Below are 56,054 nucleotides of genomic sequence, written 5' to 3'. Positions count from 1 at the left end.
GCGCGGCTCAGCAGGTCGTCCAGGGCAGGCAGGAAGCGCTGGGCCGTCTCATCGGCGAGCGCCTGGAAACTCAGAGCGAGCGCGTGGATCCCCTGCCGCCTGGCCAGCACGTCCGTGGCGGCCTTGAGCGCGTCGACGAGGTCCTGCCAGGAATCGTCGGTGCGCGCCAGGGTCACCGGCTCGATCTCGGTGGCCAGGAGATGATCGAAGACGGCCTGGATGAGTTGGTCGCGATTGCGGAAGCGGCGGTAGAGCGTCATGACGCTCACCCCCGCCCGCTCGGCGATCTGCTCCAGCGTCGCCTCCGGCCCGATCTCTTCGAAGGCGTCGACTGCGGCGGTGACGATCCGCTGATGGTTGCGGGCGGCGTCGGCTCTCACCAGGTCACCTGGAGCGAGCGCAGGCCGAATACGGCGCTGGGGGCCCGGAAGTCGGCCTGTTCGTCCGGGCCGGCGAGCGCGAGGCCGGGGAAGCGCCCCAGCAGGGCCGGGAATGCGATGCGCATCTCCATCCGCGCCAGCGGCGCCCCCAGGCAGTGGTGCACCCCGTGGCCGAAGGCGACATGGCGGACGGCTCCCCGCGTGATGTCGAGCGTGTCCGGAGCGTCGAGGAGAGCGCGGTCGCGGTTGGCGGCCAGGGGCGAGGGTGCCACGAGCGAGCCGACGGGAATGGTGTGCCCGGCGATCTCCATGTCCGTCGTGGTCGTGCGCACTAGCGAGGGCACGATGGACAGCCAGCGCAGCAGCTCCTCGACGGCGGGCCCGATCCGTGCCGGGTCCTCGCGGAGCATCGCCAGCTGGTCCGGATGGCGCAGCAGGGCCAGGGTGCCCAGGCCGAGCATGTTGGCGGTGGTCTCGTGTCCGGCCAGCAGCAGCAGGCTCGCGATGCCGATCAGCTCGTCGGCTGTCAGGTCGTGGCCGTGCTCGCGCACCAGCATGCCCAGCATGTCCTCGCCCGGGTCCGCCTGCGCCCGGGCGACCAGGCCGGCCATGTACTCCCGGTCCTCCCACCGCGCCGCGTTCCGGTCCTCGACCGGCGCCGACAGATCCAGCAGGCGCGCGGCACGGTCCTGGAACTCCTTCCGGTCCGCATACGGCACGCCCAGAAGCTCGCAGATCACCATCGAGGGCACCGGGAGCGCGAAGTGCGCCACCAGATCGGCCGGCTTGCCCGCCTGCTCCAGATCATCCAGCGCCGACTCGACGATCGCGGTAATCCGCGGCTCCAGCCGGCGCATCCGGCGCATCGTGAACTCCGGCGTCAGTATCCGCCGCAACCGCGTGTGCTCCGGCGGGTCGAACGCGATCACGTTCCCGGCCCGCAGCTTTGCCCGTTCCTCCTCGCTCATGCCATCCGCGTCGGGAAACGTGGTGAGGGCGCTGCTGAACCGGGTCGCATCCGAGAACACCTCCCGGACGTTCTCATGCCGCAGCACCAGATACGCGGGCACGCCGAACGGCGTCATCTGCCGCAGCACGCCCTGATCGTCTCGTACGCGGCCGAGCTCTTCGACCGGATCGAACCCCTCGCGCCGCATCTCCAGCGGCAACTCCGAAGCTCGCGTCATGTCGCTCAGCCCTTCTCGTGATCACGTGGGACCTCCTCACACTACCAGGTAAGTGAAAGTCTACTAACATTTAAGGGGGGGCGAGGCGCCGAAGCCCCGACGGCGGCCACCGTGGAGTTCGCGATGGGCAGCGCTGGGAGTCCCTCGACCAGACGCTCTCCCGGGCGGAGCGAAGCTCCTGCTCTCCCTGGGCTCGGCGAACGTTGGAATCATGGCCGTGACCGGGCTCGGACGGGCTACGTCACGGCGTCGACAGTGAGGAAGGCACAGGCGGACCATGCCTCTCCGGCGCTTGGGGCGGCGGTGGGATCGCCGCCTGGCGGAGGGCGTCGCGGCAGGCGAGGACGGCGGGGTGGCGGCTGCGGCCCTGGCGTACGACGGTGAAGACGCGGCGGGTGCGTCGGCCGCGGGGGAGTTGTCGAAGGGTGACGGTCGGAGGCTGTCCGCTCCAGACGAGGTCGGGGAGGAAGGCTGCGGCAAGTTCCTGCTCGACGAGACGCTGGTGGAGCAGCAGGTCGGTGGTCTCGAAGCGGACGTCGGGTTCGAAGCCGGCGGTGCGGCACAGGGCCATGGCCCAGTGCCGGGCGGCGGTGCCTTCGGGTTCCATCACCCAGGGGTGGTCGGCGAGGGAGCGCAGCGCCGCCGTCGGACCGTCGGTGTCCAGAGCGTCGGCCGAGGACGGCAGGGCGAGGTGCAGGGGGTCATCGAGCAGGTCTTCCTCTTCGAGTTCGGCAGGCCGCGGGTTGGGGTTTCCCGGGTATTCCTCGGCGAGGACGAGGTCGAAGTCGCGGGCCTGGAGACCGGGAAGGGCCTTCTCCGGTTCCCTGTGCGTGACGTGGACGCGCAGGTGCGGGTGCCGGTCCCGCAGCAGGCCGAGCGCGGTCGGGACGAGGGCCAGGGCTGCCGTCTGGAACGAGGCGATGCGCAGCGTGCCGGTCAGGTCGGTCAGGGAGGCCGCGATGTCCGCCTCCGCCCGTTCCAGGCGTTCGAGGACCGTTTCCGTGTGGGTGACCAGGATCTCGGCCTGCGCGGTCAGCCTCACCCGCCGCCCCACCGGCTCGAGGAGCGGGACGCCGACTTCCGCCTCCAGCTGGGAGAGCTGCTGGGAGACGGACGAGGGGGCATACGACAGGGCGGCGGCGACGGCGGCCAGGGTGCCGCGGTGCTTGAGTTCCCGCAGGAGCCGCAGTCTGTGCAGATCGAACATGGACACCCGCTCCCCTCGCCATCGCGCAGTGAGCCCTGAATAGTCGGTTTCTCCGATGAGTATAGGTCGGAAACATTCGCTAGACCGATCGCACGGGTGCGCCGCATCCTCATCGTGTGACTGAGACTGCTTCCTCCCTCCGCGCGCTGCCGTGGCTTGCGCGTCCCGGCGCCCGTGCCTGGCGGTGTGCACCCGTGGCTGCCGCGGTGCGCGACTTCCACGCCGCGCTGCCCGACTACTCATCCACCCTGCTGACCGAACTCCCCTCACTCGCCAGGGAGTTGGGGGTCGGCCGGGTCTTCGTCAAGGATGAGTCGTGCCGTTTGGGGCTGCCCGCCTTCAAGGCGCTGGGTGCCTCCTGGGCGGTCCACCGCACCCTTGCCGAGCGGGCCGCGAGCCACGAGTCTTTGGGGCCGGTCACCCTGGTGACCGCCACCGACGGCAACCACGGCCGCGCGGTGGCCCGCATGGCCCGCCTTCTCGGGCAGCACGCCCACGTCTTCGTTCCCCAGGGCGTGCATCCGCAGGCCGTGGCGGCCATCGCCGCCCAGGAAGCCAAGGTCACCGAGGTCGTGGGGGAGTACGACGAGGCCGTACGTCTGGCGGCCGAGGCGGCCGCCGCGCCAGACGCGGTCCTGGTCCAGGACACCGCCTGGCCCGGCTACGAGCGGATCCCGGGGTGGATCGTCGAGGGCTACTCCACCCTCTGCGCCGAGATCGACGAGCAACTGACGGCCGAAGGAGTCGTCGAGGGACCGGACCTCGTCGCCGTGCCCGTGGGCGTGGGGTCGTTGGCCCAGGCCGTGGTCACCCACTACCGCAGCCGCCCCACCGGGAATGCCCCGGCGCTGCTGTCGGTGGAGCCCGAGGCCGCGGCCTGCGTCCTGGCAAGCCTTACCTCCGGTGAACCGGTCAGCGTCACCACCGGCGAAACCAGCATGGCCGGCCTGAACTGCGGCACCCCGTCCAGCATCGCCTGGCCCTACCTGTACAGCGGCCTGGACGCCGCGGTCGCCATCCGCGACGCCGACAGCGCCCGCGCAGCCGGAGACCTCGCCGCTGCCGGGGTCTCCTCGGGCCCTTGCGGGGCCGCAGCCCTCGCCGGCCTCCGCGCGGCCCTCACCGGCGAAGGCGCCGACGAACGACGCACGGCACTGGGCCTCGGGCCGTCCTCGGTGGTCGTCCTGCTGAGCACCGAGGGTGCGGCCGCCAACCCTCATGGCAGCACCGATCACTGAACAACACCGAACACCGAACACCCGAAAGACGACCTGCGTTGAGTCACCACCTCTTCATCACACCACCGCCGGCCGGTTCGATCGCCTCGGCCAGGAGGAGGGCGGCAGCATGCTGACCCACATCCTGGCCGCGATCGGTGTCCTCAGCCTGCTGACCGTCGTGCCCGGCCCGGACATGGCGGTGGTGACCCGACGTGCGCTCGTGGCCGGCCCCGGAGACGCGCTGCGGACTGTGGGCGGGATCGCGACCGGGCTCCTGCTCTGGGGCGCGCTGACCGTGGCCGGGCTGGCGGCCGTGCTCGCCGCCTCGCCCGCGGCCTATCTGGCCGTCAAGCTGACCGGCGCCGGTTACCTGGTGTTCCTGGGGGCACAGACGCTGTGGCAGCACCGCCGCGGCGCCCCTGCTCCAGCCGACGCCGGCACCCGCCCCACTGCCGGGAGCCCCTGGCGCACTGGCCTGGTCAGCAACATCCTCAACCCGAAGATCGCCGTCTTCTACACCGGCCTGCTGCCCACGCTGGCCCCGCCCGGCCTCCCCGCCACCTGGGGCATGACACTCCTCGTCCTCCTCCACACCGCCCTCACCGTCGCCTGGCTGGGCAGCTATGTGCTCGTGCTGGCCAAGGCCAGGCAGGCCCTCGACAGGCCGCGGACCCGCCGAGCGCTCGAACGGGTCACAGGCGTCGCGCTGATCGGCTTCGGTCTCGTGGTCGCAACCACCTCCGGCTGATCCGCGTTCTCGGCAACCGGGACCATATCGTTCGGGATCCCCGACGGTTAACGCTCGGAAAAGTCCGCTGGACCTATCTGAGGCTGCTGGGGCACGGTGCTCGGCAAGCACCGCCCCTCTCCGGGCGTGCCCACCACTCGCCCCTGTTCCCCGGGGCGGCAACAGACTTCGAAAGGCCCTCATGCCCCCCGAGACCGCCCCGACTCCAGCAACTGCCGGGCCTCTGGACTCCAGCCCCACCGGCCTGCTGGCCCGGCTGATCGCCATCGACTCCGTCAACCCGGACCTCGTTGACGGCGGGGCCGGCGAGACCGGCATCGCCGACTACTGCGGCCAATGGCTCGAGGTCCGTGGCTTCGAGGTCCACCGCCTCGAAAAGCGCCCCGCCCGTCCCTCGCTCGTCGCCATCGCCCGCGGCACCGGCGGCGGCCGCTCCCTCATGCTCAACGGCCATCTCGACACCGTCAGCCTCGCCGACTACGACGGCGACCCGCTCGACCCCCAGATCCACGACGGCAGGATGTACGGCCGCGGCACCTTCGACATGAAGGGCGGCATCGCGGCCATGATGGTCGCCGCAGCCCGCGCCACCACCCACGGCCCCCTGCGCGGCGACGTCATCCTCGCCTGCGTCGCCGACGAGGAGTTCGGCAGCTCGGGCACCGAGGAGGTGCTGGAGTCCTTCACCGCCGACGCGGCGATCGTCACCGAGCCGAGCCACCTCGAAGTCACCCTCGCCCACAAGGGCTTCGCCTGGTTCGACGTGGAGATCGAAGGCATCGCGGCTCACGGTTCGCGGCCCGATCTCGGCATCGACGCCATCGCCAAGGCCGGGCACTTCCTGGGCGCCCTGGAGGACCTGGGCCGACGTCTCGCCGAGGGTCCGGCCCACCCCTTCCTTGGCACCGGCACCGTCCACGCCTCCGTCATCCACGGCGGTGAGGAACCCTCGACCTACCCGGCGCACTGCCGCATCACCCTGGAGCGCCGCACCATCCCGGGCGAGGACGCCGACAGCGTCGAGCGCGAACTGACTGCCGTACTCGACCATCTCACCGCCACGGTCCCCGGCTTCCGCCACCGCCTGACCCGCGGCCTGCACCGCGACCCCTTCCAGGCCAACCCCGAGGCCGCGATCGTGCGCACCCTCACCCGCCACGCCGAGCAGGCCCTCGGCCACCCGCCCATGGTGCGCGCCGAACCGTTCTGGACCGACTGCGCCCTCCTGGACCGCGCCGGCATCCCGTGCCTGCTCTTCGGCGTCGACGGCGAAGGGGCACACGCGGCCACCGAGTACGTCGAGCTCAGCTCGCTGGACCGCCTCACCGACATTCTTACCGCCACCATCACCGACTTCTGTTCCTGAAGCCGCGGCCGGACCCGGAGGGACGTCGGCGTCACCGCGGGCGTGGCCGAAAACCCCAAGCAGACCCTCAGCAATGCGATCAACACCCTCCCCGTCCGCATCGCCATCTTCTACGTCGGCGCACTGGTCGTGGTCCTGTCCGTGCTGTCCTGACCGAATACGCCCCCGGCGTCAGCCCATTCGTCGAGGTCTTCGCCAAGGTCGGCATCCCCGACGCCGCCGGAATCATGAACTTCGTCGTCCTGACCGCCGCCCTGTCCTCCTGCAACTCCGGCATCTACTCCACCGGCCGCATGCTCCGCGGCCTGGCCGTCAACGGCGAAGCCCCCGCCGCGGTGAAGAAACTCGGCGGAAGCCGACTCCCGCTCGCCGCCCTGACGCTCTCCACCGCGGTCATGGGAATCGGCGTCGTCGTCAACATCGTCTCCCCGGACAAGGGGTTCACCTACATCACATCGGTCGGCACCTGCGCCGGACTGTGGACCTGGACCATGATCCTCGCCGCCCACCTGCGCTACCGCTCTAAGGCCCGCGCCGGCCTCCTGCCCGCCACCGACTTCCGGATGCCGGGTGCCCCCGTCACCAACTGGATCGCGATCGCCGCTTTCCTCTTCGTCGCCGTCCTCATCGCCATGGACGCCGACACCCGCATCGCGCTGTACGTCTGGGCCGTCTGGTTCGCCCTGCTCAGCGCCGGCTACCCTCACCCTCACCCGAAAGGCACGAGCATGAGCACCGTCGAGAGGAACATCCAAGCCCTGGGCCTGACGCTGTCCCAGGTCGCGACCCCGCTCGCCGCATACGTCCCGGCCATCCGGTCCGGCCGCTATATCCACACCTCCGGCCAGCTGCCCCTCGTCGACGGCGCACTGCCGCTCACCGGCAAGGTCGGCGGCGACGTCACCCCTGATCAGGCCAAGGAACTCGCCCGTACCTGCGTCCTGAACGCCCTGGCCGCCGTGAAGCAGGTCGCCGGAGACCTCGATCGCACCGCCCGCGTGGTCAAGGTCGTCGGATACGTCGCCTCCGCAGCGGACTTCGCCGGCCAGCCCGCCGTCGTCAACGGCGCCAGCGAACTGCTCGGCGAGGCACTCGGGGACAAGGGAGTCCACGCCCGCAGCGCGGTCGGCGTCGCGGTCCTCCCGTTGAACGCTCCCGTCGAGGTCGAGATTCAGGTCGAGCTGACCGACTGAGACGACAAGTGCTGCAGCGAGCCTGATCAGGTGCTCGCACCGGCTCTCAGCGCCGGCAGGGCGGCCCGGTGCTTGTGCCGGGCCGCCCCGTTCGGTCAGGGAAGAGTTATGTACGAGGCATTGCGGCCGCCCAGGGCGAGGGTGACGTCGGGCAGGGGAGTGGTGGGAGGCAGGAAGAAGTCGGTCGAGCCGGCGGACAGCCGGAGTTCGAGCCGATGTCCTGCGGCCAGCTTCCAGTCGACGGGCCAGGTGCTGAAGTCGAAGTGGTAGTAGCGCCCTTGCTCAAGCGGTTCTGACGTGCTGAGTGATCGGCGGTGGCTTGCTTTCAAGGCTGTGCTTGCCGAATACCTTATCCGTGCAGGTCACGCGGCATGTCTGTATTCGTGGAGGATGCCGCCAAGGCGGTCGTGGCGTCGTATGTCGAGTCGGCTTAGCTTGTCGGGATCGTTGATTGGTGTGGGCAGTGGGTGTAGCGGTCGGGCGTTCGCGATGCCCTGGTGCGGTCGGTGGGAGTTGTAGAACTCCTCGAACTCTCGCAGGGCGTGGAGAAGGTGGCGTTGGTTCCAGATCAAGGTTCGGTCCAGGAGCTCGCGGCGACAGGTCTGTATCCAGCGCTCCATGATCGAGTTCATTCTCGGCATCTGGATGCCGGTGAGGACGACCTCGATCCCCGTGTCCTTGAGGGCAGCGAGAGCTCCGGCCGGGCGCCGGATCGACGCCGGCATCCTTCAGGATCTTCCAGACGGTCGACGCAGCCACCTTCACTCCCAGCACGAGCAGCTCGCCATAAAGGCGCCTGTAGCCCCAGCTTGGATTCTCCCTCGCCAGACGCAGCACCAGAATCCGGACGGACCGCACGGTACGAGGCCGACCGGGTCGCTTGGGACGCGATAAGACAGCATGACGGCGCCTGGCGAGGTCACGATGCCAGCGCAGCACCGTGTCAGGACGCACGAGCAACCGCACCTGCCGCAGAATCGGCAACGGCAGCCGGTGCAGCAGCGCCGCCAGGAACGCCCGATCGCCCGGAGCGAACCGCACTCGGTCACCGCCGATTTGGCGTTCGAGCACCGCGATCTGATGGCGGAGGGCCAGGATCTCCGCATCCTTGTCCCGGTTGCTCATCGGCAGCAGACGCAGCAGCGCGAACGCATTCGTCACGCCCAAGTAGGCCAGTCGCAGCAGCACGGTCGATCATCATGACGCGTGGACTACCCGCTACGCGAGAGCACCGACTCGAGCGACGGAGCCGACGACCGCCAGTCCGAGTGCATGCCTCCTACCAGGGCGGATGACATTCTCGGCAAGCGCAGGGTTTCTGAACGGCACACGATCCGTTTCGATGGGTGACGTCCGTTCTGACGGTGTGAGGCTGGTCAAGCCGTGTGGAAGAGCGTGGTGGTGGGCGGTGCCTGTCAGCCGTCCTGGGTGATCAGGAAGTCGCGCAGGTCGGAGAGCGTCTGGGTCGTGCCGTCCACCGTCAACGACCAGAAGGTCCACCCATCCACTTGGTCGTCGCCGGTCGCCATCCGTGCCGCGGACGTGGGCGTGGCCAAGGGCCGCTGGAAGCACATGATGGTGCCGTCCGCCAGCAGGGTTGCTCTGGCCGGCCCCCGTTTCCCCCGGCCTGTCAGCGCGATCCCGCCTGCGGAAAATGCCTCGGGGGGCAAGACGGCCACCAGGGTCCGCAGGTCAATGCGATGGTCTGTCGCCGTGGCCTTAGGGGGCTCGGTTCCGTCGCTCACGTGTTCGGCGATGTCGCCCCCTGTCCCTCCCTCAGGGGGTGCGTCGTCTCCCGAGCGGTCGTGGGCGAGGAGGGCCAGGCGTTCGGCCGCAGCGGCCGCCGCGCTCCATTCGGCGGTCGTCCGGGTCAGGTCGTCGAGCTCGGTGCGGGCGTACAGCGCCGCGCCGGCGTGCCCTCCGCTGGCGAGGTGTAGCTGGACGAGTCCGTTCACCCTGCCGATCAGGGTAGATCTGCTCTCGATAAGTAGGTCGGAGTTGAGCGCGAGCATGCGTATGGTCTCGTCCACCCGGCAGAGGTCTCGTGCCAGTTCGTCTTTGGAGTACGGCCGCTCGGGACGCCGCCGAGCATGGCCCTGCCTGTCGAATCCCATGAGTGCGGCATCCTCGGCCACCACGGGATCGAGCAAAACCGGTAGCTCGCCATCTAGGCTCCCGCCGTCTGATGCGCGTTGCCCAAGCAGGGGGAAGCGGGCTCCCTTGCCAGGTCCGGCGCTTTGATTGCCGTAACGGGCACCGCCGCTGTTGCAGTGGTGGCAGGAGAGACGGTAGTTGGCAGGGTCGTAAGCGAGCCACCAGTACCCGCGGCGCTCCGTCTCACCCACGACGACGGACTTCGGCCGGTAGTGGTCTACGTGGTAGGGCGAGCGGACGAACCTGGTCTCGCAGTACCAGCATTTCTCCCCGATGAGGGCGATCAGCCGGTCGCGGATCGCGTCCTCCCGCCACATCTCGCGGAAGGAGAGCTCCTTGTCCGCGTCCTTCGCGTCCTTGTGGAGCTTCGCGAGTTCCTTAGTGGCCCGGTCCGCCCACTTCTGCGGCGCGGTGAGTCCGCTGTTGTCCACGTGGCGCACCGGGATCAGACCCCCCGGGAGAAGCGCTCGTCGAAGAGGATGCGTGCGGTCGCTTCGAGCTCCTCGCCCGTCATAGTCCCGTTCCGGGCTCGTACGACGAGTTCCGTGCGCCGACGGTGCAGTTCCGCTAGGAAGGAAGAGAGCACCTTATCGCGGCGCCATGTGGCGAAGCCCAGTCCGTCGAGCTGGTCGGTGACCTCCTGGAGTTCCTGGCGCGCCTCGGGATCGTCCTCGGCCACCGGTATGAGGCGGTACTGGGTGTCGATCAGGTCCTGGGTGTGTTCATCTAGTTGGCTTCGGAGGCGGAATAGGTCCGAGGTGAGCAGCCCGCCGGCCCCCTGGCCGCGCGGGGCGGTGTCCGGGACGAGCGCTGTGGTCCGTCCGTCGGCGTCCGTGTCGATTAACCGGATCTGCTCTCGCAGCATGTTCGAGACGAGGAGGGGCTCGTGGGTGGCGGCGACGAATTGCGAGCGCTGTCCATCGCCGAGCATGCTCTGGACAGACGAATACCAGCGCCGACTCCATCCGGGGTGGAAGTGCGCGTCGGGTTCGTCGAGGAGGAAGAGCGACTCCTGGCCTCGCTGCAGCCGCAGCAGACCGAGGACGGTGAGGATCTGCTGTTCTCCGGAGCTCAGTTGGTCCGCCTGGACGACGGCGCCATCCGCCTTGCGGACGCGCACTTCGACCGTCAGGTAGCCGGCCATCTGGAGGGTGGACAGGAGCCCAAACATCGACAGGTCGCTGTCGAAGAGGTTGCGGAAGGCGAGCACGTCCTCGAGGCTGCTCATGGTGAGGGCGAACCCGTCGTCGGGGGTGCCCGCGCTGTACAGCGGGTCCGATTCCGGCACCGGTCCGAAACGGCCTGATGCTGCCGCCTCGGTGAACAGTGCGCGCGGCGGCCCGCCCAGCCCCCAGTACGGCAGGGCTGACAACTCTTCCCCCACTGACGCGGGGGCACGCAGGTGCAGCGTGGCGGACACCACCCCGTCCACCCTGGCCTGCTCCTTAAGGTAGTCGCCGAAAACGTCCGCCCACTGGGCGGCCAGGGAGAGCAGGACCAAGGGGAGCCAGTCGGGCGTGCACAGGAATCCCGGGGCGTACAGCGGGCACGTGATCGGCAGCTCCAGCTGCTCCGACCACACCCCCTCCTCGTTCTCGGGCCGGTCCTGCCAGGCAAACCAGGACTCGGTCCACTGCTCGCGCCACGTCGCCAGTTCCGCCTCGGCGAAGTGCACGTGGCGCTCGAACTCGGAGCCCTGCGGGACCCGGCCGTGCACCTGATACCCGAAGACGTGGTCGGGAAGGTGGCGGAGCCAGTCGTGACGCGGTGTCTCGTCGCGCGACCCGGTGGCGTCCGTCACCCACATGACCGGATCTGCCTCGGCGGACGGCTGCACGATCTCGACGGTCGTGTTGCGGAGCCGGTAGCGCACCTCGTATCCGAAGTCCGTACGGCCCGAATGGCCTAAGGCGCAGCGGTAGAGAGCCCCGAAGAGCTCCGCGAGCGCGTGGAGGATCCGGGACTTCCCGCCTCCGTTGGGACCGATCAGTACGGCAATGGCCTGCCCCTTGTCGATGGCGCTCTCCAGGTCGAGGGCGAAGTCCCGCAGGCCGCGGTAGTCGGGCAGCCTCAGCTGCAGTAGCTGCATCGGATCCCCCTCAGCCGGACCGGAACGTACGGGCATCGCGAGGCGGCGTGAGTTCCTGCGCAAGCCTGGCGAACCGTCGCCAGGTGTCCTCCAGCCGCTCGGAGATCTGCTGGGCGATCAGGTGCGGCTCTGAAACCTCTCCCGGCTCCTCCTCGCGCAGATCGGCGTATAGGTCGAAGTTGGCTCCGGGCGTAGCGAGGAGCGCATCGACGGAGTAGGGCTTGAACGCCGGTGACGCGGTGCGGGTCTCGGGCGGGTGCCCGGGCCGGTAGGCGGCGACGAACGCGTCGAGACTGGAGCCCGGGGAATCGGCGACGGCCGTGTGTCCGGTCCGCGCGTCGTAGACCCAGAGGTGGCGGGTGGCCGGCGATCCGTCGGGGCGGGCCGCGGCCTTCTCGAAGAACAGGACGTTGAGCTTTACCCCTGAGAAGCCTGCAGAGAACCCGATGGGGAGGCGGAGCAGGGTGTGCACGTCGCACTGTTTCAGCAACTGTCTCCGTACCCGTTCCCCGGCGCCCTTCATGAAGAGGACGCCGTCCGGTACGACGACAGCGGCCCGTCCGCCGATCTCCAGCAGGGTATAGACGTGCTGGATGAAGTTGAGCTGCTGGTGGCTGGTGGCCTCCCAGAAGTCCGGCCGGACGAGGGCGAGGTCCTCGGCGCCATCGAGGTTGGACGCGCCAGTGGACGAGGTCACTGAGCGTCGCTGCCCCACGGGCGGATCAGTGAGGACGAGTGTGGCCCGGCGGCGGGGGCTTACCGCGAGGGAGTCCCGCACCTCGATGGCCGCCCGGTTGCCGTCGAGGCGTTCGACGCCGTGCAAGAACAGGTTCATGGTAGCGAGGCGCGTCGTCGCATCCACCAGCTCCGTCCCCCGGATCGCGCCGTGGGCCAGCTGCTCCCGCTGGGCGGGCGGGACACCCGGCGGGAGGTACCGGGCGATGTGCTCGAAGGACCGCACCAGAAATCCCCCGGTGCCTGCGGCCGGGTCCATGATCGTGTCCTCGACGGTCGGACGGCAGCACGCGACGATGGCGTCGATCAGCTCCCGGTGGGTGAAGTACTGGCCTGCGGCGGTCCGGTGGTCTTGAGCGCACCGGGTGAGGAACGCGTCAAAGACCGGGGCGCGCCACTCCGGCCGCTCGTCCCACCACGGGAGTCCCTCCTTGACCTGTTGAATCAGGTTCTGGAGGTGCAGCGGGCGGCGCAGGCGGTTCTGGGCCTTGTGGAAGATGCGGCCGACTACGCCGCCGCGCTCGCCAAGCTCCGCCAGCAGGGCGCCATAGTGCTGGATCAGTTCCGTGCCCTCGTGTAGCGCGAGCTCGTCCCAAGCGTCGCGCCCCAGGACGTCGACGCGGTTGAGGGGCCGGCGCCGCAACTCCTGCGCCGTCTTGAGGAAGAGCAGGTATGTCACCTGCTCTCCGTACTCCAAGGCTGTTAGGCCGTCGTCGGTCAGTGGCGGGAAGGAGGACCAAAGGTGCTCGGCCTTGCGCTCCACCTCAGGTCGGTTGACAGGCCGTCGGGCGGGCGTCGTCGGCGGCACGGTCACTGCTCCCTTGAGTCGTACGTCGTTCTCGCTACTCGGCGCTGCGCCGCGGGGCAGCCTGCCCGCGAGGGCCTGGTCCCGGCAGCCGTCGCGCAGCCGGTCCGCCATTGCCAAGGCTTCCTCGGCCGAGGCCGTAACGGAGGTGAGTCCGCTGTTCCACGCCTCCACGGAGGTGAGGAGCGTGCCTTGTTCGGCGAGTGGAGGCACGGGTACGGGGGTCTGCCGCAGCTGGTCGAGGCCGAGGGAGGCTAGGCCGGCTGTGCTCCGTGCGGCGCCCCGAAGCCAGCTTTGGCCGGGCCCGTTCGCGTACAGGGCGAGCAGCCGGGGGTGCAGGGCGTCCCCGGTCATACGGACCCGTGCCACGTGGTGGTTCGGTACGTACGTGCGATGTGAGGAGTCCTGTTCCCACACCCGGGCGAAGCCGAGGCTGTCGGGCTGTCCGCTCAGCACAAAAAGGACGTCACCGGGGCTCAACCGGGTCGCCTCCGCTCTACGGGCGTCCAGCCGCACCGTCGGTATCCGCTCGTGTGCCCAGCGCTCGCCCCGGAGCTCGGCCGGGCGCAGGGAGCCCACCTCGACCTCGTGCGGGTCGTCGGCACGCCGGCTGTTCGCCACGGGACCGCGTACAACTTCGGCCAGCTCGCCGAGGGTGACCCATCGCCATCCCTCGGGGACGGCGGGCAGGGGAGCGCGGTGGGAGCCTGCGGAAGACTCCGGGTCCGCGTGCGGCCCGTTCGTGGTGCGGCCGAGGACGCCCCGGTCGATCACGAGGGCGCGGAGGTCTTCCACCCGCCGCAGGATGTCGCGGACGGCGGCTTCCTCCTCGTCGACCCGGGCGAACCAGAAGGCGAGAGAGGTCTTGATCCGCTCCTGCTCTGACCGTGGGGGCAGCGGCAGCCGAACCCGTTCCAGATCCCGTGCCGCGATGTGCCCCATGCCGGCGCCCTGACGCACGGACGACTCGATCTGGCGCCGTACGGCACGGGTCGCCCACGCCAACACCAGGTACTCGGGATCGATCAGCCGCTCGTCGATCCTCACCCGCACCATGGTGCCGGGGTACGTCGTGGGCCCGGTGGTCTCGCGGACCAGGGCGGCCCGCCCGATCCGCGCCCCCGGTCCGCCATTGCGGCTCATCAGGATGTCGCCTGGCCGGATCAGATGGTCGGCCGCTTCCGCTTCCGCTGCCGACGCCCACGGACCTTCTCGGGACTCGGCGAGGTCGGCCGTCGCCGACCGCAGCGCGGGCAGGCGCAGGACGGGCACCCCTCCCGGGACGGCCTGACCGGACCGGCCCGCCGCCAGCGGCTCGCGCAACAGCTCGCCCAGCGGAACCTCGGTCCAGCCGGACGGCAGTCCCGCCCTCACGCCAGCACACTCCGCAGCTCGTCCAGCAGGCGGGCCGCACCCTGCTCGCCGAAGGCGCGCAGGAAGCCCGACGTGCCGCCCCTGAGGGTGAAGGGAACGGCGTCGAGAGATGCGGTGGCGAAGTGTCCGCCGGCCGCCGTGGCGTCCGCGATGTGCTCCATCCACCAGACCTGGTCGGAGTCGAAGGACCGTCCCCCGCGCTCCTGGTGGTCGATCCACGCGTCGAGCCGTCCGAAGACCTGGTCGCGGTAGGGGCGCGGGCGCGGCTCCAGGCCCGCTTCGTGCCGGACGAGGGCAAGGAGGTCCACGGGCCCCTTCGGTGTCCGCGGCCGACGGGGATCCGACACAGTGACACCGGCGCGTTCGTACGCGCTCCAGATCCGCTCCGCTGTGAGGCTATGCGGAGGTCGCGCCAGAGACTCGGCCCATGAGCGAAGCATCCGGACGTCCTCCTCGGCCAGGGCCCTTGTTCCGGTGATCAGCTCCCGCGCCGGGCCGTTGCCCGCCCGGAGGAAGGACCGCCAATGCTCCATGACCTCGGCGTCGTCGACCGTTGCGGCAGCGGCCGGTGCCTCGTACGCCTCCTTCTCTCGCCCCCGCTTCCTCATTGTGGAAGATTGACCAGCATGGTGCCGTGTGACGTCGACCGGATCCACGACCACGCAGTGGGTTTTGGCCGACGCGCCGGGGGTGACCGCCCGCAGTTCCGCCGGCGCGATAGGGCGCGTCCCGACAGCAAGCATCTGGAAGTACCGATTTGAGGACTTGACGTCCTGCAGGAACAAGAGGCATTCGACGGGGGCGATGTCCGCACCGGTGAGCGGGCCCACCACGACGATGACCCGCAGTTCGACTGTGTTACGGAACCGCGAGAGCCACAGGTGCGGTGACCCGCCGTTGAGTCTCACCTTCTGGCAAAAGCCAGGCCCCTGCCCGAACACCGTGCGCAGCGCGTCGACCACCTCGTCTGCATGCCGGTCGTCGGCCGCGTAGACCACGGTCTTGGGCAGCGCCACATCCTCGGAACCGAGCCACTCCCGCTCGGGGAACATCGACGGCAACCCCTCTTTGAACGCCGTGAGCGCGGCGTGGAGCGCTTGACCGCTCACCACGGAGCGACGGTGACCGAGGGTCTCCTTCGCGTCGAGGTCCAACTCCTCCAGGGTGTCGGCCGCCCACTCCGGTCGCGTGGCGGGGCCGCCAATGCGGTAGATGGTGATGTCCACGGCTCGGCCGTCGGCGACGGCGTCCGCGAAGGTGTAGGAGCTGACCAGATTGCCCTGGAAGACCTTCAGCGCCTGGTCCGTCGGGGTAGCCGTCAGGCCGAGCACCGGCGCGTCGAAGTAATCGAACAGCGCGCGCCATCGGGAGGAGACGGACCGGTGACAGTCGTCGGCGATAATGAGGTCGAAGAACTCGGGGGGTAGTTCGGGGCGGTAGCGGACTCCGGACGCCGGTTTACCCCCGGACAGGACGTTGTGAAGCCGCTGCACGGTGCTCACAACGACCTCCTGGGATGGCACGACGTCCGAGCTCAGCCGCTCCACCCGATACGACTCGGTGAACTTCCGGCCGTCTTCGCCAGGACCCGAGTACGCCGCGAAGGTGGCCAGTGCCTGCTTTTCGAGGTCCACCCGGTCAACTAGGAAGAGAATTCGACGGGCCCGGGCGTGCCGCAGCAGGCGGTAGGCCACGGTGACGGCCGTGACCGCTCGGCCGCCCCCCACAGCGATCTGGACAATGGCCCGGCGCTCGCCACGGCGCAGCGAGCTCTCGAACGCCCGGACCGCGTCGTACTGCCACGACCGTAGAACACTCTGGGCATAGCCATCATCATCGAGGTCCGGAAGACGGCGGCGCACGCGGCCCCGAAACGTCGGCGCCTGGGGATCGGCCACAGCCTCCCGCAGCCAGCGGGCCACGGTATCCGGCTGGTGGAAGCTGAAGATCTCCCGGAAGCGCGGCTCGGGGTCATCCCCGTTCCGAAACAGCACCCGGACGCCGTCGGTAGCGTAGGTGTAGGGCATCCGCTGCTCCGCGGACGCCGTCGACGGGGTGCCAGCCTCACCGGGCCGGGCCAGCGCAGCCCGCAGATCCTTGCCGCGGGGCCGCACCTCAACGGTGCCCACCGGCCGGCCGTCGACGCGGAGCACGTAGTCTCGTCCTGCTGCCTGGTCCGGTTGCGCCGCGCCCCGCACCGCAACCCCTCGCACCAGTAGCTCGTGCGGCGTGTCAGAATCATCCCGTACGGCCCATCCTGCCTCGGTCAGCAGATCCGCGACGCGCCACTCCGCCTCCAGGAGGGCCGAACGTGCCTTCAGGGGCGCGTGGGTGGCCGTCTCAGTGGGCGCACGCCGGTCGAAGGACCGCCGCAGCACGGGGGCGTACTCGTCGAGCAGAGCAACCCGGGTGGCCAAGCCAGTCACTTGCTCCCGCACGGGGATCTGCCGGTGCGGTGAGCCTACTGGGGCGTCCTCCCATTCGGCCGGCGGGACGAAGGAGAGCGCGTCACGCACTCCGGTCCGCAGCCGGAAGTACCAGACGCCCAGGTCGAAGCAGTGGCGTACGAGACGTCGGGCACGGGGCCGGTCGTCCGGTCCGGCCTCGCCGTCTGGTGTGAGGTCGCCGGAGCGGCGCAGTTCGGCCAGCACGCGGTGCACCGGGCCGTCGCTGGAATCCGGACCGAGCAGCCGGACGGACTCCGCGGTCAGGACCTCCGCGAACTGCCGGGCCTGGGCGAGGGACCGTTTCGGGCGGTCGTGCGCGTCGGCCTCAGCACCCGCGCCGTACACCAGTAGGAGGGGTTCCAGCGGCAGCAGAAAGCCGAAGTTCGCGGAAGCGGCGGCCAGCTCCGCCAGGGCTTCCTCGACAGCCACCTGGTGCACTCGCCCACGTTCCCTTCACTCTTCGTTAGCATCACCGGCGACCGTGGCACGGCGTCGAACAGGCACCCCAAATCTATCGCTTCAGGTCGGGCCTCGGGGCCCGACCTGAAGGGACTGAGGTTCCCCCGAGACACGGAGGATGGTGATAGAGGGTCAGAGGGTCCGCATGATGGGAACATCGGAAAATGGCATTTCCTGCCAGCTCTCAGACGCCAACAGGACCAAAGCCCACGCCTGGACCAGGTGCCAGAAGCCACCCCAAATACAGTGGAGCACAGGCGCGACTGTTGGCCGCGGCTTCCGCTCAAGTCACCGCAGGGTCTCAGCTGGTGTACCGTCCACCGACACATCACTGGTGGCGTGGGAGTTGGGGGCTTCGGGTGATCGGGTTGAAGATCCCGGAGATCTACTGGGACGACAAGAAGGCTGTGCGCCTGCTGGGTGAGTACTTCACCCGACGACGCTCATGCGGTGACCTGCTTTATTCCGGCGCGTGTTTCGAGCGCCTGGGCGGGGGCGGGGACGCCGAGTACGTCGCGTACTGCTTCGACAGCAACGACCTGGTGGCCATCACCACGCTCAGTGTTTTCCTGGAGCCGCATGGCGCGATCAACTTGCTGACCGACCCCGACGGGCACTGGGCGCGCCTGCTGTCGCTCATCCCTCGTGACGCACGTTTGGAGGATGCCCGAAGCGATGTGCTCATAGTGGAAGGCGGACCGGCCTGGGAATTATGGGAACGCCTGGCCGGCACCAAGCAGCACCCCGGCAAGCCCGACGGCAGCGGCCCGGTTGTCGCAGGCAAATTGCTGGCCCGCATGCGTCCCCACCTCCTCCCCATCTACGACATCCGCATCAAGCAGCTCTTTGAACGACCGAAGACAGACCACTCCTTCTGGGCAGCGCTGGCTGCGGCCCTGCGGGCGGACAACGGCGCCCTCTACGATCAGTTGGCCCATCTCCGCGACAAGGCGGGGATCGGTGAGGACATCGGCATCCTGCGTGTGTTCGACGTCATCGCCTGGATGCATCAAGGACGGCAGGGGCAGGTCCCGACGAGTTGAGCTCTCGAGAGGAGTGCAGCGGAAAGGCGTAGGCGGAGGTCACGAGCTGGAAGTCTGATCGACTGCCCCCCAAATTCGATGTGCCTCCGATGACGCATCATGTGGAGTGCGTCGAAACCGCGAGCCCACGACCAAGGGTGTTCGAACGTTACTTCCACTGGCTCGTCGGTGATGCGCTGATCTTCACCACCATCACCAAGGGCCGGGCCAGCCGCCGCCTCAACGGCGGCAACTGGCGCTGACAGACTGGCTGGCCCTCGACGGCGCCTGTTACTTCGGCAGCGACGGCGAGCAGCAGCCCGCCCCACACTATCTGCCGCACTCCATGCGCCATACCTGCCTCGTGGCTCGTTCAGGGGGAGTATCGCTCTCGTTTTCCCTCCTATAGGCGCCCAACCCGAGACAATGCAGAGGACATGGGTGATCTGACTGCCGCGCATCGGGTATGAGTACCAGGACCTGCTAGATGTACTGACCGGGCACGTTGATTGAGAACAGGGGACCTGATCGGCAATCACGATGCGGGGGTTGAGTGTCTGTCAGCCAGGTCCCCGGCGAGCTGACTGATGCGTGCGCGGGCCGTCTCAGGGGCGAGCACCTCGATGTGGTCGCCGAACTGAAGAAGCTGACGCACCGACTCGATGTCGGGGTAGCGCACGACGACGACGCACGAGCCTTTTTCCGCGTCGGAGACATGGTGGATGCGGGTGCCGAGGATGCGCCGCGCCAGGTCGAGACCCTTTTCCGGCAGGCGGATGGTCACGCTCACGCGATCTTGCTCCTCAGTGCGTTTCTTCAACTCGGCCCATCTGGTGCGGAGGGTTTCGCCTGGTTGGAGCACGGCTGGTGCGTCTAGCTGTTCGAAGGCCGAAAGTCGTTCCAGAGCGAGCAGCCGGCTGTCGCCCTGGTCATCGGCGACGAGATACCAGCGACCTGATTTCGCCACGATCCCGTACGGGTCGACCACCCGTGTCGAGGCCTGGCTCTCGGCGCTGCGCCGGTACAGGATTCGAAGGCGTCGCCGGTGTCGCAGGGTCGAGGCCAGATCCGATACTTCGACCGCTGCCTCGGGGGCAGCAAACCACGCGGTGCTGTCGACAAGCACAAGGTCAGCCAGCCGCAGCGGGCTCGGCGACTCAGGTGCTGCAGCCTGGCGGGCGGCGATCTTGCGCTCGGCCGACTCCCACACCGCAGTTAGGCCCATTCGCTCACGTAGTGCGCTGTCCAAGCCGGCCACGGATAGGGCCTCCAGTTCTGGTGGTTCCAGATGGGATGCGCTGAGCCGTGCACTGGGGAGCAGGACGATCCCGCCGTTCCGCCCACGTTCGGCATAGACGGGCACGCCCGCTGTCGATAGCGCCTCGACGTCCCGCAGCACAGTCCGCCGGGACACCTCAAGACGCGAGGCGAGCTCCGTGGTAGTGAGCCGCTGACGGGTCTGCAGGAGCAGCAGGAGATGCAGGAGCCTTGAAGCCTTCATGCTTACCCATGTTCTCAGAAAAGGTGACAGGTTCCGTCGCGATTGGGTGATCCACTGGGTGCTGGACCGAGAAATCAACGAGTTGAGGAGCACTCCGTGCCCGCACCGAACCTGTTCCTGATCGGCGTCCGCGACGCCGAGGCCGCCACCGCCTTCTACAGCGACCTGTTCGAGATCGAACCGACCTTCACCAGTCCCCACTACGTAGCCTTCGAAGCTGCCCCCGGTGTCCTGTTCGCACTGTGGACGGGCTACAGCGAGCACGCGGTCCCGAGCCTCCCTCGTACGACAGAGATCGGACTCATGGTGCCGGGGCCATCGCAGGCGATTGACGAGATCTTCACGAGGTGGGCCTCGAAGGGGGTCCACGTTGTGCAGGAGCCGCATGATGCTGTCTTCGGCCGCACGTTCGTGATTACGGACCCTGACGGCAACCTCATCCGAGTCTCCCCGGTCGATTGACCTGCACTATCCTGTGCCGTTCAGAAATCTGTCGCGGCAGGTCAGGCCGCGTGTCTGTACTCGTTGATCAGGCCGCCGAGGACGCGAGTCTGGAGTAGTCGTCGCGGAGTGCTCGAGTCGGTCAATGGTGCGGTCCGGCTGTCGGTAAGGGGCGGACGTTGCTCTCGAGCCTGATGGGGGCGATGGCCGTTGTAGTGCCGGGCGTAGACATCGAGGACGTGGCGAGCGTGGGTCTCGTTCCAGATCAGCACGTGATCGAGGAGTTCACGCCGCAGTGTCCCGATGACTCTCTCGCAGTGCGCGTTCATCCGTGGGGCCCGCGGGCGGTCTGGACGGTTTCGATGCCCTCAGCTTCGAAGACCGCGTCGAAGGATTCTGTGTACTTGCTGTCCCGGTCGCGGATCAAGAAGCGCAGCGACTCGAGGTGCACGTCCACCTCAAGAGCGAGGTTGCGGGCCTGCTGGGCCGTCCATTGCGCGGTCGGATGAGCGGTGACGCCGGCGATGTGGAGGCGGCGCGTGCCGTGCTCGAGGAAGACCAGCGCGTAGACCCGGCGAAGGCTTGCCAGGTCGATGTGCAGGAAGTCGCAGGCGATGATGGCCTCGGCTTGGGATGTCAGGAACTCGCGCCACGTCGGCCCGGCGCGGCGGGGAGCCGGGTCGACATCGGCTGCAGTCAAGATCTTCCAGACGGTGGAGGCGCCGATCCTGTGGCCCAGCCGGGCGAGTTCCCCCTGGATCCTGCGGCAGCCCCAGCGCGGGTTCTCCCGCGCCAGCCGCAGCACCAACTCCTTCACAACTTCCGCTGTCGCTGGCCGGCCCGGCCTGGTCCGGCACTCGCTGTAGTCCCACCTGCGTGCAACGAGGCGCCGATGCCAACGGAGCAACGTCCCTGGCGTAACAGGGAACACTTGCGCCCAGCGACGCCGGGGTATCAGCGGGGACAATGCCGCGAACCACAACCGTTCCGCCCACTGATACCGCACCGGACTCGCAAGTTGCCTGCGCAGCACCGCGTTCTCGTGCCGGAGCACGAGCAATTCAGCATCTCTGGACGTCCGCCGACGCAGCAACACCGCAGGAACCGAGAGCAGCTTCCGTGTGACCTGATACACCAGTGACACGATCACCTGGACATGGTCCCAGCACGCCCGCTGATCCCGCCAGACCGCCTACGACCTGCAACGACGCATTCCTGAACGGCACAAGAACGAGCAACTCGACGTCCTTGGACGCGGAGGAACGCCCGAGTAAAACAAACCAGCTGAGCAGCCGAGTGATGACCAGGTAGAGCAGGCGTAAGGACACGAAGGACGATTTTGCCTGGCCTGTGATGCTTCATCGATTCTTGCTGGTCACGGGGCAGGGCCGAGTTCTGGAACCCCACAGGGTGCTTCCGGTATCTCATCCGTGATCGGGACAGCAAGTTCACCGCCGCATTCGATGCCGTCTTCACCGGCAACGGCATCGCCGTCATCCCAACCCCGCGGCAAAGCCCGCGGTCCAATGCGTTCGCCGAACGGTGGATACGCACAGCCCGTACTGAATGCACCGACCGACTCCTCATCACCGGCGAACGACACCTACGCACAGTCCTCAACCAGTACGCCCAGCACTACAACGCCGGACGAGCCCACCGCAGGCTCGATCTACGAGCACCAGACGACGACCCGAACATCATCCCCCTGCCCGCTGCCACGGTCAGGCGTCGACAAGTACTTGGCGGACTACTCAACGAGTACCACACCATGCCACTCCGACTGTCTCACCATCCACAGGAAACGCCCAGCTCAGCAGCCTGATCGGCATATTGACACCCTTCAGGCACCTTCTATCCGCTCGGCGAGCGGCTTGCGGACCTCATCTCCACGGCGCCCAGTGAGCTGCCGAAGACTGTGCACGACGATGCTCGCGCGTTCGCGAAAGGCGGCACACCGCACGACGACGTCGCCGTGCTCAGTGTGCGCCGTTCGCCTCACGCCTGAACACCGATCGTGCGTGGCGGCAGCCGGGTGCGGTCACATCACCTGCTCCCAGGTTCCCTGGGAGTCGAGGTAGAAGTCCTCGCCGACCATGAGGCCGTCGCGGAACGGGATGACGATGGCCTGCCTTGCCCGGTGCACGAAGTCGTCGTCGACCGTGCCCCCCTCCGGCAGGGGGATGCCCGCCTCGACGAGTGCCGCACCTGACATCCGCAGGCGTGCGTAACCGTCCCAGGCGATGGCATCGTCGTTGATGAAGAAGTGCTCGACCTCGACCTCGATGCTGTCCATGTCCAGCGAGCCGTTCGCCATATTCGCAAGGTAGTTGGCGCGCACGGTGTCCCTGTGGACGGCCGACCCGCCGCTGTGCTCGACCATGACCGGATCGCCGTAGTAGTGGTAGACGCAGTCCTCGACCAGCGTCGCCATCGTCCGGTCGATGTCGTGGTCGCGTACCTCGGCGACCGAGTGCTCGATGAGGAGGGCGATCATCGCGGCGTGCCTCGGATTCTTCGTCTCGGCTTTCCGTGCTTCCAGGAAGTCGACGAACCTTGCCATGTCGGGCTTGCGAGCCCCCACCCGCTTCTCGTCCTCGTGTCGTTCAACCGTAGCCATGGTCTCTCCTCAATGTGGGGTAATCGGTGAGGGCGTTGGGGCCGCATGCACCGGCTGCCGTGTGGGTTCGGACATGTGCAATGGGCGAGAGGGGGGTGGTCAGTTCGGCCAGGAGCCGTCGACGGACAGGTCGCCATGGCCGCCCTTGCGGGTGGTCCTGGGATCCGGGTCGGGCCATCCGGCAAGGTGGAGGTGCATGGTGCTCGCGGCGGTCATGACTTCGATGAAGTACGGTCCATCCGCCTCGACGGCCCGGCGAATCGCGGGGGCGAGCTGCTCCGTCTTCTCCACCCGCTCGCCCGGCACGCCCATGCCCTGGGCGACGGCGGTGTAGTCGGTCTCCGGAAGGTCGGTCCAGTGTTTGAGCGGGATGGAGCCGGGGCCTCCGTGTTCGCGGCCGCGCCGGCCTCCGTACAGCCCGCCGTTGTTGAGGACGATGCTGATGACCTTGAGCCCGCGCTCTGCGAGCACCGAGAGCTCGCCGCAGTCGTAGTAGAAGCCGGCGTCGCCGCCGAGGCTCACGACCAGGCGGTCGGGTGCGGCGAGCTTCGCCCCGATCGCCACCGGGAGCGAAGAGCCCAGTGCCGCGTAGTGGAAGCCCAGGGGCGCGGCGAAGCCGTCCGGATACTTCGACTCCTGGTACGTCATGCCGGGCACCGGGAATCCTTCGTCGTTGACGAAGACGGTGCCTGCCGGAACCTCCTCGGAGAGGATCTGGCCGACCGCGGCCGGCATGATCGGGTCGGTGCCGACGAACGACCTGAGCGTCTCGGCGTAGGAGCCCTTGGCCGCCGCGATCTCGACCGCCCGTGCCCTGTCCATGCGGTGTCGGCTCTCCGCGCCGGAACCCTCGATGCGGCTGTTGAGCTGGCCGAGGAACACCTTCGCATCGGCGACGAAGCCCAGCGTCGGCTGGAAGATCCGGCCGAGCTGGGACTGTTCGACGTCGACGTGCACGACGTTCGCAGGCTTGGCGAGGGACCACGACAGGGTGGCCGTCTGGGAGAAGGAGAACCCGACGGCGATCCACAGGTCGGCGTCCTCGGCCACCTTGGTGCCGGTCCCGAAGTATCCCCACCCGCTCATGTCACCCGCGTAGAGCGGATGGTCGTCCGGCAGTACCGCCCGGCCACCGGCCCCGCTGGAGACCACCGGAATGCCGGTCGTGTCGACGAACCGGCGCAGCTCGCGTGTGGCGTCGGCCAGGTGGATCCCCGCGCCGGCCAGGATCACCGGCCGCTCGGCGGCCTCGATCATTTCCAGCGTCCGCCGCACACTCGTCTCGCCCGCCGCGGGCGGCTCCGGCACAGCGAGCGGTTCGGTCCTGACGGTGGTCCGCTGGTACATCGCGCCCTGGGTGAGGTCGAGCACCGCGGGGCCGAACTTGCCGGTGCTCGCGGCGAGTACGGCCTGCCGGGCAGCCAAGGGGAGGTCCTCGCCGTCGACGACGCGTTTGATGTACTTCGACAGCGGCTTGAGCGCCGGGTACAGCTCGGTGGCGTCCTGCAGGATGTCCCGCATGTCCCAGGCCGCCGCGCTCTCCATCAGCATGAGTACCAGGGGAGTGGAGTCGAGCTTGGACGCGTACACGACCGGGGAGGCGTGCAGCGCGCCCACACACCAGGTGAGCGCTGCGGACGCGGCCCGTCGCTTCATCCGGTTGTAGCCGTAGGACATCCATGCCGCGGACAGCTCGTTGCGCGCGTTGAAGTCCTTGATGCCGCCGTGCCCGATGATGCTGCGCTCCAGGCTCGTGGAGACCCCGCCGGTGTAGCCGAAGACGTACTCGACCCCGGACGCGGCCAGCGTCTCCACGAGGGCGACAGACCCCTCGCGGAAGGGCACTTGCGCGTCCGACCCGGTACGTACCGCCTCCAGCGGGGCCCGCTCGCGGAACGCCCCGAAGACCAGTTCGACGTGGCCCAGGAGCAGGTCACCCTCGACCTCCGCCTCGAAGTGCATGGGGGTCGGGTTGTCACCCATCGGGCAAGTCCACGTCAGGCTCGGCCCGTTGACGGTTCCCGTGCCGGAGCCCACACCGTCGGGATGTTCGAACCGTACGGCCAGCGCGGCACCGTCACGGGCCAGGGTGAGAACACCGCTCTGCGGTGGCAGCGTCCTCGGACGCAGGGTGAAGTTCCACTCGCCGTCGATCTGTGTCGCGGGCGCGTCGGCCGTTGTCATCGAATGCTCCTCCATTGCTCCTCCAGGTGCCTCGTGCCCTCGCGTCTCAGGCGCCGGCGGTGCCCCGCAGCCGCTCCCGCAGCTCGCCGCGGCGGATCTTGCCCGACACCGTCTTGGGCAGCTCGGTGACGAAATAGATCTGTCGCGGGTACTTGTACGGCGCGGTCGTCCGCTTCACGTGCTCCTGCAACTCCTTGGTGAGCTGCGGTGAGGCTGCGATGCCGGGGTGCAGGATCACGAACGCGGTGACGATCTGAGTGCGCTGCGGGTCGTCCTGCCCGACGACCGCCGCCTCGACGACCGCGGGGTGCTCGACGAGCGCCGACTCGACCTCGAAGGGTCCGATGCGGTACGCCGAGGACGTGATCACGTCGTCCTTGCGGCCTTCGAACCAGAAGTAGCCGTCCTCGTCGCGGCGCGCCTTGTCGCCCGTGAAGTACCAGCCGCCGGTGAACGCGGCGGCGGTGGCATCGGGGTCGTTCCAGTAACCCGCGAAGAGCCCTACCGGCCGTTCGGGCTCGACGCGGATGGCGACATTGCCCGCTTCACCCACCGGCACCTGCGTGCCCTCGTCGTCGACCACGGCGACGTCGAAACCGGGAACCGGCTTGCCCATCGAGCCGCTGCGCACCGGCAGACAGCGGAAGTTGGCCAGCACGTTGACCGTTTCGCTCTGCCCGTAGCCGTCGTGGACGAGGAGCCCACGTGTGCCCTCCTGCCAGATGCGGATCACCTCGGGGTTGAGCGGTTCGCCGGCCGACACGCAATGACGCAGGCGTGACAGGTCGTGGCTCGCCAGATCGGTGGTGACCAGTGAGCGGTAGAGCGTCGGTGGCGCGCAGAACGTGGTGACTCCGTGGCGCCCGACGGTGTCGAAGATCAGGTCGGGATCGGGCTTGCGCATATCCATCTCCAGGACGGCGGCGCCCTGAGCCCACTGCCCGAAGAGTTTGCCCCACGCCGCCTTTGCCCACCCGGTGTCCGACAGAGTCCAGTGCAGGTCGCCGGGGCGGAGGTCCTGCCAGTAGCGCGCCGTGACCTGGTGGCCGATCCCGTAGCTTGCCTGGGTGTGCGCGACCATCTTGGGGTACGAGACCGTGCCGGACGTGAAGTACAGGAGCATCAGGTCGTCGGCGGCGGTCGGGTCGGCGGGCTTCGGCGCGTCCGAGGAACGGTCGAGCAGAGTCATCAACTCCCGCCAGCTGGCGGAAGGTCCGGGGCCGACGACGATGCGGTGCGCGAGCAGCGGAAGTCTCCCGGAGACCTCGTCGACCTTCCCTGCCCCCTCGCCGTCGGTGATGACTGCGACCGCGCCCGAGCGGTCGATCCGGTACGCGATGTCCCCGGAGGTCAGCTGAGGCGTGGCCGGCACGGGGACGGCGCCGATGCGGATCGCGCCGAGCATGGCCACATACCACTCGGCGATCCGAGGGAGCATGACGAACAGCCGGTCGCCCTTCCGGACACCGAGCGCAGCGAGCGCATGACCCATACGCCGACTCGCCAGGACGAGGTCGCGATAGGTGAATTTCCTGTCCGTTCTGCCGTCGGAATGCAGTACCAGCAGGGCGAGTTCGTCCGGCGTCTGCCGGGCCTTTCGTTCCAGGACATCCGATACGAAGTTGAAGCGTTTGGGAACCCGCCAGCGAAAGGCGGCCCGTTCGGCGTCGTAATCCTCCATGTTGGGAGCGGCATCGCGTCCCGGGCGAGTTACCGACATGCCTTCCTCTCTCCAGCGCCGCAGTTTCCGGTGACTTCGTCAACTACTTTTGGCAGCAGGGATGTTCGAGTCTTGGCCCGTTTCGCTCCTGCTGTGAACCCTTCGAAGGGAGGGGTGGCGCCCCTTCTTTCGGATGCTCGCCCCGGTCGGATCGCGCGGCTAGGTTCACAGGCCGTCGCCAACACCACGACGGAGGGCGGACGGTATGAGCGTGAAGGAATTCCGGTTCGACGGGCGGGTCGCGGTCGTCACCGGTGCGGGCAGCAATCCTGGTCTCGGACGGTCGTACGCGATGCTCCTGGCCGCGAGGGGTGCCAAGGTCGTGGTCAACGATCTCGGCGTCGGTCCCGACGGGCGCGGGCAGATCGGCCCCGGTGCGGAGGCCGTCGTCGCCGAGATCCGCGCGGTCGGCGGGGAAGCCGTCAGCGACGGCCACTCCGTGGCGGAACGCGACGGCGCACGGGCGATCATCGGCGCCGCCCTGGATGCCTGGGGACGCGTCGACATCCTGATCAACAACGCGGGCATCGCCCCGTTCGCGCGCTTCGACGAGATCAGTGACCAGGACATCGAGCGCGTGGTCGGTGTCCACCTCATGGGCCACATCTGGATGTGTCGTGCCGCATGGCCGCACATGACCGAGCGCGGTTACGGCCGCCTCGTCAACATCAGTTCTGGGGCCGCGCTCGTCGGCCTGCCCTTCCAGTCGATCTACGCCGCCGCGAAACTGGGCATCGTGGGCCTCACCCGATCCTTGGCCGCCGAGGGGGCGGAGCACGGGATCAAGGCGAACGCCATCGCGCCGTATGCCGACACCGTCGCGCTCCAGACGATGCTCAAGCCGCATGTCAGCGAGCGGAACCGGGCCTCGGGGATGGTCCCGGAGGCGGTGGCACCGGTGGCGGCATGGCTCGCCCACGAGGACTGCACGGTCTCCGGCAAGCTCCTGGACACCTCCGCCGGGTCGATGAGCGAGGCGTTCCTCAGCCGTACCGCCGCCACCGGGCCGGACCCGGGCCTGACCATCGAGACCGTGTCGGCTGCGGTGGGGCGTGCGCTGGACCGGTCGACGGGGGCTCCGTATCCCAATGCCGGCGAGTTCATATACGACGAGGTCAGGTAGAGGGTGTGACGCGCCTCACCGACTGACCAAATGATGGCAATGGTCAGTTTGGCTATTGTGAGGTCATGGACATCAGCGTGGGCAAGGCGGGACGCGACTCCGGCACGGCGGCACGGATCCTGGCCGCGGCGAAAGGGCTTGTGCTCAAGCGCGGAGTGAAGGGCGTCACCGTCGCGGAGATCGCGGCCCGTGCACACGTCGGCAAGGGCACGCCCTACCTGTACTGGCCCGCGAAGGAAGACCTGGTTTTCGACCTGTTCGCCAGGGAGTTCCTGGCATTCGCCGACGACGGGATCGAGGCTCTGACCGCGGACCCGGAGCTCGGTCGCCCTCACCGGCTCTACCCCTATCTGGTGTGCAGCGCTCTCGACCGTCCGTTCGTGCGAGCCATGGTGGTTGGTGATGCCGATGTGCTGGGAGCCCTGGCCAGCCATCCGCGCAGCGAGGAACTGCTTGCGACACTCAGCCCCGCCGCGCTTCTGACCGCGGCACTGCCGATAGTGCGCCGGCACGGGCTCGTCCGGTATGACTGGGCCGTCGAGGAACAGGCTTACGCGCTGCACGCGCTGATGGTGGGCTTCTCCCAGGGCCTCACCCGGACGCGCGTGCCGGGTGACATCACCGTCACCGACCCCGTGACGACCATGTCCGCAGCGGTCACCGCTCTGCTGGGCGAGCAGCGGGCCGACCGGGCCGATGTCCGCGCAGCCACCGACGAAGGAATCAGACTCCTCAGAGAGCGACGGGAGGCGGCGTCCGCTCTGGCCACCGCACGAGAGACGGAGAAGGCGAAGGCGTCGGCACCCGTACGGCGCGGGTGAGGAGATGAAGATTCTCCTGGTCGACGACCAGCCGGTGGCGCGCCGAGGGCTGCGCGTGGTCGTGACCGAGTCTTTCGGGGGCTGCGAGGTCCTGGAGGCCGACAACGCGGCGGCCGCTCTCGATATCAGCCGACTTGAGCGTCCCGGGATGGTGCTCCTGGATGTCAGGATTCCCGGCCCCACTCCACCGGACGAACTGTGCCGTGCATTACGCGAGTTGCTTCCCGAAGGCGTCCTCGTCCTCGTGACCGCCGTCGACGACGTGTCGGTCATTCACGCATGCCTCGACGCGGGAGCGGACGGATGCCTACTCAAGGACGTGTCGGAGGTCCACCTGGGCGCCGCGCTGCGGGCGATGGCCGCCGGTGCGTTTGTGGCCGACCCCCGGATCGTCAGACAGATCGGTCGTGAAGCAGCAAAGCCGTTGGTCGCTGAAGCCGTGCGTCAGGCGACGCAGGGGTACGCCACGCAGCCCGGTCGGACGGACGGCGAGCAGCAGCCGAAAGGCGCGGTATTTCTCACGGACCGCGAACATGACGTACTCAGGCTCCTTGCGCATGGCTACTCGAACCGCGCGATTGCCCGAGAGCTCTTCCTTTCCGAGACGACCGTAAAGGGGTACGTGCGGGGCCTGCTCACCAAACTGGAAGCCCCGTCCAGGCTCGTGGCGGTGATCCGCGCCTGTGAACTGGGGTTGGCGTCACTTCCTGAGCGAGGATCAGGAAGAGCGTAACCGCCGTGTTCCCAGTAGGTGAACCCTCACAAAGGAGGGTATGGTTCCCTCCTTTTGAATCTGGCCGGCGTCGGTCCTCCCGTGGTCGTCTTGTTTCGAGCGCTTCGCAGGAACCTGCACAAGAGTCGCGCTCGACGGCAAGGAATGGGAAGCATGCAGATATTGGTGGACCGGGGGAAATGCCAGAGCTACGGCAATTGCGTCGTGGCCGAGCCGCGGGTTTTTGATCTTGACGAGGACGGGATCGTCAAGGTCCTTGTCGACGCTCCCTCGGAGGAGCTGCGTGACCAAGTGAAGTACGCCGTGCTCGGCTGTCCGGCACGAGCGCTTCACCTCGAGGGCTGACGATGGCCCGCAAACGACGCGTCGTCGTGGCCGGTGCCTCACTGGCCGGCGTACGCACGGCAAGGGCTCTGCGTGACCGCGGTTTCGACGGCGAGGTCGTACTCGTGGGGGCTGAGGAGCGCCTGCCCTACGACCGGCCGCCACTGTCGAAGAAGCTTCTCGCGGGCGAAGTGTCCCTGAGCAGCATCCAGTTGCTGTCCCGCGATGAGGCGGATTCGCTCGACCTGGACCTGAGACTCGGATGCCGGGCGAGTGCCCTGGCCCCCGCCCGACGGATGCTGGCGCTCGATACCGGAGAACAGCTCTGCTACGACGACCTGGTGATCGCGACCGGTAGCGCCGCCAGGGTGCCGACCGACTGGGAGGCTTACGCGGGCGTCCACGTGCTGCGTACCGCCGATGACGCCATCGCACTCCGGTCCGCGCTCGCCGGCTCGCCCCATGTGGCCGTCGTCGGCGGCGGCTTCATCGGATGCGAGGTGGCCTCGACCGCCCGCGGCCTGGGATGCGACGTCACGGTGATCGAGCCACTCGCGGCGCCGATGGCGCGGGTGCTCGGCGACGAGATGGCCCTCGACCTCGCCGGCATTCCCCTGGACGCGGGCGTACGGCTGCGCTGTGGCGCGGCGGTCGAGCGGCTGGAAGGCAACGAGCGCGTGGAGCGGGTCCGCCTCACGGACGGCAGCGTCGTCCCCGCCGACGTCGTGGTTGTCGGGATCGGGGCGCGGCCGGTGACCGACTGGCTGTCCGGCTCGGGCGTGAGCGTGGCCGACGGGGTCCTGTGCGACGAGCACTGTGCCACCTCGGTCCCCGGTGTGTACGCGGCGGGCGACGTGGCGCGCTGGCACAATCCGCTCTTCGGACGGGAGATGAGGATCGAGCACTGGACCAACGCGACCGAGCAGGGTGCCTTCGTCGCCCGGACGATCCTTGAGGGCCCGCGGTCCGGTGGCTACGCGCCGGTGCCCTTCGTCTGGTCCGACCAGCACGGGGTCAAGCTCCAGATCGCCGGTGTTCCGGACCCGTCCGACCGGGTCCGGATTGTCGAGGGCTCGGTCGCGCAGCGGCGCTTCGTCGCGCTGTACGAACGGGGCGAGCGGACTGCCGGCGTGCTCGCGGTCGATTCACCGCGAGGAATGGTCACGTACCGACGCAGGCTGGCGCAGGACGATGCCGCCGAAGGCCCGGCCGGTGCTCGGTTCGCGGCACGTCCGGTCGCGCAGCCAGGAGATTGAGACATGACGAAACAGATATCCGGCTTGGAGAAAACGGTATGACCGAGCTGAACGAGAAGCCCGAAACGCGTGCTGGGCGGCACACGGGTACGGTGGGGCCCGGTCCGCTGAACGGATCGATGCAGACATTCCTGTCCGAGGTCCAGAGCGACCTGGCGCAAGGGATGCTGTCGCCCAGGGTGCTGAACGACCCCGAGTTGCACCAGGTCGAGCTGGACCGCATCTTCACCAAATGCTGGGTGTTCGTCGGCCATGTTTCGGAGATCCCCAACAACGGTGACTACCTCCTGCGGTACGTGGGCGAGGACCAGTTCATCCTCGTGCGGGACGAACAGGGCGAGATCCAGCTTCTCTTCAACAGCTGCATGCATCGCGGTTCTCCGGTGTGCCGGGCCGAGAAGGGCAACAGCTCGCACTTCCGGTGTCCGTACCACGGCTGGATCTACAAGAACTCGGGCGACTGGAACGGCGCGCCCCAACGCGCCCGCGCTTACCGGATGTTCGACGGCGCCGACTGGGGCCTGCGCAAGGCACCGCACGTGGACACCTACCAGGGGCTGATCTTCGCCTGCCTGGACCCGGACGCGGTCTCGCTGCGCGAGTACCTGGGTGACATGTGCTGGTACCTGGACGTGCTGCTCGGACTCAACGAACAGGGCATGACCACGGTGGGAGATCCGCACCGGTGGGCCGTGCCGTCCAACTGGAAGTCGGGCGCCGACAACTTCGTCGGCGACGCGTACCACGTGATCGCGCTGCACCAGTCGCTCGAGGAGATCGGGGTCCTCGGCGGGGACGTGGCCAAGGGAGTCGGCAGCAACTTCCACGTGGCGCTCGACGGCGGGCACGGCCTCATCGTCACGCACATGCCCATGCCCGAGCCGCTGGGGTACATGGGCTTCCCGCCCGAGGTGCACTCCACGTTCGACCTCAAGGGACTCGACGCGGACCAGCGTGCCTTCCTCGACGCCGACCACGGGGTGGTCGGATTCACCATCTTCCCGAACCTGTCGTTCTTCCGCTCCTTCGGCGCGACGGAGCCGGGCAAGCCGCCGGCGACCTTCACGCTGCTGCGGCAGTGGCAGCCGAAGGGACCCGAGAACTTCGAGCTGTGGAACTGGTCCCTGGAGTGGAAATCGGCTCCGAAGGAGTTCAACGATGCGGCATACCGTGCGGGCGTCAGCTCCTTCGGCCCTTCAGGGATCTTCGAGCAGGACGACACCGTCGCCTGGGCCGGCGGACCGCCCACGGGTCGCTCGGTCTTCGCGCGCAAGACCATGAAGTTCAACTACCAGATGGGTATGGAGGGCATGGGCGACTACGCGATCCGGGAGGACTGGATCGGGCCCGGGACCGTCAGCACCACCCCGTGGGGTGAGATGAACCAGCGGCGCTGGTGGCACCAGTGGGCCGACCGGCTGATGGCTCAGTGAGCCCGGCGGGACAGGGAACGAAGGGGAATGCGATGACGGTGGAACAGGCCATCACGGCCCTCCCGAGTGTGGAGTTGGAGCGCTCGTGCATTCAATTTCTCTACCGGGAGGCGGAGTTGCTCGACAATACCGACTACTCCGGCTGGTTCGAGACCTGCCTGTCCGAGGAGCTCGAGTACCGGATACCGATCCGCACCACCCGGGTGCGGACGTCGCGTGACGCGGAGTTCAGCACGACCGGGTTCCATATGATGGATACGTACGGGACCATGCGGACGCGGGTGAACCGGCTCCTCACCGAGCACGCATGGGCGGAGGACCCGCCCTCGCGTACACGGCGGGTGGTGACGAACGTACGCGTGCGGGAACTCGGGCCGGACACTGCGGAGGTGAAGAGCTACCTCACGCTGTACCGCTCCCAGGGGGACACCACCGAGTACGACCTTATCGTCGGCGAGCGTCAGGATGTCCTCGGCGTGGAAGACGGTGCGTGGCGGCTGCGGAGCCGGCTCATCCTGCTCGACCACACCATTCTCGGTACCGCCAATCTCGGCGTCTTCCTCTGAGCCGGGCCTGACATGACAGCGTACGAAGACAACGCCGCGGACGGATCCGACAGCGGCACATCGATCCAGATCTCCAACGAGTTCGCCACCATCCGTCTGCGTAAGGTGCACACGCGCAACGGCGAACGCCTGGAGATCGTGGCCCCCCGGCGTGGGCTCCGGATCCTGCTCGACGCTGTGGAGCTCGAGAGCCTGACCTGGCAGACACCAGAGACGTTCTCCGGCTTCCTGCGGGCCTCGATCGGGCGTGACCGCGGAGAAGACGAGTCGCGCATGCCTTGACCGAGCGGGCAGGGGAGCTTCGGCCGCGTATCGACATCGATGCACGGCCGAAGGCGTGGTCGGCCCGGTCATCGCATGGTCCGGTCGAATTCCTCCGGGGTGAGTGCGGGGCAGGGCAGGGGTGTCGCGTCGTCCCGGTCGTTGCGCAGGCCGTCCAGGATGAGGGTGAGGTAGCGCTTCCACAGATCGGGCGCGACCGCCTGGCTGTGCTGGGTGACTGCCCCGAGCATGAGCTGGATGAGGGGGAAGTCGGTCGGCTCGATGTCGTCGCGCAGCCGGCCGGCCTCCTGGGCGCGCGTGAGGATGGCGCGGAGGTTGGGGGTGAGGCGTTCGTGGAGCGCGTTGGACCGGGCCTTGCCTTGCGCACTCTCGAGGAGCACCTCGCGCAGTCCGCGGCTGTGGGCGAAGTCCTGGCCGGCGGCGGCGAAGATCTGCACGAGCCCCTCCCAGGGGTCCTCATGGGCCAGGGCGGCTTCTGTGAGGTCGATCAGGTGCTGCAATGCGTCTTCGAAGACGGCGTCGATGAGTTCCTCGCGGCTTGCGAAGCGGCGGTATGCGGTGCCGACGCCGACGCCCGCGTGGCGGGCGATGTCGTCGAGGGTGACGTTCAGGCCGCGCTTGGAAAACAGCTCCTGACCTGCGGTGATAAGGCGCTGCCTGTTGCGTTCCGCGTCCGCCCGCAGGGGGCGTTTCTGTGGGGTTCCGGGGAGGGTTCTACGGCTCATGATCCCACTGTACCCAGGTAAGTGGAGATGGCTTCTCCGATTTGCTGCTACGGTGGACGCAGTAAGCGGAGAAGACATCTCCACTTGGATTTTCGTGTTCGGAGACACCGATGAGCGCACTCACTCAGGAGGCGAACCCGCCTCAGCCGGACCCGGCGACCGGACGGGCCGCCGACCGGAACGCCGATCGCCGACACCGGCACCGCTGGCTGATCCTGGCGGTCATCGCGGTGGCCCAGCTGATGGTGGTCCTCGACGCCACTATCGTGAACATCGCCCTGCCCTCGGCCCAGGCGGACCTGGGCTTCTCGGACGGTGACCGTCAGTGGGTCGTCACCGCCTACTCACTGGCCTTCGGCAGCCTGCTCCTCATCGGCGGGCGCATCGCGGACCTCATCGGCCGCAAGCGGGCTCTGATCATCGGGCTGGTCGGCTTCGCCGGCGCCTCCGCGCTGGCCGGTGCCGCCTCTGGCTTCGAGATCCTGGTGGCCGGGCGGGCCCTGCAGGGTGCCTTTGGCGCGCTGCTCGCGCCCACCGCGCTGTCGCTGCTGACGACGACGTTCACCGATGCCAAGGAGCGTGCGAAGGCATTCGGTATCTACGGTGCCGTCGCCGGTGCGGGCGGTGGCGTGGGGCTGCTGCTCGGCGGCTTCCTCACCGAGCACTTCGACTGGCGCTGGACGCTGTACGTGAACCTGATCTTCGCCGTCATCGCGCTGGTCGGTGCCCTGGGGTTCCTGCCCAGGCAGGGTCGCGACCCGCACGTGAAGATCGACGTGCCCGGCACCATCATGGTCACCGCCGGCCTGTTCGCCCTGGTCTACGGGTTCTCCAACGCCGAGCACGACGGCTGGAGCTCCGTCGGCACCTGGGGATTCCTGGCCGCGGGTGCGGTGCTGATCGCTGTGTTCGTGTGGCTGCAGAACCGGGTGGAGCACCCGCTGCTTCCGCTGCGGATCCTGCGTGACCGTGACCGGGGCGCCGCCTCCATCGCCATGTTCGTCTCGGCGGCCGGCATGTTCGGCGTCAACCTGTTCCTGACGTACTACCTGCAGCAGATCCTGGGCTACTCGCCGATGGAGACCGGTCTGGCCTTCTTGCCCATGATCGCCGTGGTCATGATCGCCTCGACCCTTGCTACCACCGTCCTTGCCCCGCGCGTTGGACCCAAGCCGATCGTGCCGCTCGGCATGGCGCTGTCCGCGGTGGGGCTGCTGTGGATGACCGGCCTGGACGCCGACTCCACGTACCTCGCGCACGTCATGCCGCCGCTGCTCGTCTTCGCCCTGGGCCTCGGCCTGGTGATGTCCCTGGCCATGTCCACCGCCACCGCCGGGATCGACCCGGCCGACGCCGGTGTCGGCTCCGCCAGCGTCAACACCATGCAGCAGGTCGGCGGCTCGATCGGCACCGCCCTGCTGAGCACCCTGGCCGCGAGCGCCGCCACGGACTACATGGCCGGCAAGACGCCCACCCCGGACGTGGTCACCCACTCCGCGCTGGAGAGCTACTCCACCGCCTACATGTGGTCCGCGATCTTCTTCGCCGTCGGCGCGGTCGTCTGCGGCCTGATGTTCCGCCGCGGCGCCACCGAGCAGGACCCGGACGCCGCACCCACCGTCCACATGTGACCGCCGCCCCCGCCACGTACGCAAAGGAAAGCCGGCCATGAACGCACACACTCCCCGAGCCCTCGTCGTGGGCATGGGCATCGGCGGCCTCGCCACCGCGATGCGCCTGCACGAGGTCGGCTGGGAGCCCGTCATTGTGGAGCGCGCCCCCGCACGCCGCCCCGCCGGATACTTCGTCGGACTCTTCGAGACCGGCCGCGCCACCGCCCAGCGGATGGGCGTCCTCGACGCCATCGGCGACCGTGCCGACACGACCAGCGTCACCTACGACGTCGAACGGGACGGCCGCCGGCGTCCCGGCATGGGCTACGGCGACCTGCCCGGCGCCCCCCGCCTCATCCTCCGCGGTGACATCGAGGCCGCGCTGTACGACACCGTCGCGCCCTGCACCGAGATCCGGTACGGCACGACACCCGTCGCCACCGACGAACACCCTGACGGCGTCGACGTCACCCTGCGCAGCAAGGCGGGAGAGCAGTCCACCGAAACCACCGAACGCTTCGACCTCGTCATCGGCGCCGACGGACTGCGCTCCACTGTGCGTCGCCTGGCCTTCGGGCCCGACGCCCAGTTCATGCGCCCGCTCAACCACATCATCGCCGCCACCGTCATGAAGGAGCCGGTGCCCGGTTTCCGTCCCCAGGACGGCGTCGTCCTGGCCGAACCCGGCCGCTCGGTGTGGACCTTCCCCTTCGCCGACCACCAGCCCGGTCTGCTGTTCAACTACCGCACCCACGATGAGGACGCCCAGTTCCGTCGCCCGCCCATCGAGTCCCTGCGCCGCGCCTTCGGCCCGGAGCCGACAGGGCCCGTCCTGAAACACCTCTTGCAGCAGTTCGAGCAGGCCGACGACTACCTCTTCGACTCCGTCCACCAGGTCGAGATGGACACTTGGCACAGCGATCGGGTCGTTCTCCTCGGCGACTCCGCCTGGTGCCTGACCCTCTACTCCGGCATGGGCGCTTCCACCGCCCTGGCCGGCGCCGACCTCCTGGGCACCCTCCTCCAGCGCAACCCCGGCAATATTCCCCGTGCTCTGCGTGAATGGGACCAGAGGCTGCGCCCCTTCATGGACATCCAGCAGAAGTCCGGCCGGACCCAGGGGCTGACGATGTTCGTCCCCCAGACCTCCCGAGAGAAGGTCATGCGCACCGCCATGCAGAAGGTGATGGCCAACCGCGCAGGCAAGAAGGCCGTGTCGGCCCTGATGGCCAAGCGCTTCGAGGAGAAGTCGATCGACATCGCCGCCGCCTGACCGCGGGGACCATGCGTCGCATGCCTGCATTCCCACCGAAGGAGCCACGATGACCACGACGCACCACCCCACTCTGGTCGCCGCCGTCGACCAACTCCCTGCCGACCCCGCCCGGGTGATGGACTCCTGGTGGTTCACCGCACGCCTCAAGGCCGCGGACACCGTCTTCTGGGCGAAGATCCACGCGATGACCGTACAGGGCACCGCCCACAGCACCGTCGCCCTGATGCGGGAGCCGGGCGGTCATTCCAGCCGCCAGCAGTCGACCGACAGCCCCGACGAGGTGACGCTCGCGACCAGCATCCTCGACATCCGGACTCCGATCCTGGACATACGGGGCGACCTGGACGCCATCGCGATCACCGGTGCCACCGACACCGGCTCGCTCCAGCTGACCCTGCGGCGGGACGAACCCGTGCTCTACAACGGAGGCTCCGGCCTCTTCCCCTTCTTTGGCGGCACCACCGGCCAGTACTCCCTCCCTGGCCTCACCACCTCCGGCACCCTCACCGCCGACGGCACCACGTACGAGGTCCGCGGACGCACCTGGTTCGACCGCCAGTGGGGCACGCCCGGCACCGAACCCCCGCGCTTCACCTGGCTCGGACTCGACCTCGGAGGCGGCCGCTATCTCAGCGTCTGGGACACCACCGGAGATGGCACCTCCTGGCTCACCGAACTCGCCGCCGATGGCACGCACACCATCACCCGAGCCCACCGCATCGAGCGCAACGGAGGCTGGACGCTGACCGTTCCGCGCTTCGAAGGTGCACTTGAGATCGACCATCGTGGGCTGCCCGACTCCAACGACGGGCTCTACGCCGGGGTGTGCGAGGTCATGGGAACGTTCGCAGGTGAGGACATCGTCGGACACGGCTACGTGGACATCGTCAGCCAAGCTCCCGCCTGAGGCTCGGCAGTTGACGTCCAGGCCAGAGGATACGACCCCGCAGGCAGGTTGCGGGGCCGTAGGACGTCCGGCGGGAGGAGTGTCTTGATGTCGTCGGACACATCCGGAGTCCCGGACGGTCGCGACAGGGCGGTCAGAAATCGAGCACGACAGTGGATTCGTGCGAGCGGTCCGCCAGCGCCGGAGCCGTCTGGCCCACAGCAAACTTCGCGAAGTGCTCGGATTCGGCGTGCGCCTTCAGTGCGTCCTCGTCGTCGTAGACCTCGAAGAACCTGAAGGCTGCGGGCTGCTGCAGGTCCTGATGGATGATGTACGACCGGCACCCAGGTTCGGTGCGAGTGGCCGGGACCAACTCGGCGAGGGCGGCACGGATGGCATCCTCCTTACCAGGGTGGGCGGTCCAGACGGCGGAGATTGCGATGGCCATGGGGGACTCCTCGGTTTTTCGTATGCAGTGCGACGACGGTTACGGCGACGCACATGGGGGCGTGGGGGCCGGCGGGTACTTCCGACGAGCCGGGCTACTCACCCGGACGACGCGTAGGCGTCCAGGACGGGGCGAGTTCGTCCGGAGTGGCGTTTTGCAGGATGACCCGGTCCGCGCCGGCGTCGAAGGTCGCACGGAGCGGGCCGCACACTGCGCCGACGAGCCGAGCGTGGAGGTTTCCATCCACTCCTGAGGCAACAGTCCGGCGATGTGCAGCAGTTGGTCCGGCGTCGCCGTGGCCACGAGCGGCTCGGTGAAGGACGAGACGACCGGGTCGGCCCGGAAACGGCGTAACGCCGCGGGGTCCCAGCCGTTGGCGGTGACGAGGTCGTCGCCAAGGTACTGCAGGTAGTTGGCGAGGCGGGCGACGGTCTTGCGTAGCCGGACGTTCTCCGGGAGATGGTCGCCCGCCGTCACCAGGCACGACCAGACCCGGACCGATGACGGGTCCCGACCTGCGGACTCCGCCGAGTCCTTGACCGTGGACACCGCCTTGCGCAGCGCAATTTCGGACAGAAAGGTGTGCAGGACGACGTCGTCGAAGACCTGGCCGCCGAGCACCAGGTCCTCATGGTGGAAGGCGACGATGCCGAGTGGCACGGCCGCCGGTGTGGAGTCGATGCGCAGGAGCGGGTAGTGCCCCGCCGGGCCGCTGTGGTGTCACGGATCACCTCGCCGCTGGTCAGGCGGCGGACGAGTTGCGCCCAGTCGCGCATCTGTGCGGTGGTCACCGGCGGCAGGCCGAAGGCCCGGTACAACGAGGAGACCCCGGGGCCGATGCCCAGCATGAACCGTCCCTCGGACAGGCGGTGCAGGGTGGCGGCCCAGGACGCGTTGATGACGGGGTGGCGCAGGTGGTGGTTGGTGGCGGCGGTGCCGATGTGGAGGCGAGAGGTGACGGCGCAGGCGGCTCCCGCGAGCGTGGCGGCCTCCGCGTCCATCCGCCACCGTTCGGCGAGGAACGCGGTCCCGAGGCCGAGTTCTTCGCCCTGATGCGCCTCACCGATCATGGCCGCCGGGTCCGCAGAAGCGCCGGACAACAGGTAGAAGCCGAGCTCGTCCAACGTGCGCTCACCCATGGAGCACGAGCTTTCCCGTAAGTGATCCGCGACTCGAGAGCCTGGTGGGCAAGGGCGGCATCGGGCAGGGCGAAACTCGCGGAGAGGTGTACCCGTCGATGGTTCCCTCGGCGAGCCAGCGGAACAACTGGTCGGCGCGTTCAAGGAATTCTCTACGAGTGGTCAGGAAGTCCACGAGCCGCGGCCGTGTGAGGAACAGGGACCCAGCGTTGGCGAGCTCATTGGTGTCCAGCGGGGTGTCTGGCCGCCGGAGCTGCCGTACAGCACGACGGTGCCCCGTCGACGGGCACAGGTGAGCACCGAGGGGAAGCGCGGGCCGCCCACGCTGTCGTAGATCACGTCCAGGCCACGGACATCGGTGAAGTCCGCGGCCGAGGCGGGGAGGTGGCCGTAGCCGGCGACGACCTGCTCTGCGCCGGCAGCGAGCGCGGCGGCGGACTTGGCCTCGTCGGACACGGCGCATGCCGACGGCGGCCCGCTGATGCAGGCGGTCACAGAGCAGATCGCCGATGACACCGCAGATCCCTCGCCTTCGCCGTGCCCTTCTCGCCGGTCGGGGCGTGTCCTCGATCACAACCGGACTGGGTCCCCTCCGCTCACCGGGGGAGCGCCTCCGAGGGCGACCATGCCAGCATAGTTATTACAAACGAAACGTGTCGTATCGAATATCGAGTGCAAGTCGACTAGGCGTTGCGATACGAAGGGCGTCCTATGGGTGATTGGCCGTGAGGGAGTGCAGAGTTGACCCCCCTAGTGATGCGATACGTTTCGTATCGGATGCTACTGTGGATGCACCTCGCGGAGGAGAGGAGCGCCGGATGACGGTGTGTTTGCGACAGGCGGTGTTCGTTCCGCCTGCTGTCAGCGTCGTGGCCGATGAGCTGGGGTTGTTCGCTGATGCCGGTGTCGAGGTCGAGACGGTGTTGATCGAGTCGTCGTCGGATCAGCGGGATCGGCTGGTCGGCGGGGAGGTCGATGTGGGTGTGACGGCCGTGGACAACTTGGTGGTGTGGAACCGGGGTGGTGGGAAGCTGCGCGTGGTGGCGCAGGTGGAGTCGACGACGCCGCTTCGGCTGGTGGCGCGGTCCTCGATGGAGAAGGTTCAGGACTTGCGGGGCTCGAGGTTGGGGGTCGACGCCGTGGACAACGGTTTCGCAGTGGTGCTCCGCCGGCTTCTGACCCGGCGCGGATTGGAGTCCGCCGATTGCGAGTGGGTGCCGGTGGGCGGGGTGCGTGAGCGCTTCGAGGCCCTGCGCGAGGGGACCGTGGACGCCACCTTGTTGGGCCCGCCCCTGGATGAACTGGCTATCCGGGAGGGGCTGGTGCAGCTGATCTCGGTGGTGGAAGAGGTACCCGACTTTCCCGGGCAGGGTGTGGTGGCCGGGACCGCCGCACTGCACGACGGGGAAAAGCTGTCGCGCTATCTCGGGGCGTTGGAGGCGGCCCGCAGGTGGTTGTCCGGTGCTCCGCGGGAGCAGGCGCTGGAGGTGCTGGCGCGGGGTGGCTACGGGGCCGGGGCGGCTCAGGCGGCGTTGCGTACGTGTCCGGTGTCGCTGGTTCCTGTTCGTACTGGGCTGGAGCGGATCGTGTCGATGCGGCGGGAGCTGGGCATGTTGCCCGATCCCGCGCCGAGGGTGGAGGACCTGTACGACAGCGGTCCGCTCGGTCTGGAGCTGGGTCCATGACTGCTTGCCTGTTCCAGGCCCATGCCGGGATTGGGGGCGTGCCGATGGCGCGAAGGCGAGCGCGAGATTGTGCGCCGCACACCCCATCGCGAGCGACGCACCCCGGCTGCATCGAAGCAGGCTCCGGGGAGGGGCGCACATCCGGTTGCGTTGGACCGGCAGGTCCGCGCGCGGAGTGCACAAGTGAAAAGCGGTATGGCCGAGTACGTGAGTCCTAGAGAGAGTTTTGATGTCCCGAGATTTCGAAGTCCTGGTCGTCGGTGGCGGACCGGTTGGGGTGAAGACCCTGGTGGATCTGGGCCACGCCGGCGTGCAAGCGGTGGGTATCGAGCAGTGGCCGGAGATGTGGAAGCAGGCGCGTGCCGTGCACTTCGACGCCGAGGCCATGCGCTCCTTCCAGCCGATAGGACTGGCCTCGCAGGTCTCCGACCTGACCACTCCCATGCGCCACTACCGCATGGAGAACGAAGCCGGCGAGACGCTCTTGTCCCATGTCACGGGGGAGTGGGGGCCCCAGGCATGGCCTGGGGAGAATCTGTTCCATCAGCCGGAGATCGACGCACTTCTGCGCGCGGAGGTCGAGCGGCTCCCCAGTGTTGAACTGCGCCTTGGTACCAAGTTGTTGGGGATCGAGGAGGGCACCGAGGGAGTCCACTGCCGAGTCGAGACACCGGAGGGGACGCAGCGAACACTCACGGCACGCTGGGTAATCGCCTGCGACGGCGCCAACTCCACGGTCCGCGAGGCGTTCGGGATTTCCCTTGAGAATCTCGGCGTCGACGACCCGTGGCTTGTCGTCGATGGACACCTGCATGGAACGGCTGACATCGAGGGCGACATGGTGGCCCTCGGCCGCCACAGCCGTCCCGCGCTCTGGCTCAGGCTGCCAGGTGACCGGGCGCGCATCGAGCTCAAAGTTCTCCCGGACGACGACCCGGACGAGATCATCACCTCCGAGGGCATCGCCCGGCTCAGCAAAGGCCTCCTCACGCCTGAGAACTTCACGCCCGATCGCCGCTCCATCTACACCTTCCGGGCCCGCGTCGCCGACACATGGCGGATCGGCAACGTGTTCCTCGCGGGAGACGCGGCGCACCAGGCACCGCCCCTGTTCGGCCAGGGGCTGTGCGCGGGTATGCGGGACGTGGCCAATCTGGCCTGGAAGATCCGTCTCGTTGCCCAGGGGAGAGCGCCTGAGTCCCTGCTCGACACGTATGAGTCCGAGCGTCGGCCTCATGCCTGGTACTGGGTCAACGAGGCGGCGACGATGGCCAATCTCGTCCAGACCACCGACCCCGCGATCGCCGCCCGGCGGGACGCTCATTGCCGCGCCCATCCCGAGACCGTGTGCCCGCCGCCGGCGCCCGCGCTTGGTCCGGGACTGCACCTCGGCCAGGCCGACCCGCACGCCGGACGGATCTCGGCGCAGCCGATGTTGCCCGACGGGCAGCGTCTCGACGACATCGTCGGACGCCGATTCCTGCTCGCCGTGACGTCCGAACTGCTGGCCGGACTGCCCGCTTCGGTACGTACGGCCCTGGAGGACGAGCCGGAGATCGCTGTTCTGAGCTCTCCGCGGCACATCCGTGAACTGCTTGATGTGGTCGAGTCGTCGGCCGTGCTGGTGCGTCCCGATCGTTATGTGCTGGGGACGGCGCGGACGCCCGCCGAGGTCGAAGGACTGCTCGACCTGCTTCCCCTCGGGAACGGGCGCGAATCCCGTCGCGAGATGACGCGGACAGAAGAGACCGTCGCGTAGCGCTGAGCTGCGCAGCAGCAAACCTTTTACCGATGCGGGAGTTTGTCATGCGTGATCGTCCGATTACTCATCTGCGGCATGTGGATATCGCCGTTCAGGATTATGAGAAGCAGGTTGCCTTCTATGAGGAGAAGTGGGGGCTGACGAAGGTCGGTTCCGATGGGGATGTCACGTATTTCGCGGCCGAGGGGTCGCCGGAGCAGTATGTGATCCGGGTGCGGCGGTCGCAGGAGAAGCGGCTGGATCTGGTGTCCTACGGGGCCGCGGACCGGGAGTCGGTGGATGCGCTGGCGGAGCGGCTGGCATCGGACGGGGTGCGCCTCGTGGGGGAGCCGGACGTGCTGCAGACGCCCGGTGGGGGGTACGGTTTCCGGTTCTTCGATGTGGAGGGCCGCACGGTCGAGGTGTCGGCCGGGGTGGCGGCGCGGCAGCACCGGCGGATCGAGGAGCGTGAGGACATTCCGGTTCGGCTGTCGCACGTGGTGTTGAACTCGCCGGAGCCGGAGAAGCTGCTGGCGTGGTACGAGAGGTACCTGGATTTCCGGCTGACGGACACGAATGTGCATCCCCGGCTGGGCGGGATCATGTGGTTTCTGCGGTGCAATCCGCAGCATCACAGCATGGCGATCGCGCGGTGTCCGCATGTGTCGTTGCATCATGCGTCGTTCGAGATGCGGGGGCTGGATGAGTACATGCGGGGCAGTGGCCGGCTGATGCGGGACGGGGTCCACAAGGTGTGGGGGCCGGGGCGGCATCGGGCGGGGGACAACACGTTCACGTACTTCCATGATCCGAACGGGAACACGATGGAGTACACGACGGAACTGGAGACGCTGGACGAGGACTCCTGGCATCCGCATTTGTATTCCACGGAGGACCCGGAGACCTCGGATCAGTGGGGGACGTCGAACCCGATGAACGACTTCGTCTCCCGGGAGATGTTCAACGACCCCGACCGCGGACTCTTCGCCGCACCCCCCGTGTGAGTCCTGGGGAGCGGGCTGTGCTGCTCACGGTTAGGACAGCCCGCTCCACCCGCCGCGTTCGGCCGCTTTCACCGGAGATTACGAGGAAACCATGAGCAACACGCCCTTCTCGCTGGGAACGTTCGCCGGAGAATCCGGCAGTCCGTTCCCCGGCATCGTCGTGGACGGCAGGGTGTACAACACCCGGACCGCCCTTCCCGAGGCCGCCGGCACTCGGGACCTGCTGGCCGACTGGAACGCCTCGCTCGAGGCACTGCAGGCCCTCGCGGACGAGCCCCAGGGAATGGGGCTGCCGGTCGGCGACCTGCGGGTCCTTCCCCCTGTGCAGCCGCCCGGCCAGATCATCGCCGCCGGAGCCAACTACCGCGAGCACGTCATCCAGATCACGGTCGCGCACCGCCTCGGCAAGGCGGACGCCACGGAGGACGAACTGCGCGAGCAGGCTGCACGGGAGATCGACGAACGCCGCGCGAACGGGGAACCGTACGTCTGGATCGGGGCCCCATCCGCGATCAACGGCCCGTACGACCACCTCGTCCTCCCCTCCCTCGGCGAGAACCACGACTGGGAGCTCGAACTGGGCGTGATCATCGGGCACGAGGCGCGCGACGTGAGCCGCGAGGAGGCCATGTCCGTCGTCGCCGGGTACACCATCTGCAACGACCTGACGACGCGCAGCCTGGTGCCTCGCCCGGATATCCCGATGATGGGCACCGACTGGATGCGCTCGAAGAACCAGCCCGGCTTCTATCCCACGGGCCCCTACGTCGTCCCGGCGCGCTTCGTGCCCGATCCACACGACCTGGACATCACGCTGCGGCTCAACGGAGAGGTCATGCAGAAGGGCAACACGGGTGACATGATCTTCGACATCCCCGCCCTGATCTCGTACGCCTCGCACCGCATGGTCCTTCAGCCGGGCGACATGCTCATCACCGGCTCGCCGCAGGGGAACGGCTCGCACTACGGCCGCTTCCTGCGGCCGGGGGACGTGATGGAGTGCGAGATCACCGGGCTCGGCACCCAGCGCACGCTCTGCAAGTAGCGGTATTCCGGCCCGTCGGGCTCATCGCTGGTGTGATGAGCCCGACGGCTACCACCCCGACTCCAGAGGAGAACCATGTCTGCCGGTGTCCAGGCGGACTCCCATCAGCAGCACAGCACACAGATGGGAGGCGGGCTCGTCGGACTGCTAGCCACGGCCACGGGTTTGTGCGTGGCCAACCTCTACTACGGGCAGCCGCTGCTCGACGCCATCGCGCACGGGCTGCACACATCGCCGTCCACCGCGGCGCTCCTGGTCACGCTGACGCAGGTGGGCTACGCGGCGGGACTGCTGTTCCTGCTGCCGCTCGGTGACCTCGTCAACCGTGCGAAGTTCGTGCCGCTGATGTCGCTGGCGACGGCGGTCTCGCTGGGCGTGATGGCAATCGCCACTTCCACACCGCTGTTCCTGGCTGCTGCCGCCGCCGCGGGGGCGGGGGCATCCACTGCGCAGGTGCTGATCCCGTTCGCGACCGAGCTTGCGCCGGTACAGCACCGCGGCCGGGTGGTCGGCACCCTCTCGATGGGGCTGTTGCTGGGCTCGGTGCTCGCCCGCACCGTGGCCGGGTACCTGGCCGATCTCGCCGGTTGGCGCACCGTCTACGGGGTGGCTGCCGTGGCGATGGCCCTGCTCGCCCTGGTCCTGCGGCTGCGCATGCCTGTGGTCGCCCCCACCGTGCGCCTCGGCTACGGCGCACTTCTGGTCTCCACGGTCCGGATCGTGGCCAGTGAGCCGGCATTGCGGGTGCGGATGTTGATCGGGGGCCTCAGTTTCGCCGGCTTCTCGGTACTGTGGACCGCCCTGACGATGCTCCTCAGCGGACCCCCTTACCACTACTCGGTTGGCACTATCGGCCTGTTCGGGTTGCTTGGCGCGATCGGCAGCCTGGCCGCTCGGCTCGTGGGTATGCTCGCCGATCGGGGCCACGGCAGCCTGATGACCACACTCAGCTGCCTCGTGCTCGCTCTGTCGTGGGTGGTTCTGTTCTTCGGCAGTCACCGCATCGCGCCTGTCATCATCGGTGCCGCGACCTTCACCCTGGCCGTACAGGCGCTTCAGGTCACCAACCAGAGCCGCATCTACCAGCTGGCGACCGATGCGCCGAGTCGCGTCAACTCCGCCTACATGACGGCATACTTCGTCGGAGGGGCCGTCGGCTCCGGGCTCACCAGCGCGGCCTACGGAGCCGGGGCGTGGACCGGCGTATGCGTCCTCGGTCTGGCACTTGGCGTGTGCACGGTGATCGCCTGGGCGCTCGGTCGACGCGCCGACCGCCGCCGTCCGGCGCACATCCCTCCCCGGCGGAGGCCCTCGCTGCCGGCGTGACGTGGGCCCTGCGCGGTCCATATCGAGGCCAGACGATCGTCGGAACCTTCTCCATGAGCTCCAGCAAGGAGGAAGGCCGCGGATGACGGGCGAGTCGTCGGCGGCCACCCGCATCACACCGTCGATCGGCAGAGAGGCATCGTCGGCGGCCCGGTCCCCCGCCCAGCGTGTGGCCTCGAGGAACTGCCCTCGTCCGGGAGGGCGGCAACCAGCCTGCCCTGCTCGATGTCGGTGGCGGAAGTAGAGATACGGCCGACCTCCAGCGCGTTCCTTCCGATTCGATACGTTTCGTATCGTTTGACTGGTGTATCCCGTTGGCACCCCCGCTGGAGCAGGGAGTCCGGGCACACCTGGGGTAATTTGGCTCTGTGGCTGTACGAAGCGAATCGAGTCGTCGAGCGATTCTCGACGCGACCATGGACCTCCTCGTCCGTGACGGACGCCGTGCCATCACGGTGCAGAAACTGACCATGGAGGCGATCGCCAAGCGGGCCAAGGTCAGCAAGGTGACGATCTACCGGTGGTGGCCGAGCAAGGCCGCGGTCGTCATCGACGCCTTCATGGAGAGCCACCTTGCACACACCCGCATCCCCGAAGGGGTACCGGTGCGCGAGGCTCTCCTGGTGCACCTCAAGTCGCTGATCTCTCGCTACGCCGGCCCACAAGGGAAGCTGGTCTCCCAAATCGTCGCCGAGGGGCAATACGACCCCGAGACGATGGCCAACTTCCGCGCACGTTTCTGGAACGACCGCGCGGCGGCCGTCGAGAAGTTGATGCGCCGGGGCATTGACGAAGGCGTTTTCCGGTCTGACCTCGACCCGAGCGCGGCAGCCCAGTTGTTCTACGCGCCGATCTACTTCCACCTCCTCTTCGGAGTCAGCCCGCTCAACGACGCTCTCGCCGAGCAGCTCGTCGATCTGGGCATCCGGGGGCTGGAAGCGCATCCGGAGCAGGGCGAGACGACGTGAGGCATACTCCTGGGGGTCAGGACTCCCACCGCAGTTCGCTATCGTTGCTGGTCGCTACGCTAGGGCGCGCGCTCACCCCAAATCGCTCGGCGAGCTCCTGTGAACCCCGGCCGGACGCGCGTGGGCGAGCCGGAGGCGGGGCGTAGGCGGCGTGTGGGTGCCGGAAACCTGTATCACCCCCTATGCGACCTGCGTGTATTCGTGGATGAGGCCGCCGAGTCGATCGCGTCGATGGATGCGAGTGTTGTCGGTGGCGGTGGGTGGTTCGGGCTCGGTGAGTAGGTCCGGCGCCCGTTGTCCGAGGGATCGGTGTGGCCGGTGTTGGTTGTAGTGCTCTGCGTACTCACTGACGACGAGGCGTAGGTGGCGCTCTCCCGTGATCAGGATGCGGTCGGTTGCCTCGTGTCGACATGATCGGATCCAGCGTTCCGCGATGGCGTTCATCCGGGGTACCCGGGGCAGTGTCGGAAGGACGTCTACGCCGATTGCCTGGAAGGCGGCGTCGAAGCTGTCGGTGAAGTAGGCGCCGCGGTCCCGGATGAGGAATCTGACCGACTCGGCGTGGTCGCCGAGGTCCATGAGGTAGTTGCGGGCTTGTTGGGTGATCCAGGGGCCGGTCGGGTGTCGGGTGATGCCGGCGATGTGCACCCGCCGGGTGCTGTGGTTGATGAAGAACAGAACGAACCAGCGCCGCAGGAAGACCGTATCGATGTGGAACAGGTCGGTGGCTACGATCGCGGAGGCTTGGGCTTTGAGAAGGGCGGCCCAGGAGCGGTCCGTACGCTGTGGCGACGGGTCGATCCCGGCCTTCTTCAGGATCGACCAGACGGTGGAGGCGGCGACGTTGTGCCCCAGGCCGCCGAGCTCTCCGTGAACGCGGCGGTATCCCCATCCAGGGTTCTCCCGCGCCAGACGCACGACCAGTTGCCGCAGGGCCTCTGGTTTCGGTGGTCGGCCCGGACGGCGGGAGGGATAGGTCCACTTCCAGGCGATGAGGCGTGCGTGCCAGCGCAGGGCCGACCGAGGAGAGACCAGCAAGGCCACGTGGGTACGCCGCTGCTTGCTGACGAGCCGGTGCAGTGCTGCCATGACGGCCCGGTCGCTCCAGGAGAAGCGCGGCCGTGGCTGGGCGCGTTGTGCGATGGCGAGTTGATGCCGGAGCATCAAAATCTCTGTGTTCTTCGAGGCATCCGAACGGGCGAGTAGGGCAAACCATTGGAAGGTCTGGCAGGCGAGCAGGTAGATCAGCCGTATCACCACGACCGGCATGGTGCCTGATGAACCGCTGATTGCTCCTGAGGTCTGGCAGATCCGAACCAGCAGGTCAGTCCGGGTGACATAATTCCCGGCACCCACACGCCTATCGGCAAGTACGGCTCAATGAACTCTCACTGCTCGTCGGTGAGTTGCCTAGTGTCCCACCCAGCGTCCTACCAGGTCCCGCCCCCGCAAGGGACCAGAATCCGAGAATGATCACGACCTCACACAGGCCCTAGAAGCGTCCTCGTGTCCGGCAAGTCCTCAGAGCATCCCGGAGGGTGCTTCGTTGATGCCGAGCAGAAGCACGCCGTAATCCTCTTCGACGACGTGGGAGGTGAACTGGACGTGCCGCGACCCCACTGCGAAGTCCCGCCAGTACCGCTGCAATGGGTTGGAGCTGTCCAGGCCGGTGGATCCGTGCAGGTCCAGCAAGTCCTCCAGTGCGCTACGACATTCCCGCACAGCGGCGATCAGATCCATTCGGAGCCGCGCACGCTCTTTGGCAACAAGCACCTCGCCAGGTTGCGTGGCGTCGACTGCAGCGGCGATCCCCAGCATGCGCCGCTCAGCGGTGTCGATCTTGTGCGCGGCGACAGCGAGGTTCCTCCGGGCACCGGGAGAGTCGGCCAGCGTGGGGTGGGCGGGGTTCGGTGACGTCCGCTTGGCAAGGACATCGACCACGATGTCGAGGGCGCCGCGCGCGGCACCCCACAGGGGAGCGAACAGCCCGACCGCGATCGCGATGTTGGATAGCGCAGCGGCGATCCGGGGCAAGTCGAGCAGATGAGAATCGGGGATCCACACGTCGCCGCCGACGAGAGTGTGGCTTCCGGTGCCGCACAGCCCCGCCATGTGCCAGTCTCGGTCGATGGTCAGATCCCGGGTGCGGGCTAACACCGCAGTTGGCTGCGGCGGGCGGTCACCCTCCCCAGGCAGTTGCACGGAAAGTATCGCCCATTCGGCGAGTTCACATCCCGAAGCGTACGACCATCGGCCGGAGATGCGCAGCCCGCCGGGCTCACGGACGGCCGTCCCCGGCCGAGCAGACGCGCACGCTACGCTATCGACATCGCGAAACGCATCCGCGTATGCCTCGTCTGACGTGCCGATCTGCAACACCCGCTTCGCTTCGAGGTTCGTGGCCGCGACCCAGGCCGTCGACGGGCAGCCCCGTCCGAGCTCAGCCAGGAACCGGACCCTCGTGCTGAGGTCGGCCTCGATCCCTCCATCGGATCGGCGGACGCCCAAGGCGAACGCGCCCGCAGCCCGAGCAGCGGCGGCACTCACGCCGGTGATCCGCCGATCTCGCTCGGTCGCTGCGGCTTCGACCGCTGCTTGTTTCGCCGCCGTACGAGCGGCATCGAGCAACGGGACGGACGCGCCGTCGATACTTTTAGTCGTCATGCGCCAGGCAACGTTCCATGATCTACATCTATTCCTCAGGTAGCGCTGGCTGCCAGCGCGCGAGCGGCCGACCTGCTCACCGAGCAGTACGTGCTGCGCGGACTCCGTGCGCCCGGCGGCGGCAATTGTCTACAGCGTCTCCGCCGAACCCCGCCGCCACACCCTCTGATCAGCGGCGGCGTGCGGCCGGGTTCCGCGATTGCTGCCAGCGGGCCAGGGCCTGCGGGGAGACCCAGGTATTCGGCCAGCGAGGCGACCGAGGTGTGTCCGGACAGGGCCAGCAGGGTGGCGGTGTTCGCGCAGTCCTCGGCAGCGTGCGTGAGCGCGGAGTGCCGGAGCTGGTGCAAGGTGAACGGGCCGCCCGGCAGTCCGGTGGTGGCCCGCTCGAAGCACTCGGCGGCACGCCGGTAGAACAACCGCGCCCGCCCCGAATCGGGGTCGAGATCAGCTGGCGGGAGCTCGACACGGGTGCGGCGCCCTTGCATCCGGCGGCGGCGGGCTCGTCGAGGAAGACCCGCAGCATGGAAGGCCATGGCGGTGACGGTGACGGTTCAGTGGCCCGTCAGCTTCCGCCAGGCGCCGGGGGTGACGCCCTCCCTGCCCGAAAAGGCACGGCTCAACGCGCTGCCGGTGTCGTATCCGACTCGGACAGCGATCTCTTGGACACTCAGCTGCGTCTCGCGGAGCAGGACCTTGACCCGGTACATGCGCCATGCCGTGAGGTAGCCCAGCGGAGTGTCCCCCGTCTTCTCCTTGAACAGGGCGGCGAACGCTGAGCGTGACATCCCCGCCGTGCGGGCGAGTTCGTCGACCGTCCACGGATGGGCCAGGTCCGCGTGCAACTCCTCCATGACAACCGCCAGTCGCGGATCTCGCAGCGCGGCGATCCAGCCGACGGTCCCGCCACCGACATCCGTACAGCAGGTCCGCAGCGCCTGGACGAAGAGCACATCGGACAGACGGCTCACGATGAAGCCACCACCGAGCCCGCCCGCCGCGCTCTCCCGCGCGATGAGGTCGAACGTGGTGCGCAGGAGTTGACTGGACGCGTCGTCCAGATTCAGCCGGAACACCGGCGGCAGGAGCGCAAAGAGCGGTTCTGCCGCCACGGCGTCGAAGGCGAACCGAGTGGAGACGATCTGCGTGAGCTCACCGTCGCCCCCGACCCGCGCCGAGTCGCCGGGGACCCGGGAGACCAGTCCGTCGCAGTCCACGACCTCGCTGCCCGCCTCGTCCTGAAGCGTGAATCTCACCCCCGCCCGGACCAGGAAGCAGTCGTTCGTCTCCAGCCGCTGCGGCCCGGCGAGCGTGTCCGCGACGAGCCGGCACGCACCACGGGAGATCAGGACCAGCCGGGCGAGGTGCCGGGGAGGGAACGAGATTCCCCAGGGCGCACGGGCGTCCACCCGCACATATCGCGCGTCCTCGATCTTCATCGTGGCGAGAAGGTCATCGATCGGATCCATCTCCACTCCCTTGGGTCTCCCTGACCTCCCCTGGACGATCTGCGCCAAACTATGGACACCAAGATACAGATCGTCCAGCCGAGCGCACCTATCGTGGAGGCAACATACGAACGAAGGGTGGGTAATGCGTACATTCCAGATGGGAACTGGCGGTGGTCTGATCGCCTCGGCGGAGCGCCCGGTGCTGAGCCCGTCAGCGGGCGAAGTGCTCGTACAGGTGAAGGCCAGCTCCCTCAACGCACGCGATCTGCTTATCGTCACCGGCCGGTACGCCGTCGACGTGCCGCCCGGACGCATCCCGCTCTCCGACGGCGCGGGCGTCGTGGAGGCGGTCGGGAAGGGAGTCTCGCGCTTCCGCATCGGGGACCGCGTCGTGGGCACATTCCACCCGACCTGGCTGTACGGCCCGTTCCCCGAGTGGGGGCAGCTGCGCGGCACCCACCGCGACGGCTGGCTCACCGAATACCTCGTCCTCGACGAGCAGAGCCTGGTCGCCGTGCCGGACCACCTGTCCTTCGAGGAAGCCGCCACGCTTCCGTGCGCCGCGCTCACCGCGTGGTCGGCCGTAAGCGGCGTCGGCCCCGGGGACGCTCTCCTGGTCCAGGGCTCGGGCGGCGTATCGGTCTTCGCGCTACAGTTCGCCCGCCTGGCCGGCGCACGCGTCCTGGCCACGACGTCCAGCGACACCAAGGCCCAACGCCTCAGCGCTCTTGGCGCATCCGATGTCATCGACTACACCAGCACACCGGAGTGGGGCGCGCGGGTACGGGAACTCACCGGCGGCGCCGACCGCGTCGTCGAGATCGGCGGCGCCGGAACGCTCCCCCAGTCCATCGACGCCGTCGCCCAGGGCGGCCAGATCGCCCTTGTCGGCAACCTGGCAACGGGCGGCGACATGGACGTGACGCGGTTCTTCCGTCGCGCGGCGACCCTCCGGTCGATCAGCGTCGGCAGTCGGAGCGACTTCGAACGGATGAACAAGGCCATCGGCCAGCACCGGCTCCGGCCCGTCATCGACCGCGTCTTCCCCTTCAAGGAGGCCCTAGAGGCGTTCGCGCACTTCGAGAAGGGCCCACGCTTCGGCAAGGTCGTCATCAGCCACTGAGCGCCGTCTTCACACGTCCTTGACCGCCGGATGTAGCAGACTGCGCACAGAGCCGAGACCAGGGCGCCGACCCGGCATCCGCCGCGTGAGAGGTGTCTAGTGCTGGATTCCGCTTTCGGTGGGTATAGCTGCTGGTAGCGGGGTGGTTGCGGGTGCTCGGGGGCGGGTGCTGGGTCATGGTGTTGAGGGCACGGCCGGGCCGTGACGAGGGCGAGCAAGCGGTGGTCTATCGCCTGGCGGCTGCCAGGAAGGCGCCGAAGGTTCTGGTAGAGCGCTGTCGAATGGTGGAGCTGAGCTGGGACGGCTGGCTGGTCCCGCAGATCGCCGAAGAGCTGAGGTGCAGTCAAAAGACCGTACGCCGCTTGCTGCACCGCTACAACCGCTGGGGGCTTGAGGGCCTGGAGGATCTGGGCGGACAGGGCCGCAAGCGAAGGGTTACCGAGACCGAACGCTCCCGGATCATTGCGATGGTCAAGCAGACCCCGCCCGGCCGGCTTGAGGTGCAGCCGTCGAACGAGATGTGGGCAGCGGACGAGTTGGGGCCTTCGGAGTGGACCTTGGACACACTGGCTGCCGCGGCCCGGGACCGGGGCATCGAGGTCGCCTCTGAGGTCGATCCTGGCCCGGTAGGAACCCGGCAAGGAGGAGAGTCACTCGCTGAGCCCTCCTTCCTCCACAGGTGACTCGACGCCTTCTCGCCGTCCCGATGGTGCTTCTGCAGCGGAGCCGGCCAGCCGCAGAGTCCTGCGCACTGGCGTCCTCGGCGGCGTGATCAACGAGTACAGATATGCCCCTTGACCAGAAGCGACGACTATTCGAGCCCCACAGGACCCGTGGCTGAATGCTCAACTGTGAACTCACGGTCTCTCAGATGCGGGCTTGTATCAGGGGGAGGATCTCGGCGGTGGCTCGTTCGACGGAGGCGGCGAGCACTTCGGCGTTGAGCTTGCGGTGCGGTAGGTGAGCGGGTTTGTCGCGCAGTGCGATGGGGCCGCTGTATGCCTGTGTGACAAGGCCGTGAGATGCCTGTTTCAGCAATCGCCGAAGGTGAGCATGCAATAGGCCAGGGCGAGGAGGCCTTGGTCGCCTGGTTTCGGTGTTCCGTTGCGGATGATTGAGCGAGCCTGGTCGAGCGCTGCCATTGCGTCGGTCAGGCGAAGCAGTTCCTGGCGCTCCCGGTCGGTGCGTGTGGTCACGCTGCCCCGCGCAGATCGTTCAGAGGTTCGGTTTCGTCGATGTCCACGCCGGGGCCTCGGGGGACGACCTCCACGAGGGCGTCGAGGATGGTGGACAGATCTGTTTCGAAGCTGGTGATGTCGAAATAAGAGCGGTCGGCGTCCAGCGTTGCCACGAGTTCCCCGGGTTCGGTGCTGAGCGCGAAGGAGTGCAAGCCGTGCTGACGCCCGAGCTGGTGGATGGTCGCGGCATTGGCGCGGAGCTTCGCGGCGGTGGCTGGCCTCATGGCTCATCCTCCTTCGTGATCTCGGGTACCAGGGTCGGCAGTGGCCAGAATATAGGAGTGTGCTGACGGTATGGGCGTTCTCTGGGGTGGTGACTGACCACGTCGCGCTCCTGCCTGGTATGGCCGTTTACGGCCCCCGGCGGACTGCTACAGAGCGGTACGGATCGTCGTGGAGAGTTGCCGCGCCTGGGGGTCAAGGGGTCGCAGGTTCAAATCCTGTCGTCCCGACCAGCGTTTTCGCAGGTCGGAGGCCGTTTTTCCAGAGATGGAGGGGCGGCCTTCTTCGTGTTGTGCGGCGTGGTGGTCGCATGGTGGTCGCATGCACGCCTTGAGGCGTGGAAGCACCGGGCGAACTGACTGTCGGGGCGGCGAAGTAGGGCAACGTGAGGCGTATCCGGCGTCCGTTCGGGTGGTCGCGGCGTGGTCGCAGCCAGGCGGGCCAGTGCGGATGGCAATCGGCGGTGGGGTCGGCTTGGTTCAGTGCGGTGTCGATGGCGTCTACGGCGTCGTGGGCGGCTTGCTGGGTGAGGTGGCTGTAGAGGTTCGCGGTGGTGGAGAGCGTGGAGTGCCGCAGGGTTTTTGAGACCACAGTGAGTGGGGTGCCTGCGGTGATGGAGAGGGTGGCGGCGAGGTGCCGCAGGTCGTGCAGGGTGATGCGGGGGACGCCGGCTTCTTTGGCGCGTCGGCGGAAGCGGTCCAGGACGGTCTGAGGCCGTAGCGGTCGGCCGTCGGGTCGGCAGAAGACCAGTCCGGTGAACGGATCGTCGGAGCGGCCGGCCAATGCTGACTGCGGCGCGTCGGCTGCGCGGCGTGTGAGAGCGGCTGCCACGCGCGGGGAGATGGCGACCCAGCTCTTGCTGCTGCGGGTCTTGGGCGAGGTGATGACCAGGCGGGCGTTGTTGATGGCCGAGAGGGTGTAACGGACGTAGAGCACCCCTTCGTTGAGGTGTACATCGTGCCAATGGAGGGCGAGTGCTTCCCCTTTGCGCATGTCAGTGCCGATCAGGAGTTCGCACAGGTCGGCGATGAGTGGGTCGGTGTGGTGGCAGTAGCGCAGGAAGCGGGTTGCTTCCTCGGCCGTCCAGATCCGTCGCTCGGCCGCCGCCGGGCGGGGCAGGACGGCGGGGCGTGCGGGGTTGTGGGTGAGGCGGTGCTGGCGGACGGCGTCGCCCAGGGCGCTGGAGAGGGTGGCCAGACACCGGTAGACGGTCACTTGGCCACGGCCTGCGGCGAGCTGGGTGTGAACGAATCCGGCGATGTGGCGGTGGCCGAGCTCGTCCAGCTTGAGCGCGCCCAGGGCGGGGATCAGGTCTCCGGTGACGTAGTCGCGATAGCGGGCCAGCGTGGTCGGCTTGAGTACGTACGCCTTCGTCTCCAGCCAAGTCGTGAGGTAGTCGGCGACGGTCTGGTTGGGGTCGCCGTTGAACCCGCCGGCCTCGCCCTCGAGGATCCGTTGCAGCGCGGCCTGGGCGGCGTCCTGGGTAGAGAATCCGCCGCGGCGGATGGTGGTACGGCGGTGGTCGGGGGAGGGCAGGTCGACGACGAAGGTCCAGCTTCCGTGGTCACAATCGGTTGCCAGTCGCGGGCAGCGGGTTCCGAGCTGGTGGCGGTGTGCGTAGCGGCATCCACAGCGCCGGTAGACCCGGCCACGGTCAGTGATGGAGCGCATGATGATCGCCTCCTGGGAGTGGCGCGATGTGCCGACGATCCCAGTCTCCGCCGACGGGCACACCACGCGACCACCTCAGACTCGATAGGGCTCTGAACTGGGTGTTCCCCTTGTCGTGGCCAGGGGCGGTGGCAGTCGGTGTTTCGATGATCGATGTTGCTGCTCACAAATAGTGTGCCAAGCAGTGCATGTCGAGGAGTATATTGTCAATGTGACAGTAATCCGATACGGTCGGCGCCATGCGTGATGATTCCTGGGCGCCGCCGTCCGTTCTGCTCACAGTTGACCTTGTCATCCTGACGTTGCGTGAGGGGCGGCTGTGTGTCCTGCTCGTGGAGCGGGGCAAGGAACCCTTCGCTGGCATGCAGGCGCTGCCCGGCGGTTTCCTCAACCACGCCGGTGAGGCGATCCCGGAGGCCGCTCGCCGCGAGCTGGGCGAGGAGAC

The 56,054-nt window shown here is 68.0% G+C and carries 50 protein-coding genes and 4 pseudogenes (2 of these 54 running past the window's edge); 29 read left to right on the top strand and 25 right to left on the bottom strand.

Annotation, left to right across the window (positions count from 1 at the left end; all coding sequences use genetic code 11):
* The 3 genes from ACH4TL_RS41600 to ACH4TL_RS41590 all read right to left on the bottom strand — a co-directional run.
* Positions 1-380, bottom strand: partial view of a TetR/AcrR family transcriptional regulator gene (locus ACH4TL_RS41600; protein WP_398329168.1) — the 5' portion only. Its footprint begins 214 nt before the window's first position; the window shows 380 of its 594 coding nt (coding positions 1-380); the start codon lies at positions 378-380; the stop codon falls past the left edge of the window.
* Positions 377-1,567: a cytochrome P450 gene (locus ACH4TL_RS41595; RefSeq protein WP_398329165.1), complete on the bottom strand. Its 1,191-nt coding sequence runs from the start codon at positions 1,565-1,567 to the stop codon at positions 377-379. Before ACH4TL_RS41595 ends, ACH4TL_RS41600 begins: the two co-directional genes overlap by 4 nt.
* Before the next feature lie 241 nt (positions 1,568-1,808).
* Positions 1,809-2,774, bottom strand: coding sequence for a LysR substrate-binding domain-containing protein (locus tag ACH4TL_RS41590; RefSeq protein WP_398329162.1), 966 nt, complete (start codon positions 2,772-2,774; stop codon positions 1,809-1,811).
* A gap of 116 nt (positions 2,775-2,890) precedes the next feature.
* On the opposite strand from ACH4TL_RS41590, the gene ACH4TL_RS41585 reads away from it, so the two are divergent.
* From ACH4TL_RS41585 to ACH4TL_RS41560, 6 genes and pseudogenes are all read left to right on the top strand, one after another.
* Complete coding sequence (locus ACH4TL_RS41585; RefSeq protein ID WP_398329159.1) at positions 2,891-4,012, top strand: diaminopropionate ammonia-lyase; 1,122 nt, start codon at positions 2,891-2,893, stop codon at positions 4,010-4,012.
* Between the two features lie 109 nt (positions 4,013-4,121).
* Complete coding sequence (locus ACH4TL_RS41580; RefSeq protein ID WP_398329156.1) at positions 4,122-4,742, top strand: LysE family translocator; 621 nt, start codon at positions 4,122-4,124, stop codon at positions 4,740-4,742.
* Positions 4,743-4,923: 181 nt separating this feature from the next.
* The gene (locus tag ACH4TL_RS41575) at positions 4,924-6,108 is read left to right on the top strand and encodes an ArgE/DapE family deacylase (RefSeq protein ID WP_398329153.1); all 1,185 of its coding nucleotides are present in this window, start codon (positions 4,924-4,926) and stop codon (positions 6,106-6,108) included.
* Positions 6,109-6,150: 42 nt separating this feature from the next.
* Positions 6,151-6,261, top strand: a complete 111-nt coding sequence (locus tag ACH4TL_RS41570) for a hypothetical protein (protein WP_398329192.1) — start codon at positions 6,151-6,153, stop codon at positions 6,259-6,261.
* Positions 6,258-6,746, top strand: a pseudogene (locus tag ACH4TL_RS41565) (amino acid permease); the annotation flags it as partial. The gene ACH4TL_RS41570 and the pseudogene ACH4TL_RS41565, both read left to right, overlap by 4 nt.
* 90 nt (positions 6,747-6,836) lie before the next feature.
* Positions 6,837-7,301 carry a RidA family protein gene (locus ACH4TL_RS41560; protein WP_398329189.1) on the top strand — a complete coding sequence of 155 codons (465 nt, stop codon included), beginning with the start codon at positions 6,837-6,839 and terminating at the stop codon, positions 7,299-7,301.
* 95 nt (positions 7,302-7,396) lie between these two features.
* Here the strand turns inward: ACH4TL_RS41560 and ACH4TL_RS41555 are convergent, their stop codons facing one another.
* The 6 genes and pseudogenes from ACH4TL_RS41555 to ACH4TL_RS41530 form a co-directional block, all read right to left on the bottom strand.
* Positions 7,397-7,630, bottom strand: a complete 234-nt coding sequence (locus ACH4TL_RS41555) for a CocE/NonD family hydrolase C-terminal non-catalytic domain-containing protein (protein WP_398329150.1) — start codon at positions 7,628-7,630, stop codon at positions 7,397-7,399.
* A 33-nt stretch (positions 7,631-7,663) separates the two neighbouring features.
* Positions 7,664-8,489 (bottom strand): annotated as a pseudogene (locus ACH4TL_RS41550) (integrase core domain-containing protein).
* 227 nt (positions 8,490-8,716) lie between these two features.
* Positions 8,717-9,886: an HNH endonuclease gene (locus ACH4TL_RS41545; RefSeq protein WP_398329147.1), complete on the bottom strand. Its 1,170-nt coding sequence runs from the start codon at positions 9,884-9,886 to the stop codon at positions 8,717-8,719.
* Positions 9,887-9,900: 14 nt separating this feature from the next.
* Positions 9,901-11,544, bottom strand: coding sequence for an AAA family ATPase (locus ACH4TL_RS41540; RefSeq protein ID WP_398329144.1), 1,644 nt, complete (start codon positions 11,542-11,544; stop codon positions 9,901-9,903).
* 10 nt (positions 11,545-11,554) lie between these two features.
* Entirely contained in the window at positions 11,555-14,458 is a 2,904-nt protein-coding gene (locus ACH4TL_RS41535; RefSeq protein WP_398329141.1) for an N-6 DNA methylase, read from the bottom strand.
* Positions 14,455-17,343 carry a DEAD/DEAH box helicase family protein gene (locus tag ACH4TL_RS41530; RefSeq protein ID WP_398329139.1) on the bottom strand — a complete coding sequence of 963 codons (2,889 nt, stop codon included), beginning with the start codon at positions 17,341-17,343 and terminating at the stop codon, positions 14,455-14,457. The genes ACH4TL_RS41535 and ACH4TL_RS41530 overlap by 4 nt, the downstream gene beginning before the upstream one ends.
* Positions 17,344-17,723: 380 nt before the next feature.
* Here ACH4TL_RS41530 and ACH4TL_RS41525 point away from each other — a divergent pair, with 380 nt between their 5' ends.
* Complete coding sequence (locus tag ACH4TL_RS41525; RefSeq protein WP_398329136.1) at positions 17,724-18,407, top strand: DUF6308 family protein; 684 nt, start codon at positions 17,724-17,726, stop codon at positions 18,405-18,407.
* A 514-nt stretch (positions 18,408-18,921) separates the two neighbouring features.
* Here the strand turns inward: ACH4TL_RS41525 and ACH4TL_RS41520 are convergent.
* Entirely contained in the window at positions 18,922-19,887 is a 966-nt protein-coding gene (locus ACH4TL_RS41520) for a helix-turn-helix transcriptional regulator (protein WP_398329133.1), read from the bottom strand.
* Between the two features lie 96 nt (positions 19,888-19,983).
* Between ACH4TL_RS41520 and ACH4TL_RS41515 the strand changes: the two genes are divergently transcribed.
* The gene (locus ACH4TL_RS41515; protein WP_046929261.1) at positions 19,984-20,349 is read left to right on the top strand and encodes a VOC family protein; all 366 of its coding nucleotides are present in this window, start codon (positions 19,984-19,986) and stop codon (positions 20,347-20,349) included.
* Positions 20,350-20,390: 41 nt separating this feature from the next.
* On the opposite strand, the pseudogene ACH4TL_RS41510 reads toward ACH4TL_RS41515, so the two are convergent.
* Positions 20,391-21,478: pseudogene (locus ACH4TL_RS41510) on the bottom strand (integrase core domain-containing protein).
* Between the two features lie 210 nt (positions 21,479-21,688).
* On the opposite strand from ACH4TL_RS41510, the gene ACH4TL_RS41505 reads away from it, so the two are divergent.
* On the top strand, positions 21,689-22,150 hold the full coding sequence (locus ACH4TL_RS41505; protein ID WP_398329186.1) for an integrase core domain-containing protein: 462 nt from the start codon (positions 21,689-21,691) through the stop codon (positions 22,148-22,150).
* A gap of 216 nt (positions 22,151-22,366) precedes the next feature.
* Here ACH4TL_RS41505 and ACH4TL_RS41500 read toward each other — a convergent pair whose 3' ends face one another.
* From ACH4TL_RS41500 to ACH4TL_RS41490, 3 genes are all read right to left on the bottom strand, one after another.
* A complete protein-coding gene (locus ACH4TL_RS41500) occupies positions 22,367-22,945 on the bottom strand; it encodes a nuclear transport factor 2 family protein (RefSeq protein ID WP_398329130.1) in 579 nt (192 codons plus the stop codon).
* A gap of 99 nt (positions 22,946-23,044) precedes the next feature.
* Positions 23,045-25,129 (bottom strand): thiamine pyrophosphate-binding protein, encoded by a 2,085-nt coding sequence (locus ACH4TL_RS41495; protein WP_398329127.1) that lies wholly within the window; start codon positions 25,127-25,129, stop codon positions 23,045-23,047.
* 46 nt (positions 25,130-25,175) lie between these two features.
* On the bottom strand, positions 25,176-26,810 hold the full coding sequence (locus ACH4TL_RS41490; protein ID WP_398329124.1) for an acyl-CoA synthetase: 1,635 nt from the start codon (positions 26,808-26,810) through the stop codon (positions 25,176-25,178).
* Positions 26,811-27,054: 244 nt separating this feature from the next.
* On the opposite strand from ACH4TL_RS41490, the gene ACH4TL_RS41485 reads away from it, so the two are divergent.
* The 8 genes from ACH4TL_RS41485 to ACH4TL_RS41450 all read left to right on the top strand — a co-directional run bounded on the left by ACH4TL_RS41485 (position 27,055) and on the right by ACH4TL_RS41450 (position 33,387).
* Positions 27,055-27,972: an SDR family NAD(P)-dependent oxidoreductase gene (locus tag ACH4TL_RS41485; RefSeq protein WP_398329121.1), complete on the top strand. Its 918-nt coding sequence runs from the start codon at positions 27,055-27,057 to the stop codon at positions 27,970-27,972.
* A gap of 65 nt (positions 27,973-28,037) precedes the next feature.
* On the top strand, positions 28,038-28,793 hold the full coding sequence (locus tag ACH4TL_RS41480) for a TetR/AcrR family transcriptional regulator (protein ID WP_398329118.1): 756 nt from the start codon (positions 28,038-28,040) through the stop codon (positions 28,791-28,793).
* A gap of 4 nt (positions 28,794-28,797) precedes the next feature.
* Positions 28,798-29,526 (top strand): response regulator, encoded by a 729-nt coding sequence (locus tag ACH4TL_RS41475; RefSeq protein WP_398329115.1) that lies wholly within the window; start codon positions 28,798-28,800, stop codon positions 29,524-29,526.
* A gap of 153 nt (positions 29,527-29,679) precedes the next feature.
* Complete coding sequence (locus ACH4TL_RS41470; protein ID WP_398329112.1) at positions 29,680-29,871, top strand: ferredoxin; 192 nt, start codon at positions 29,680-29,682, stop codon at positions 29,869-29,871.
* Positions 29,872-29,873: 2 nt separating this feature from the next.
* Positions 29,874-31,106, top strand: a complete 1,233-nt coding sequence (locus ACH4TL_RS41465; protein ID WP_398329109.1) for an NAD(P)/FAD-dependent oxidoreductase — start codon at positions 29,874-29,876, stop codon at positions 31,104-31,106.
* Positions 31,107-31,144: 38 nt separating this feature from the next.
* Positions 31,145-32,539, top strand: a complete 1,395-nt coding sequence (locus ACH4TL_RS41460) for a Rieske 2Fe-2S domain-containing protein (RefSeq protein ID WP_398329106.1) — start codon at positions 31,145-31,147, stop codon at positions 32,537-32,539.
* Positions 32,540-32,571: 32 nt separating this feature from the next.
* Positions 32,572-33,105 (top strand): aromatic-ring-hydroxylating dioxygenase subunit beta, encoded by a 534-nt coding sequence (locus ACH4TL_RS41455; RefSeq protein WP_398329103.1) that lies wholly within the window; start codon positions 32,572-32,574, stop codon positions 33,103-33,105.
* A 12-nt stretch (positions 33,106-33,117) separates the two neighbouring features.
* Positions 33,118-33,387 carry a hypothetical protein gene (locus ACH4TL_RS41450; RefSeq protein WP_398329100.1) on the top strand — a complete coding sequence of 90 codons (270 nt, stop codon included), beginning with the start codon at positions 33,118-33,120 and terminating at the stop codon, positions 33,385-33,387.
* A 68-nt stretch (positions 33,388-33,455) separates the two neighbouring features.
* On the opposite strand, the gene ACH4TL_RS41445 is transcribed toward ACH4TL_RS41450, so the two are convergent.
* A complete protein-coding gene (locus ACH4TL_RS41445; protein WP_398329097.1) occupies positions 33,456-34,112 on the bottom strand; it encodes a TetR/AcrR family transcriptional regulator in 657 nt (218 codons plus the stop codon).
* 110 nt (positions 34,113-34,222) lie between these two features.
* Between ACH4TL_RS41445 and ACH4TL_RS41440 the strand changes: the two genes are divergently transcribed.
* From ACH4TL_RS41440 to ACH4TL_RS41430, 3 genes are read left to right on the top strand one after another with little or no spacing between them, the layout of a single operon-like run.
* Positions 34,223-35,743, top strand: a complete 1,521-nt coding sequence (locus ACH4TL_RS41440; RefSeq protein ID WP_398329094.1) for an MFS transporter — start codon at positions 34,223-34,225, stop codon at positions 35,741-35,743.
* 37 nt (positions 35,744-35,780) lie between these two features.
* On the top strand, positions 35,781-36,998 hold the full coding sequence (locus ACH4TL_RS41435; RefSeq protein ID WP_398329091.1) for an FAD-dependent monooxygenase: 1,218 nt from the start codon (positions 35,781-35,783) through the stop codon (positions 36,996-36,998).
* A gap of 49 nt (positions 36,999-37,047) precedes the next feature.
* Positions 37,048-37,908, top strand: a complete 861-nt coding sequence (locus tag ACH4TL_RS41430; protein ID WP_398329088.1) for a lipocalin-like domain-containing protein — start codon at positions 37,048-37,050, stop codon at positions 37,906-37,908.
* A gap of 133 nt (positions 37,909-38,041) precedes the next feature.
* Here ACH4TL_RS41430 and ACH4TL_RS41425 read toward each other — a convergent pair whose 3' ends face one another.
* The 4 genes and pseudogenes from ACH4TL_RS41425 to ACH4TL_RS41410 form a co-directional block, all read right to left on the bottom strand.
* Entirely contained in the window at positions 38,042-38,335 is a 294-nt protein-coding gene (locus ACH4TL_RS41425) for a putative quinol monooxygenase (protein ID WP_398329085.1), read from the bottom strand.
* Between the two features lie 39 nt (positions 38,336-38,374).
* Positions 38,375-38,995, bottom strand: a complete 621-nt coding sequence (locus ACH4TL_RS41420; protein ID WP_398329197.1) for a hypothetical protein — start codon at positions 38,993-38,995, stop codon at positions 38,375-38,377.
* A gap of 35 nt (positions 38,996-39,030) precedes the next feature.
* Positions 39,031-39,405, bottom strand: a pseudogene (locus ACH4TL_RS41415) (LLM class flavin-dependent oxidoreductase); the annotation flags it as partial.
* Between the two features lie 231 nt (positions 39,406-39,636).
* Positions 39,637-39,930: a zinc-binding dehydrogenase gene (locus ACH4TL_RS41410; RefSeq protein WP_398329082.1), complete on the bottom strand. Its 294-nt coding sequence runs from the start codon at positions 39,928-39,930 to the stop codon at positions 39,637-39,639.
* A gap of 362 nt (positions 39,931-40,292) precedes the next feature.
* Here ACH4TL_RS41410 and ACH4TL_RS41405 point away from each other — a divergent pair, with 362 nt between their 5' ends.
* The 6 genes from ACH4TL_RS41405 to ACH4TL_RS41380 all read left to right on the top strand — a co-directional run bounded on the left by ACH4TL_RS41405 (position 40,293) and on the right by ACH4TL_RS41380 (position 47,243).
* Positions 40,293-41,159 carry an ABC transporter substrate-binding protein gene (locus ACH4TL_RS41405; RefSeq protein WP_398329079.1) on the top strand — a complete coding sequence of 289 codons (867 nt, stop codon included), beginning with the start codon at positions 40,293-40,295 and terminating at the stop codon, positions 41,157-41,159.
* 229 nt (positions 41,160-41,388) lie between these two features.
* A complete protein-coding gene (locus ACH4TL_RS41400) occupies positions 41,389-42,918 on the top strand; it encodes a bifunctional 3-(3-hydroxy-phenyl)propionate/3-hydroxycinnamic acid hydroxylase (RefSeq protein ID WP_398329076.1) in 1,530 nt (509 codons plus the stop codon).
* Positions 42,919-42,965: 47 nt separating this feature from the next.
* Positions 42,966-43,904, top strand: a complete 939-nt coding sequence (locus ACH4TL_RS41395) for a VOC family protein (RefSeq protein WP_398329183.1) — start codon at positions 42,966-42,968, stop codon at positions 43,902-43,904.
* A 91-nt stretch (positions 43,905-43,995) separates the two neighbouring features.
* Complete coding sequence (locus ACH4TL_RS41390) at positions 43,996-44,949, top strand: fumarylacetoacetate hydrolase family protein (RefSeq protein WP_398329073.1); 954 nt, start codon at positions 43,996-43,998, stop codon at positions 44,947-44,949.
* 75 nt (positions 44,950-45,024) lie between these two features.
* Positions 45,025-46,275, top strand: coding sequence for an MFS transporter (locus ACH4TL_RS41385; protein ID WP_398329070.1), 1,251 nt, complete (start codon positions 45,025-45,027; stop codon positions 46,273-46,275).
* Between the two features lie 368 nt (positions 46,276-46,643).
* Complete coding sequence (locus ACH4TL_RS41380; RefSeq protein ID WP_009713002.1) at positions 46,644-47,243, top strand: TetR/AcrR family transcriptional regulator; 600 nt, start codon at positions 46,644-46,646, stop codon at positions 47,241-47,243.
* A 180-nt stretch (positions 47,244-47,423) separates the two neighbouring features.
* Here the strand turns inward: ACH4TL_RS41380 and ACH4TL_RS41375 are convergent, their stop codons facing one another.
* From ACH4TL_RS41375 to ACH4TL_RS41365, 3 genes are all read right to left on the bottom strand, one after another.
* A complete protein-coding gene (locus ACH4TL_RS41375) occupies positions 47,424-48,512 on the bottom strand; it encodes an integrase core domain-containing protein (RefSeq protein ID WP_398329067.1) in 1,089 nt (362 codons plus the stop codon).
* 252 nt (positions 48,513-48,764) lie between these two features.
* Complete coding sequence (locus ACH4TL_RS41370) at positions 48,765-49,907, bottom strand: acyl-CoA dehydrogenase family protein (RefSeq protein ID WP_398329064.1); 1,143 nt, start codon at positions 49,905-49,907, stop codon at positions 48,765-48,767.
* 551 nt (positions 49,908-50,458) lie between these two features.
* Entirely contained in the window at positions 50,459-51,373 is a 915-nt protein-coding gene (locus tag ACH4TL_RS41365; protein ID WP_398329061.1) for an AraC family transcriptional regulator, read from the bottom strand.
* A gap of 124 nt (positions 51,374-51,497) precedes the next feature.
* On the opposite strand from ACH4TL_RS41365, the gene ACH4TL_RS41360 reads away from it, so the two are divergent.
* Both ACH4TL_RS41360 and ACH4TL_RS41355 read left to right on the top strand, forming a co-directional pair.
* Complete coding sequence (locus ACH4TL_RS41360; RefSeq protein WP_398329058.1) at positions 51,498-52,478, top strand: NAD(P)-dependent alcohol dehydrogenase; 981 nt, start codon at positions 51,498-51,500, stop codon at positions 52,476-52,478.
* A 176-nt stretch (positions 52,479-52,654) separates the two neighbouring features.
* Complete coding sequence (locus ACH4TL_RS41355; protein WP_398329055.1) at positions 52,655-53,161, top strand: transposase; 507 nt, start codon at positions 52,655-52,657, stop codon at positions 53,159-53,161.
* 348 nt (positions 53,162-53,509) lie between these two features.
* Here ACH4TL_RS41355 and ACH4TL_RS41350 read toward each other — a convergent pair whose 3' ends face one another.
* The 3 genes from ACH4TL_RS41350 to xerC all read right to left on the bottom strand — a co-directional run bounded on the left by ACH4TL_RS41350 (position 53,510) and on the right by xerC (position 55,675).
* Positions 53,510-53,674 (bottom strand): hypothetical protein, encoded by a 165-nt coding sequence (locus ACH4TL_RS41350; protein ID WP_398329052.1) that lies wholly within the window; start codon positions 53,672-53,674, stop codon positions 53,510-53,512.
* Complete coding sequence (locus ACH4TL_RS41345; RefSeq protein WP_398329049.1) at positions 53,671-53,940, bottom strand: hypothetical protein; 270 nt, start codon at positions 53,938-53,940, stop codon at positions 53,671-53,673. Before ACH4TL_RS41345 ends, ACH4TL_RS41350 begins: the two co-directional genes overlap by 4 nt.
* A 193-nt stretch (positions 53,941-54,133) precedes the next feature.
* Complete coding sequence (xerC, locus tag ACH4TL_RS41340; RefSeq protein WP_398329046.1) at positions 54,134-55,675, bottom strand: tyrosine recombinase XerC; 1,542 nt, start codon at positions 55,673-55,675, stop codon at positions 54,134-54,136.
* Between the two features lie 173 nt (positions 55,676-55,848).
* Here xerC and ACH4TL_RS41335 point away from each other — a divergent pair, with 173 nt between their 5' ends.
* Positions 55,849-56,054: the 5' end (the start) of an NUDIX domain-containing protein gene (locus ACH4TL_RS41335; RefSeq protein ID WP_123107487.1), read on the top strand. 553 nt of this gene lie beyond the right edge of the window; the window shows 206 of its 759 coding nt (coding positions 1-206); it begins with the start codon at positions 55,849-55,851; its stop codon lies off the right edge, out of view.

Origin of the sequence: Streptomyces sp. NPDC021115, from assembly GCF_044333065.1 — a bacterium.
Lineage (GTDB): Bacteria > Actinomycetota > Actinomycetes > Streptomycetales > Streptomycetaceae > Streptomyces.
This window is presented reverse-complemented; position numbering and strand designations above follow the sequence as displayed.

Excerpts from the sequence above, each read along its gene's own strand:
- ACH4TL_RS41595 (WP_398329165.1), bottom strand. The coding sequence starts at position 1,567 with ATGACGCGAGCTTCGGAGTTGCCGCTGGAGATGCGGCGCGAGGGGTTC.
- ACH4TL_RS41590 (WP_398329162.1), bottom strand. The coding sequence starts at position 2,774 with ATGTTCGATCTGCACAGACTGCGGCTCCTGCGGGAACTCAAGCACCGC.
- ACH4TL_RS41580 (WP_398329156.1), top strand. The coding sequence starts at position 4,122 with ATGCTGACCCACATCCTGGCCGCGATCGGTGTCCTCAGCCTGCTGACC.
- ACH4TL_RS41575 (WP_398329153.1), top strand. The coding sequence starts at position 4,924 with ATGCCCCCCGAGACCGCCCCGACTCCAGCAACTGCCGGGCCTCTGGAC.
- ACH4TL_RS41560 (WP_398329189.1), top strand. The coding sequence starts at position 6,837 with ATGAGCACCGTCGAGAGGAACATCCAAGCCCTGGGCCTGACGCTGTCC.
- ACH4TL_RS41540 (WP_398329144.1), bottom strand. The coding sequence starts at position 11,544 with ATGCAGCTACTGCAGCTGAGGCTGCCCGACTACCGCGGCCTGCGGGAC.
- ACH4TL_RS41520 (WP_398329133.1), bottom strand. The coding sequence starts at position 19,887 with ATGAAGGCTTCAAGGCTCCTGCATCTCCTGCTGCTCCTGCAGACCCGT.
- ACH4TL_RS41500 (WP_398329130.1), bottom strand. The coding sequence starts at position 22,945 with ATGGCTACGGTTGAACGACACGAGGACGAGAAGCGGGTGGGGGCTCGC.
- ACH4TL_RS41495 (WP_398329127.1), bottom strand. The coding sequence starts at position 25,129 with ATGACAACGGCCGACGCGCCCGCGACACAGATCGACGGCGAGTGGAAC.
- ACH4TL_RS41490 (WP_398329124.1), bottom strand. The coding sequence starts at position 26,810 with ATGGAGGATTACGACGCCGAACGGGCCGCCTTTCGCTGGCGGGTTCCC.
- ACH4TL_RS41485 (WP_398329121.1), top strand. The coding sequence starts at position 27,055 with ATGAGCGTGAAGGAATTCCGGTTCGACGGGCGGGTCGCGGTCGTCACC.
- ACH4TL_RS41480 (WP_398329118.1), top strand. The coding sequence starts at position 28,038 with ATGGACATCAGCGTGGGCAAGGCGGGACGCGACTCCGGCACGGCGGCA.
- ACH4TL_RS41475 (WP_398329115.1), top strand. The coding sequence starts at position 28,798 with ATGAAGATTCTCCTGGTCGACGACCAGCCGGTGGCGCGCCGAGGGCTG.
- ACH4TL_RS41470 (WP_398329112.1), top strand. The coding sequence starts at position 29,680 with ATGCAGATATTGGTGGACCGGGGGAAATGCCAGAGCTACGGCAATTGC.
- ACH4TL_RS41465 (WP_398329109.1), top strand. The coding sequence starts at position 29,874 with ATGGCCCGCAAACGACGCGTCGTCGTGGCCGGTGCCTCACTGGCCGGC.
- ACH4TL_RS41460 (WP_398329106.1), top strand. The coding sequence starts at position 31,145 with ATGACCGAGCTGAACGAGAAGCCCGAAACGCGTGCTGGGCGGCACACG.
- ACH4TL_RS41455 (WP_398329103.1), top strand. The coding sequence starts at position 32,572 with ATGACGGTGGAACAGGCCATCACGGCCCTCCCGAGTGTGGAGTTGGAG.
- ACH4TL_RS41450 (WP_398329100.1), top strand. The coding sequence starts at position 33,118 with ATGACAGCGTACGAAGACAACGCCGCGGACGGATCCGACAGCGGCACA.
- ACH4TL_RS41445 (WP_398329097.1), bottom strand. The coding sequence starts at position 34,112 with ATGAGCCGTAGAACCCTCCCCGGAACCCCACAGAAACGCCCCCTGCGG.
- ACH4TL_RS41440 (WP_398329094.1), top strand. The coding sequence starts at position 34,223 with ATGAGCGCACTCACTCAGGAGGCGAACCCGCCTCAGCCGGACCCGGCG.
- ACH4TL_RS41435 (WP_398329091.1), top strand. The coding sequence starts at position 35,781 with ATGAACGCACACACTCCCCGAGCCCTCGTCGTGGGCATGGGCATCGGC.
- ACH4TL_RS41430 (WP_398329088.1), top strand. The coding sequence starts at position 37,048 with ATGACCACGACGCACCACCCCACTCTGGTCGCCGCCGTCGACCAACTC.
- ACH4TL_RS41425 (WP_398329085.1), bottom strand. The coding sequence starts at position 38,335 with ATGGCCATCGCAATCTCCGCCGTCTGGACCGCCCACCCTGGTAAGGAG.
- ACH4TL_RS41405 (WP_398329079.1), top strand. The coding sequence starts at position 40,293 with ATGACGGTGTGTTTGCGACAGGCGGTGTTCGTTCCGCCTGCTGTCAGC.
- ACH4TL_RS41400 (WP_398329076.1), top strand. The coding sequence starts at position 41,389 with ATGTCCCGAGATTTCGAAGTCCTGGTCGTCGGTGGCGGACCGGTTGGG.
- ACH4TL_RS41395 (WP_398329183.1), top strand. The coding sequence starts at position 42,966 with ATGCGTGATCGTCCGATTACTCATCTGCGGCATGTGGATATCGCCGTT.
- ACH4TL_RS41390 (WP_398329073.1), top strand. The coding sequence starts at position 43,996 with ATGAGCAACACGCCCTTCTCGCTGGGAACGTTCGCCGGAGAATCCGGC.
- ACH4TL_RS41385 (WP_398329070.1), top strand. The coding sequence starts at position 45,025 with ATGTCTGCCGGTGTCCAGGCGGACTCCCATCAGCAGCACAGCACACAG.
- ACH4TL_RS41375 (WP_398329067.1), bottom strand. The coding sequence starts at position 48,512 with ATGCCGGTCGTGGTGATACGGCTGATCTACCTGCTCGCCTGCCAGACC.
- ACH4TL_RS41370 (WP_398329064.1), bottom strand. The coding sequence starts at position 49,907 with ATGACGACTAAAAGTATCGACGGCGCGTCCGTCCCGTTGCTCGATGCC.
- ACH4TL_RS41365 (WP_398329061.1), bottom strand. The coding sequence starts at position 51,373 with ATGGATCCGATCGATGACCTTCTCGCCACGATGAAGATCGAGGACGCG.
- ACH4TL_RS41360 (WP_398329058.1), top strand. The coding sequence starts at position 51,498 with ATGCGTACATTCCAGATGGGAACTGGCGGTGGTCTGATCGCCTCGGCG.
- ACH4TL_RS41355 (WP_398329055.1), top strand. The coding sequence starts at position 52,655 with ATGGTGTTGAGGGCACGGCCGGGCCGTGACGAGGGCGAGCAAGCGGTG.
- ACH4TL_RS41345 (WP_398329049.1), bottom strand. The coding sequence starts at position 53,940 with ATGAGGCCAGCCACCGCCGCGAAGCTCCGCGCCAATGCCGCGACCATC.